This is a genomic window from Croceicoccus hydrothermalis (genome assembly GCF_022378335.1).
Taxonomy (GTDB): Bacteria; Pseudomonadota; Alphaproteobacteria; order Sphingomonadales; family Sphingomonadaceae; genus Croceicoccus; species Croceicoccus hydrothermalis.
On the sequence record NZ_JAIQCI010000021.1, the window covers coordinates 1 to 49,945 of the forward strand.

At 64.1% G+C, this 49,945-nt stretch carries 51 protein-coding genes and 1 tRNA gene; 30 read left to right on the forward strand and 22 right to left on the reverse strand.

All coding sequences use genetic code 11. The annotated features are described in order from the left end of the window. From K4G67_RS12815 to K4G67_RS12825, 3 genes are all read left to right on the forward strand, one after another. Positions 1-251: tellurite resistance TerB C-terminal domain-containing protein (locus K4G67_RS12815; protein ID WP_239806759.1), on the forward strand; the 251-nt coding region annotated here is incomplete at its 5' end. A 3-nt stretch (positions 252-254) separates the two neighbouring features. Continuing rightward, on the forward strand, positions 255-1,559 hold the full coding sequence (locus K4G67_RS12820) for an ATP-binding protein (RefSeq protein ID WP_239806760.1): 1,305 nt from the start codon (positions 255-257) through the stop codon (positions 1,557-1,559). Beyond that, positions 1,556-3,730 carry a DEAD/DEAH box helicase gene (locus tag K4G67_RS12825; RefSeq protein WP_239806761.1) on the forward strand — a complete coding sequence of 725 codons (2,175 nt, stop codon included), beginning with the start codon at positions 1,556-1,558 and terminating at the stop codon, positions 3,728-3,730. Before K4G67_RS12820 ends, K4G67_RS12825 begins: the two co-directional genes overlap by 4 nt. Before the next feature lie 28 nt (positions 3,731-3,758). On the opposite strand, the gene K4G67_RS12830 is transcribed toward K4G67_RS12825, so the two are convergent. Both K4G67_RS12830 and K4G67_RS12835 read right to left on the reverse strand, forming a co-directional pair. After that, positions 3,759-3,992, reverse strand: coding sequence for a conjugal transfer protein TraD (locus K4G67_RS12830; RefSeq protein ID WP_239806762.1), 234 nt, complete (start codon positions 3,990-3,992; stop codon positions 3,759-3,761). 22 nt (positions 3,993-4,014) lie between these two features. Beyond that, positions 4,015-4,320 carry a conjugal transfer protein TraD gene (locus K4G67_RS12835; RefSeq protein WP_239806763.1) on the reverse strand — a complete coding sequence of 102 codons (306 nt, stop codon included), beginning with the start codon at positions 4,318-4,320 and terminating at the stop codon, positions 4,015-4,017. 173 nt (positions 4,321-4,493) lie between these two features. On the opposite strand from K4G67_RS12835, the gene traA reads away from it, so the two are divergent. The 4 genes from traA (at position 4,494) to K4G67_RS12855 (ending at position 8,932) form a co-directional block, all read left to right on the forward strand. After that, positions 4,494-7,379 carry a Ti-type conjugative transfer relaxase TraA gene (gene traA / locus K4G67_RS12840; protein WP_239806764.1) on the forward strand — a complete coding sequence of 962 codons (2,886 nt, stop codon included), beginning with the start codon at positions 4,494-4,496 and terminating at the stop codon, positions 7,377-7,379. A 10-nt stretch (positions 7,380-7,389) separates the two neighbouring features. Next, entirely contained in the window at positions 7,390-8,148 is a 759-nt protein-coding gene (locus K4G67_RS12845; RefSeq protein ID WP_239806765.1) for a DUF6118 family protein, read from the forward strand. A 103-nt stretch (positions 8,149-8,251) separates the two neighbouring features. After that, positions 8,252-8,704, forward strand: coding sequence for a hypothetical protein (locus K4G67_RS12850; protein ID WP_239806766.1), 453 nt, complete (start codon positions 8,252-8,254; stop codon positions 8,702-8,704). A gap of 24 nt (positions 8,705-8,728) precedes the next feature. Next, positions 8,729-8,932: a hypothetical protein gene (locus tag K4G67_RS12855; protein ID WP_239806767.1), complete on the forward strand. Its 204-nt coding sequence runs from the start codon at positions 8,729-8,731 to the stop codon at positions 8,930-8,932. A gap of 242 nt (positions 8,933-9,174) precedes the next feature. On the opposite strand, the gene K4G67_RS12860 is transcribed toward K4G67_RS12855, so the two are convergent. Then, positions 9,175-9,251 (reverse strand) — tRNA-Arg (locus K4G67_RS12860). A 170-nt stretch (positions 9,252-9,421) separates the two neighbouring features. On the opposite strand from K4G67_RS12860, the gene K4G67_RS12865 reads away from it, so the two are divergent. The 12 genes from K4G67_RS12865 to nadC all read left to right on the forward strand — a co-directional run bounded on the left by K4G67_RS12865 (position 9,422) and on the right by nadC (position 20,589). After that, a complete protein-coding gene (locus K4G67_RS12865; protein ID WP_239806768.1) occupies positions 9,422-9,928 on the forward strand; it encodes an MmcB family DNA repair protein in 507 nt (168 codons plus the stop codon). A 57-nt stretch (positions 9,929-9,985) separates the two neighbouring features. Then, entirely contained in the window at positions 9,986-10,738 is a 753-nt protein-coding gene (locus tag K4G67_RS12870; protein WP_239806769.1) for a sterol desaturase family protein, read from the forward strand. Continuing rightward, complete coding sequence (locus K4G67_RS12875; RefSeq protein WP_239806770.1) at positions 10,735-11,190, forward strand: DUF2141 domain-containing protein; 456 nt, start codon at positions 10,735-10,737, stop codon at positions 11,188-11,190. The genes K4G67_RS12870 and K4G67_RS12875 overlap by 4 nt, the downstream gene beginning before the upstream one ends. Before the next feature lie 65 nt (positions 11,191-11,255). Next, positions 11,256-12,134 carry an HpcH/HpaI aldolase/citrate lyase family protein gene (locus K4G67_RS12880; protein ID WP_239806771.1) on the forward strand — a complete coding sequence of 293 codons (879 nt, stop codon included), beginning with the start codon at positions 11,256-11,258 and terminating at the stop codon, positions 12,132-12,134. A gap of 95 nt (positions 12,135-12,229) precedes the next feature. Next, entirely contained in the window at positions 12,230-13,117 is an 888-nt protein-coding gene (locus K4G67_RS12885) for a PAS domain-containing protein (protein WP_239806772.1), read from the forward strand. 7 nt (positions 13,118-13,124) lie between these two features. Then, the gene (locus K4G67_RS12890; protein ID WP_239806773.1) at positions 13,125-14,225 is read left to right on the forward strand and encodes a phosphatase domain-containing protein; all 1,101 of its coding nucleotides are present in this window, start codon (positions 13,125-13,127) and stop codon (positions 14,223-14,225) included. 184 nt (positions 14,226-14,409) lie between these two features. Further along, complete coding sequence (locus tag K4G67_RS12895) at positions 14,410-15,783, forward strand: M48 family metalloprotease (RefSeq protein ID WP_239806774.1); 1,374 nt, start codon at positions 14,410-14,412, stop codon at positions 15,781-15,783. 11 nt (positions 15,784-15,794) lie between these two features. Beyond that, the gene (locus tag K4G67_RS12900; protein ID WP_239806775.1) at positions 15,795-16,589 is read left to right on the forward strand and encodes a DsbA family protein; all 795 of its coding nucleotides are present in this window, start codon (positions 15,795-15,797) and stop codon (positions 16,587-16,589) included. A 72-nt stretch (positions 16,590-16,661) separates the two neighbouring features. Further along, a complete protein-coding gene (locus K4G67_RS12905) occupies positions 16,662-17,618 on the forward strand; it encodes a M48 family metalloprotease (RefSeq protein WP_239806776.1) in 957 nt (318 codons plus the stop codon). A gap of 77 nt (positions 17,619-17,695) precedes the next feature. Further along, positions 17,696-18,877, forward strand: a complete 1,182-nt coding sequence (locus K4G67_RS12910; protein WP_239806803.1) for a sensor histidine kinase — start codon at positions 17,696-17,698, stop codon at positions 18,875-18,877. 54 nt (positions 18,878-18,931) lie between these two features. After that, the gene (locus K4G67_RS12915; RefSeq protein ID WP_239806777.1) at positions 18,932-19,738 is read left to right on the forward strand and encodes a LytR/AlgR family response regulator transcription factor; all 807 of its coding nucleotides are present in this window, start codon (positions 18,932-18,934) and stop codon (positions 19,736-19,738) included. Beyond that, entirely contained in the window at positions 19,738-20,589 is an 852-nt protein-coding gene (gene nadC, locus K4G67_RS12920; protein ID WP_239806778.1) for a carboxylating nicotinate-nucleotide diphosphorylase, read from the forward strand. Before K4G67_RS12915 ends, nadC begins: the two co-directional genes overlap by 1 nt. 7 nt (positions 20,590-20,596) lie before the next feature. Here nadC and K4G67_RS12925 read toward each other — a convergent pair whose 3' ends face one another. After that, a complete protein-coding gene (locus K4G67_RS12925) occupies positions 20,597-21,025 on the reverse strand; it encodes a nucleoside deaminase (RefSeq protein ID WP_239806779.1) in 429 nt (142 codons plus the stop codon). A 215-nt stretch (positions 21,026-21,240) separates the two neighbouring features. Between K4G67_RS12925 and rpmB the strand changes: the two genes are divergently transcribed. Further along, complete coding sequence (gene rpmB, locus K4G67_RS12930) at positions 21,241-21,528, forward strand: 50S ribosomal protein L28 (RefSeq protein ID WP_202085765.1); 288 nt, start codon at positions 21,241-21,243, stop codon at positions 21,526-21,528. A gap of 14 nt (positions 21,529-21,542) precedes the next feature. Here rpmB and K4G67_RS12935 read toward each other — a convergent pair whose 3' ends face one another. The 4 genes from K4G67_RS12935 to xseA are packed head-to-tail and all read right to left on the reverse strand — an operon-like array spanning position 21,543 to position 25,382. Beyond that, positions 21,543-22,625 (reverse strand): esterase-like activity of phytase family protein, encoded by a 1,083-nt coding sequence (locus K4G67_RS12935; RefSeq protein WP_239806780.1) that lies wholly within the window; start codon positions 22,623-22,625, stop codon positions 21,543-21,545. A gap of 4 nt (positions 22,626-22,629) precedes the next feature. Further along, a complete protein-coding gene (locus K4G67_RS12940) occupies positions 22,630-23,580 on the reverse strand; it encodes a M23 family metallopeptidase (RefSeq protein ID WP_239806781.1) in 951 nt (316 codons plus the stop codon). Beyond that, complete coding sequence (locus K4G67_RS12945; RefSeq protein ID WP_239806782.1) at positions 23,577-23,777, reverse strand: DUF2093 domain-containing protein; 201 nt, start codon at positions 23,775-23,777, stop codon at positions 23,577-23,579. Before K4G67_RS12945 ends, K4G67_RS12940 begins: the two co-directional genes overlap by 4 nt. A gap of 27 nt (positions 23,778-23,804) precedes the next feature. Next, positions 23,805-25,382 carry an exodeoxyribonuclease VII large subunit gene (gene xseA, locus K4G67_RS12950; RefSeq protein ID WP_420830039.1) on the reverse strand — a complete coding sequence of 526 codons (1,578 nt, stop codon included), beginning with the start codon at positions 25,380-25,382 and terminating at the stop codon, positions 23,805-23,807. On the opposite strand from xseA, the gene purD reads away from it, so the two are divergent. Continuing rightward, positions 25,382-26,671 carry a phosphoribosylamine--glycine ligase gene (gene purD / locus K4G67_RS12955; protein WP_239806783.1) on the forward strand — a complete coding sequence of 430 codons (1,290 nt, stop codon included), beginning with the start codon at positions 25,382-25,384 and terminating at the stop codon, positions 26,669-26,671. The genes xseA and purD overlap by 1 nt on opposite strands. Positions 26,672-26,706: 35 nt before the next feature. Here purD and K4G67_RS12960 read toward each other — a convergent pair whose 3' ends face one another. Then, positions 26,707-27,702, reverse strand: coding sequence for an adenosine kinase (locus tag K4G67_RS12960; protein WP_239806784.1), 996 nt, complete (start codon positions 27,700-27,702; stop codon positions 26,707-26,709). A 94-nt stretch (positions 27,703-27,796) separates the two neighbouring features. Here K4G67_RS12960 and K4G67_RS12965 point away from each other — a divergent pair, with 94 nt between their 5' ends. After that, on the forward strand, positions 27,797-28,498 hold the full coding sequence (locus K4G67_RS12965) for an EI24 domain-containing protein (RefSeq protein WP_239806785.1): 702 nt from the start codon (positions 27,797-27,799) through the stop codon (positions 28,496-28,498). A gap of 16 nt (positions 28,499-28,514) precedes the next feature. After that, entirely contained in the window at positions 28,515-28,937 is a 423-nt protein-coding gene (locus K4G67_RS12970) for a hypothetical protein (RefSeq protein ID WP_239806786.1), read from the forward strand. A 7-nt stretch (positions 28,938-28,944) separates the two neighbouring features. Here the strand turns inward: K4G67_RS12970 and K4G67_RS12975 are convergent, their stop codons facing one another. From K4G67_RS12975 to K4G67_RS13015, 9 genes are all read right to left on the reverse strand, one after another. After that, the gene (locus tag K4G67_RS12975; RefSeq protein WP_239806787.1) at positions 28,945-29,313 is read right to left on the reverse strand and encodes a HesB/IscA family protein; all 369 of its coding nucleotides are present in this window, start codon (positions 29,311-29,313) and stop codon (positions 28,945-28,947) included. Further along, positions 29,313-29,825: an SUF system Fe-S cluster assembly protein gene (locus K4G67_RS12980; RefSeq protein ID WP_239806788.1), complete on the reverse strand. Its 513-nt coding sequence runs from the start codon at positions 29,823-29,825 to the stop codon at positions 29,313-29,315. Before K4G67_RS12980 ends, K4G67_RS12975 begins: the two co-directional genes overlap by 1 nt. Continuing rightward, positions 29,825-31,039 (reverse strand): cysteine desulfurase, encoded by a 1,215-nt coding sequence (locus tag K4G67_RS12985; protein WP_239806789.1) that lies wholly within the window; start codon positions 31,037-31,039, stop codon positions 29,825-29,827. Before K4G67_RS12985 ends, K4G67_RS12980 begins: the two co-directional genes overlap by 1 nt. Further along, positions 31,036-31,803 carry a SufD family Fe-S cluster assembly protein gene (locus K4G67_RS12990; protein WP_239806790.1) on the reverse strand — a complete coding sequence of 256 codons (768 nt, stop codon included), beginning with the start codon at positions 31,801-31,803 and terminating at the stop codon, positions 31,036-31,038. Before K4G67_RS12990 ends, K4G67_RS12985 begins: the two co-directional genes overlap by 4 nt. Continuing rightward, entirely contained in the window at positions 31,803-32,546 is a 744-nt protein-coding gene (gene sufC, locus K4G67_RS12995) for a Fe-S cluster assembly ATPase SufC (protein WP_239806791.1), read from the reverse strand. The genes K4G67_RS12990 and sufC overlap by 1 nt, the downstream gene beginning before the upstream one ends. A 14-nt stretch (positions 32,547-32,560) precedes the next feature. Beyond that, entirely contained in the window at positions 32,561-33,109 is a 549-nt protein-coding gene (locus tag K4G67_RS13000; protein WP_239806792.1) for an endonuclease domain-containing protein, read from the reverse strand. After that, entirely contained in the window at positions 33,106-34,566 is a 1,461-nt protein-coding gene (sufB, locus tag K4G67_RS13005; RefSeq protein WP_420830040.1) for a Fe-S cluster assembly protein SufB, read from the reverse strand. The genes K4G67_RS13000 and sufB overlap by 4 nt, the downstream gene beginning before the upstream one ends. 53 nt (positions 34,567-34,619) lie before the next feature. Beyond that, a complete protein-coding gene (locus K4G67_RS13010) occupies positions 34,620-35,033 on the reverse strand; it encodes an SUF system Fe-S cluster assembly regulator (protein WP_239806793.1) in 414 nt (137 codons plus the stop codon). A 147-nt stretch (positions 35,034-35,180) separates the two neighbouring features. Next, positions 35,181-36,989: a DUF885 domain-containing protein gene (locus tag K4G67_RS13015; RefSeq protein WP_239806794.1), complete on the reverse strand. Its 1,809-nt coding sequence runs from the start codon at positions 36,987-36,989 to the stop codon at positions 35,181-35,183. 128 nt (positions 36,990-37,117) lie between these two features. Here K4G67_RS13015 and K4G67_RS13020 point away from each other — a divergent pair, with 128 nt between their 5' ends. The 3 genes from K4G67_RS13020 to K4G67_RS13030 all read left to right on the forward strand — a co-directional run bounded on the left by K4G67_RS13020 (position 37,118) and on the right by K4G67_RS13030 (position 41,845). Further along, the gene (locus K4G67_RS13020; RefSeq protein ID WP_239806795.1) at positions 37,118-38,170 is read left to right on the forward strand and encodes a quinone-dependent dihydroorotate dehydrogenase; all 1,053 of its coding nucleotides are present in this window, start codon (positions 37,118-37,120) and stop codon (positions 38,168-38,170) included. A 10-nt stretch (positions 38,171-38,180) separates the two neighbouring features. Next, positions 38,181-39,908: a gamma-glutamyltransferase gene (ggt, locus tag K4G67_RS13025; protein WP_239806796.1), complete on the forward strand. Its 1,728-nt coding sequence runs from the start codon at positions 38,181-38,183 to the stop codon at positions 39,906-39,908. Between the two features lie 131 nt (positions 39,909-40,039). Then, positions 40,040-41,845, forward strand: a complete 1,806-nt coding sequence (locus K4G67_RS13030; RefSeq protein WP_239806806.1) for an AMP-dependent synthetase/ligase — start codon at positions 40,040-40,042, stop codon at positions 41,843-41,845. On the opposite strand, the gene K4G67_RS13035 is transcribed toward K4G67_RS13030, so the two are convergent. The 3 genes from K4G67_RS13035 to K4G67_RS13050 form a co-directional block, all read right to left on the reverse strand. Then, entirely contained in the window at positions 41,778-42,407 is a 630-nt protein-coding gene (locus K4G67_RS13035) for a hypothetical protein (protein ID WP_338026431.1), read from the reverse strand. The two genes, K4G67_RS13030 and K4G67_RS13035, sit on opposite strands and share 68 nt — an antisense overlap. Positions 42,408-42,502: 95 nt before the next feature. Then, positions 42,503-43,501 (reverse strand): sulfur carrier protein ThiS, encoded by a 999-nt coding sequence (gene thiS / locus K4G67_RS13040; protein WP_275588882.1) that lies wholly within the window; start codon positions 43,499-43,501, stop codon positions 42,503-42,505. 65 nt (positions 43,502-43,566) lie between these two features. Next, positions 43,567-43,947, reverse strand: coding sequence for a MerC domain-containing protein (locus K4G67_RS13050; RefSeq protein WP_239806797.1), 381 nt, complete (start codon positions 43,945-43,947; stop codon positions 43,567-43,569). 78 nt (positions 43,948-44,025) lie between these two features. On the opposite strand from K4G67_RS13050, the gene K4G67_RS13055 reads away from it, so the two are divergent. After that, positions 44,026-45,117 carry a COX15/CtaA family protein gene (locus K4G67_RS13055; RefSeq protein ID WP_239806798.1) on the forward strand — a complete coding sequence of 364 codons (1,092 nt, stop codon included), beginning with the start codon at positions 44,026-44,028 and terminating at the stop codon, positions 45,115-45,117. 359 nt (positions 45,118-45,476) lie between these two features. Next, positions 45,477-47,252, forward strand: coding sequence for a GGDEF domain-containing protein (locus tag K4G67_RS13060; RefSeq protein ID WP_239806799.1), 1,776 nt, complete (start codon positions 45,477-45,479; stop codon positions 47,250-47,252). 21 nt (positions 47,253-47,273) lie between these two features. Here the strand turns inward: K4G67_RS13060 and K4G67_RS13065 are convergent, their stop codons facing one another. Beyond that, complete coding sequence (locus K4G67_RS13065) at positions 47,274-47,561, reverse strand: UvrB/UvrC motif-containing protein (protein ID WP_239806800.1); 288 nt, start codon at positions 47,559-47,561, stop codon at positions 47,274-47,276. 87 nt (positions 47,562-47,648) lie between these two features. Between K4G67_RS13065 and abc-f the strand changes: the two genes are divergently transcribed. Beyond that, positions 47,649-49,526 carry a ribosomal protection-like ABC-F family protein gene (abc-f, locus tag K4G67_RS13070; RefSeq protein ID WP_239806801.1) on the forward strand — a complete coding sequence of 626 codons (1,878 nt, stop codon included), beginning with the start codon at positions 47,649-47,651 and terminating at the stop codon, positions 49,524-49,526. Between the two features lies 1 nt (position 49,527). Beyond that, positions 49,528-49,788 carry a hypothetical protein gene (locus K4G67_RS13075; RefSeq protein ID WP_239806802.1) on the forward strand — a complete coding sequence of 87 codons (261 nt, stop codon included), beginning with the start codon at positions 49,528-49,530 and terminating at the stop codon, positions 49,786-49,788. Positions 49,789-49,945: the final 157 nt, after the last annotated feature.

Genomic DNA, 49,945 nt, shown 5'->3' on the forward strand with positions numbered 1-49,945 from the left:
GTCAACTACACCACCAGAATGAGGGGTCCCATTTAGACGCCGATCACCCCGCTAACGGGGTCCCTTTTGCACGCCGGTCCACAGACGAGATCGCCAGTAAGCAAGGACTCATGCCCTCTGGCGCGCTTGAGGTAGTCAATGAGTGGGCTTTCGATAAGTTCGATGAAGCATTGCTCGATGAATATGACGGATATGACGTATCGCCGGACATAGCCGATACGTTGAGAGCCGAGATGGCGAAGGGGGATTAATTCATGTCGAGACTGAAGCCGCGCGAACGCGACGCTATTGTTCAAGCGCTACGCGCGGGGGTTGTTCCCAAATTGGGACTTCGGCACATCCAGGTCGGACGAGCGCGTGAGATCGAAGAACTCGTCAAGGACATGGACCGGATCGCCGATGGCGGTTCAGCCATTCGTTTCATCATCGGCGAGTATGGCTCCGGCAAGACCTTCTTCATGAACCTGATCCGGCTTGTGGCGCTCGAAAAGGGACTGGTCGTCATGTTTGCCGACCTTGCCCCGGATCGACGCATCCACGCGACCGGCGGGCAAGCACGGGGCCTCTACGCAGAGATGGCGCGAAACCTTGCCACCCGGACCAAGCCAGATGGTGGTGCCTTGCCAAGTGTTGTCGAGCGGTTTGTCAGCCAGGCCCAGCACGATGCCGAGGCGCAAGAACAATCGACAGATGACATCATTCGCCAGCGCCTTGCCCATTTTGAAGAACTGACTGGAGGCTTCGACTTCGCGCAGGTGATCCGCCGGTATTGGGAGGGACATGAAACCGGCGATGAAGAACTGAAATCGGCAGCAATTCGATGGCTGCGCGGCGAATTTGCGACCAAAACCGATGCTCGCAAGGCTCTGGGTGTCCGCACCATCGTCAATGATGCCAGCGTCTACGATCACCTCAAACTGATGTCGGCATTTGTTTGTGAAGCGGGTTACAAGGGCCTGCTCGTTGGCCTTGACGAGATGGTCAACCTTTACAAGCTGACATCATCGCAAGCCCGCAATGCGAACTATGAGCAAATCCTGCGCATCCTGAACGACGTTCTGCAAGGAAGCGCGGAGAACCTTGGGTTCCTCATGGGAGGAACGCCGGAATTCCTCATGAATACGCGGCGCGGCCTCTACAGCTATGAGGCGCTCCAGTCTCGCCTCGCAGAGAACACCTTTGCGCGTGATGGACTGGTCGATCTTTCCGGGCCGGTCATTCGACTAGCCAGCCTTACGCCTGAAGATCTGTTCGTGCTCCTAGCCAACATTCGCGCCGTTATGCAGGGCGATGAAGCAATCCTGCCCGACAACGCCTTGGAAGCGTTCATGGCACACTGCTCGGACAGGATCGGGGAGGCCTATTTCAGAACCCCCCGGAACACGGTCACGGCATTCGTGAATCTTCTGGCGGTGCTCGAACAAAACCCCGGCGTCGACTGGTCGGACCTCATCGAAGAACTCGACGTGGCGGAGGATTCTGGTGACGACATGAGCGACGTGGATGAGAGCGTTGGCGCTGTTCCCGAGAGCGACGAGCTAGCCAGCTTCCGATTGTGAGCGCGGCATTCGACAAGCTGGCTCGACCAATCCAGAAATGGATACGTCAGCAAGGCTGGAAGGAATTGCGCGATATTCAGGCGCGCGCAACGCACGTGCTTATGGACGGCAATCGTGACCTGATTGTCGCTGCCAGCACCGCTGGAGGCAAGACTGAAGCGGCATTTCTCCCGCTACTGTCCCAAGTGCTCGATGAACCCAGTGAGGAAACCGGATTTGATGTTCTGTATGTCGCACCGCTAAAGGCGCTCATCACCGATCAGGCGCGGCGACTTGAAGACATCTGTCGCGATACAGACTTGCCTATCACGCCGTGGCATGGCGACGTTTCGTCATCGGTGAAGGCTAAGGCTACCAAGCGACCGAGGGGCGTGCTGCTAATCACCCCGGAGTCACTTGAAGCGCTATTCATTCGACGCGGATTGGAGATTCCGAGGCTGTTTGGCGCAACGCGCGCAGTCATTCTCGATGAATTGCATTCGGCCCTCGACAGTGAGCGCGGCATCCAGATGCGTTCGCTTCTCACGCGCCTCGAAATTGCTCTAAAGAGACCTATTCGCCGGGTTGGTTTGTCGGCCACACTCGGAGATATGGAGCTGGCGAAGGCTTATCTTCGTCCTGACAGCCCAAGTGAAGTCGAACAGGTCATTGCCGAGGGCGGATCAGCCGAATTGCAGCTCCAGCTCCGTGGCTACGTTGCTGGCGACAAGGACGATGAAGGCCCTTCAGCGACGGATGCCATTGCGCAGCACCTATTCGAACACCTGAGAGGCAGCGACAATCTTGTCTTTGGCGGTGCGCGTCAGGCAGTTGAAATCTACTCAGATCGGTTGCGCGCACTTTGCGAAAAGGAACACCTGCCGCAGGAGTTTTACCCTCACCACGCCAGCCTATCGCGCGAGCATCGAGACTTCGTCGAACGTCGCCTGAAAGATGGTACTGCGCCAACGACTGCCATCTGCACTTCCACTCTGGAATTGGGAATCGACATTGGCGATGTGACCTGTGTCGGCCAGATTGCCGCACCATTCAGCGTCGCGTCGCTCAGGCAAAGGCTTGGCCGATCAGGGCGGCGACCAGGCAAGCCAGCAATCCTTCGGCAATACGCAATCGAGGCGAACCTCACGCCTACCAGCAATTTTTCGGATCGTCTTCGCCTTGGGATGGTGCGGGCCATTGCGATGATCGAATTGCTTTTGGAAGGCTGGTGCGAACCGCCGCAACGCGAGGCCCTGCACCTTTCAACCCTTGTTCACCAAATCCTCTCGGTGATCGCGGAGCGAGGCGGAATTCGTGCGCAACAACTCTACGGGATTCTCTGCCAGATCGGGCCATTCCGTCAGGTCGATACACAGCTGTTCCTGGATGTTTTGCGAGCACTCGGGCAACCTGAGGTCGCGCTGATTGAGCAAGCCAGCGATGGACTTTTGCTGCTCGGAGCCAATGGCGAAAAGCTGGTTGAGCACTATAGCTTCTATGCCGTGTTCCAGACGCCCGAGGAATACCGGCTGATTTCCGGCGGTAAGGAGCTTGGAACACTCCCCATCTACAACATGATTGCGCCCGGAATGCTTCTCATTTTTTCGGGCAGGCGCTGGCTGGTGCAGGAAGTTCTCGACCGGGATCGTGTCATTATGGTTGCACCGGCGAATGCCGGAGTGCCGCCCATCTTTGGGGGCGACCCTGGCAATATCCATGACCGGGTGATCCAGCGTATGTTCGATGTTCTGAAGGGACAAAAGCGCCCGATCTACCTTGATGCGACTGCGCTGGTGCTACTCGACGAGGCACGCAGCAATTACGGCCAACTGCAATTTGACCCCGGAAGGATTGCGCAGCTCAGCGACAACGCTGCTGTCATAGCGACGAAGTCGGGTTCCGTTCGGACAACGACCCTAGCACTCGCCCTTCGCGCGAGCGGCTTTACCGTGCAAACACACGACGGGTTTCTCGAAGTGTTCGGAAAGGACGAAAGCCCGGATTTGATTGACGCACTTTCGGCCTTGGCAGATGGCAAAGGGGTGGACCTATTTGCGCATTCGCCGAACTTGTTGTTCGAGAAATTCCATCCGCATCTGACAGACGAATTGTTGCAGAAAGATGCTTTGTCCGCTCACCTAGATGCTAGCGGATTGGCAGAGTTGACCCACTTAATCTTAGGACGGGATTAGCGCACCAATTGCCGTTCGGACTGCGCCTCTATCCATCATTCGATTGCTCAGCCTCGAAAGCCCGCTTGCCCTTGCGTCGGAACAGCACCAGAGCCTGCGCCCCATCCGGCCCGCGCAGCTTGGCAGCAACGGTGAGGAACGCGCCGTAGAGCGCGGCACGATCATCGTCGGTCAGTTCGACGAGATCGGCCTTGGTGACGAGGCCGCCCAGCTCGATCAATTGCCGGGTTCGCTCGCGCCGTTTCACTTGCCATTCGCGCATGTCGGTTCGCGCCATTGCGGCCTCAAGCCGATGCCGCGCCGCCGTCGAGCGGGAGAGTGCCTTCCGGCTGTTTGCTAGCTCCGCTCGCAGCACCGCGTGACTTGCCCTGAAAGAAGGCCGCACCACGCTTGCGCCAGCCCTCCCCGGTTGCATCGTTTGTATTCGCCGCAGCATCGAGCAGCACACCCGCCAGGACATCGGCATCGAGCGTGTCGGCTCCGGTTGCTGTCACCAGCGCGCCAAGGTCGCGCACGCGGCGCTCCTTCAACTGCTTTGCCTTGTCGGCAAGCGCCTTCAGTTCCGAATCAAAATCTCGCGGTTTGCGCATGGCTTGTCTCCATCGTTGGTGTGATGGAGCCATGATAATCGGTGAGCTTTCTCAATGCAGTAAGGTCGCCGGGACAGTGTGATACGGCCTAGTCCCGATCAGGATTTTATCATGAGAGGGCGCGCTTATACGTCGTGCCGACGCGCGGTTTGGAGTGTAACTGGATTGCCGACATGGCAATCTTTCACTTTAGCGCAAAGGTCATCGGAAGGTCGAGCGGACGCAGCGCCGTAGCGGCGGCGGCCTATCGCGCAGGCGAGAGGTTGCACGATGAGCGCATCGACCGCGATCATGATTTCACCAACAAGGCAGGCGTTCTTCATTCCGAAGTGATGCTGCCGAAAGGTGCGCCTGAAGCCTTCACGGATCGCGCCACCTTGTGGAACGCGGTCGAGGCCGCCGAGAAGCGCAAGGACGCCCAGCTCTCTCGCGAGGTCGAGTTCGCCCTGCCCCGCGAACTGACCAAGAAAGACAACATCAAACTGGCGCGCGAGTTCGTGAAAGCCGAGTTAGTCGAAAAGGGCATGATTGCCGATCTCAATGTCCATTGGGATATCAGCGAAGACGGCAAAGCCAAGCCTCACGCACATGTCATGCTCACGATGCGCGAAGTGACGAAAGACGGCTTTGGCGCAAAAGTCCGCGACTGGAACAAGACCGCACTCATTGAGCAATGGCGCGAGCGCTGGGCCGATCATGTGAACCGCGCACTGGCGGAACGCGACATCGATGCGCGGATCGATCACCGCAGTTTGGAGGCCCAGGGGATTGCGCTTGAGCCGCAGGACAAGATCGGCTCCGCAGCTTCGCGCATCGGCGGTCGCGGGCTGGAAGCTGAGCGGATCGGGGAACACCGCGCCATCGCCCAGCGCAATGGTGAGCGGATCATTGCCAATCCTGCGCTGGCGCTGGATGCCATCACGCGCCAGCTGGCCACATTCACCCGGCGCGACCTTGCAGCCTTCGTTCACCGGCATAGCGACGGCAAAGAGCAGTTCGATGCCGCCTACAATGCAGTGCGCGCGTCGCCCGATTTGATCGCCCTGGGCAAGGATGGACGCGGGCAGGATCGGTTCACTTCGCGGGCGATGATCGAGACCGAACAGCGCTTGCATCACGCCGCCGACACGATGGCGCAGCGCACCGGTCACGCCGTCAATGATGTCCAACGAAACGCTGCGTTCGCAAGTGCTGCAAAACGCGGACTGGTCGTGTCTGGCGAGCAGAAGACCGCCTTCGAGCATGTGACCAACAGCAAGGGCCTTACTATTGTCGTTGGCTATGCCGGGACCGGCAAGAGCGCGATGCTGGGTGTGGCGCGCGAGGCATGGGAAAGCGCGGGCTACACTGTGCGGGGCGCAGCCCTGTCCGGCATCGCCGCCGAGGGGCTGGAGAGCGGCTCCGGTATCGCATCGCGGACCATCGCCAGCCTTGAGCATCAGTGGGGCAAGGGACGCGAGCAACTCACTTCGCGCGACGTGCTCGTGATCGACGAAGCGGGCATGGTCGGGACGCGTCAGATGGAGCGCGTGCTGTCCCATGCCGTCAGGGCCGGTGCGAAGGTAGTCCTGGTCGGTGACCAGCAGCAGCTTCAGGCTATCGAGGCAGGCGCGGCGTTCCGGGCGATCCACGAGCGCCACGGCGGCGTTGAGATCAGCGAAGTCCGCCGCCAGCTATCCGCATGGCAGCAGGATGCAACCAGACAGCTCGCAACGGGCCGCACCGGCGAAGCAATCCGCACTTACGAAGAGCGCAGCATGGTCCTTGCCGCCGACACCCGCGAAGATGCGCGTGCCACCCTGATCGAGCGCTGGAATCAGGAACGGCAGGCCAGCCCCGGCGACAGCCGGATCATTCTCACCCACACCAATGACGAAGTGCGCGAGCTGAACCAGATGGCGCGCGGGAAGATGCGTGCAGCAGGCGCGCTGGGTGCCGATGCCACGATCATGGCAGCGCGTGGCGAACGCCAGTTTGCATCGGGCGACCGGATTATCTTCCTGCGCAACGAGCGCGGGCTTGGAGTGAAGAATGGCACGCTGGGGACGGTCGAAATGGCCAATCCCCAGAGCATGTCCGTGCGCACCGATGATGGCCGCGAGGTTGCCTTCGACACCAAGGACTATGCCCATATCGATCATGGCTACGCGGCCACGATCCATAAGGCGCAGGGCATGACGGTGGATCGTGCACATGTCCTCGCCACGCCGGGGATGGACAGCCATTCTGCCTATGTCGCCATGTCGCGCCACCGCGAAGGGCTGGCTCTGCATTACGGGCGCGATGATTTTGCCGACCAGTCGAAATTGGTTCGCACGCTGAGCCGTGAGCGCGGGAAGGACATGGCTGGCGACTACAAGCCCGAGCAGGCATTCGCCGAACTACGCGGCATCAGCTTCCGCGATCGGATCATGGAGATGGTTCGGCAGGTGCCTGAGAAGGCCAAGTCGATATTTGGAAACTTCCGTCCGCAGTCGCGTCAGCTTGAGCCAATCCTGGTGCAGATGAACACGCAGAACGAGCAGCGCCGTGCGGTCGAACGCTATGCCCGTGCGCTTGGCGATATCGGCACAATGCACGCCCAGGGCTTGCCCGTCTTGCCGCACCAGAAGGCAGCGCTGCAGAAGGCAGGAAAGGCTCTCGAAGCGATCCGGCCCCTTGCTGCCGCCGATCTTGCCAAAACGCTGGAGCGGCGTCCTGAGCTGATTGCAGAGACCGCTAGCGGACGCAGCCAAGAAGTCATGCGCGCCATGCAGCACGAAGCCGCCGCGCGCACCGATCCGGCGCTGCGATCCGAGCGCTTTGTCAGCGACTGGCAGGGGCTGAGCGCGACGCGCAAACAGCTTGAGCAGCAGGGCGACCGTACAGGCGCTGCCCGTGTGTCGGCCAAGCAGAACGAACTGGCGAAGCAGCTTGAACGCGATCCGCAGGTCGAAGGCCTGCTGCGCGGCAAGGCCCGCGAACTCGGCATCGATCCCAAGCCCGAACGCAGCATCGCCAACGAACTCACCGCAACCCTCGCCCGCGAACGCACCCGCGCATTCGACATGGGCATCTAGGAGACACGACATGGAAGACGACCACATCGACGAAGTGCAACTGGACCTCGATGTCGAGGAACCGCCCGCGCCGGACCCGGAACCGGAGGCCGTGACGGAAACCGATCCCGCGACTGAAGCCTTCTCTCGCCTCGAAGGCGAGATGGCGATGGTGCGCCATACGGTCCAGAACATGGCCAGGGAGCGAGCCGAAATCGTGATCCCCGACTACACCGCCTCGCTTGGCCAGATGGCTGGTCAGCTGGCACAGGTCTCAAAGACGTTGACCGCAATCGGAAACAAGCCCGCCATCGAGCTGACGCCGGAAGAGGTCGCGGTTCAGATCAAACGCGCGTCGTTCGATATGCTGCGCGATGCCAGCGAATTGTTCCGGCACGGCCGCAAGGAATTCGACAGCGCCACTGCGCAGCTCGGTGCGATGGTGGGGCGTGTCCGCACCGAGGCCGAGCAGAAGCGCCAGACCTGGCGCTTTGCAGGCATGGGGCTGGCTGCCGGTATCCTGCTATGGTCGATCCTCCCCGGCACTATCGCTCGCGCTATGCCCGAATCTTGGCAGTGGCCCGAACGGATGGCTCGCAAGGCTGTAGGCGAGCCGACCATTGTTGAGGCGGGAATAAGGCTGATCCGGTCACAGAATCCCGCAGCGTGGGAGGAATTGGCGGAGGCGCAGCACATCCTGAGCGAAAACCGCGAGGCGCTGGATCGGTGCAAGGAGCGGGTACGCAACTCAAAAAGGTTAATTCGTTGCACGGTAGCGTTAAAACCCTGATGTGCCGCGGCCACACCCGCAGGAATGGCGCCTTGAGTTGCGCCACTTGCGGAAAGCTTCATGGCTAAGTAGCGGAAGCGAAAGGTCATCTGGGAGGCAAAGATTGACGAAAATATACACGGTCCTCTGTGCACTTGTCATAGCCGGTTGCGCACCAGATGCCTCCGCAAGTGATCGTATCGGCCTTGTTTGCACTGGGGAGGTCCAGCTTGCCAACGGGGCGGAAGGCTCATTTGCTGAAGAGCACTACATCGTTGACCCCGACAAGGGGCAGCTAGTCCATCGCGATCCCTTTTCGGGCGAAGCAATAACGACTTACAATCTGACGGTCGAACCTCGTCAATATCGAGGAGAGCGCGAAGAGGATGGTCGAACTAACGGCGGGTTGAACGTCCATCATTACGAGACGGTGCACATTTCGCGGGAAACCGGCTCGATTACCTCTTCTTCTTTGTCGACCACCACATTTCCCAATGGACCTTCGACAACAGAGATAAGGTTCGAGGGCCATTGCACCTCTGAAGACCCCGACGAGCTAGATAGTCTGAAATTCTGAGTGGGATGGATGTGGAGGAATCTCTTGATTAAGGCGCAAATAGTGACGCGTCATGGCGGCTCTAAGAAACGCATCGATTTAATGACGCTGGACGAACGACCACTCGTTGGCTCGGAAATTGCGGGGCGATACAAGGTAGTCGCGATCAGCGAGCCAGTTCCAATCGGCACCAACTTATCAGCAGGTGAACCAGAGTTGGGAATCGAAATCTGCGTCGAAGAAATCTAGGGATAGGCGAGCTTAACTTGCGTCCCGTCTGCTGAAGCTGCGCTAGAGAGTGGGCCAGTCAAGATTCGGGCGCAAAACGGAGAAGATTAGCGCGCCGGAAACCGCCTTCACGCACCAAGAAGCGTCCCGGAAAGCCCCAGAATGTGCTGGAAAAGCCCGCACATTGTGTGGGGCCAATCGTAGGAACGTTCTCTACATCTCTGCCGAATTCTGTTTTAAAACAACGCGCTAAGGCAGTTGACTGGCGCACCCGACAGGATTCGAACCTGTGGCCTCTGCCTTCGGAGGGCAGCGCTCTATCCAGCTGAGCTACGGGTGCGTGCCGAATGCGGTTAGCAGGGTGATGAATGGCTGACCAGCCCTTTTCAAAGGAGCGCGGGCACATTCGGGATTCCGCTCGAAAAATTCGCCATGAGCGTATGTTTTCACTTGGGGGCAAACGTCCAGAACGCTTGCTTTGGTTCGTATTTTGTTCCTTAAGCCAACCCCATGTCTGATTCGCTTTTACATACACCGCCCGCATCGTCGCCATCGACGCAGGCTCAGGCCGTCGCGCGTGGGATCGGGCGCCTTTTCGCGCGCAACGATATCTGGACCCTGCCGGAAGTGCCGCTGCGCAACGGGCGGCGCGCGGATCTCATGGGGATGGATGCGAGCGGGCGGCTGATCATCGTGGAGATCAAGGTGGCGCGCGCCGATCTGCTCGGCGATTCGAAATGGCCCGATTATCTCGACTATTGCGATCGGTTCTACTGGGGGCTTTGCCCTTCGCTCGACCGGGCGTGCATGGACATGCCGGAGTTCATGCCCGATACCTGCGGCCTGATCGTGGCCGATGGCTACGATGCGGAAATCCTTCGACCGGCGCCGTTGCGCACGCTCGCGCATGCCCGGCGCAAGAAGGAGGTGGAGCGGCTTGCCCGTATCGCCATCCGGCGCCGTCAGGTGGAGTGTGACCCGCAATGCGCACCCTGGGGGCAAAACGAACTGAGCTGATGGGGGCAATGCGCTTGGCCGTTTCCATGGCGGCGCTTTGCCGCTAAGGCGCGGGCCATGTTTGCGACCTTACCGGGATGGGCTCTGGCCATGGGGGCATCGGCCTTGGCGATGACGGCCATCGTCGCGGTGCGCTATATGTTGACGAGCGGCAGTTTCGCGCTGATCACGCGGATGACGCGGCCCGGTCATTATGCCGGGCTGAACACGCAGATCGGCAGGGAAATCGGCTGGTCGCTGCTTTCCGCTGCGATCTACGGCATTCCGGCAGGCATCGTGGGGTGGGGCTGGCAGGAGCGCGGCTGGACCCGGATCTATGGCGATGTCGATGCCATGCCGCTGTGGTGGTTGCCGGTCTCGCTCATCATCTATCTGTTCGCGCACGACAGCTGGTTCTACTGGACCCATCGGTGGATGCATCGGCCCGGCCCGTTCCGCATCATGCATGCCGTCCACCATGCCAGCCGCCCGCCGACTGCTTGGGCGGCGATGGCGTTTCATCCGTGGGAGGCGCTCACCGGGGCGGTGGTGATCCCGGCGCTGGTGTTTCTCGTGCCGATCCATGTCGGCGTTCTGGGGCTCGTGCTGGCGATCATGACGATCATGGGCGTCACCAACCACATGGGTTGGGACATGTTTCCGGATGCCCTCGTTCATTCGCGGTTGGGACGCTGGCTGATAACGGCGAGCCATCACCAGGTGCATCATCACCGCTATGCCTGCAATTACGGGCTGTATTTCCGGTTCTGGGACCGGATCTGCGGAACCGACCGCGGGCTTGCACCGCAAGGATGGGATCGTAAGCGATGAATGTTTTCGGGGCCGCGTTCCGGCGCGAAGGGGTCAGGATCGCTGCATTGCCGGTCATCGCGTTCACCTTGCCGGGCGCGGTGGGGGCCGGCGATCTGCAGGTGACGGTGACCGATCTGCGCAATCACGACGGCAGACTATACGCCTGTCTCGCGCCCGTGGCCGAGGCGTTTCCCGATTGTGCGCATGACGGGCGCAAGCAGGTAATCGGCGCGGCGAGCCAGCCCCGGCTGGTGTTCGAGGATGTGCCCCCCGGCCAATATGCAGTCGCGGTCTTTCACGATGAAAACGGCAATGGGCGGGTGGACAAGACATTGATGATGCCGCGCGAAGGCTTCGGCTTTTCCCGCGATGCGAAGGTGCGCATGGGCCCGCCGCGGTTTCGCGACGCGTCGTTCCGCATCGGCGCGGAGGGCGGGCGCCAATCGATCCGCATGCGCTACATGCTGTAGCGCGAGATGCCGGCGGGCGGTCTTTTCCTTGCCAGCGCGGCGGGCCTTGTGACAGGACATCGGCCATGACCGACCACGCCCCGCTGCTGCGCTCCGCTCTTTACATGCCAGGCTCCAACGCGCGCGCCATTGCAAAGGCTCGCACATTGCCCGCCGATGCGATCGTCTTCGACCTCGAAGATTCGGTCGCGCCCGAGGCGAAGTCCGACGCGCGTGCGCAGATCATCGCCGCATTCAAAGAGGGCGGTTTCGGCCCGCGTTACCGGGTCGCACGGATCAATGCGCATGACGGCGAATGGGGCGCGGCGGATCTTGCCGCGCTGGCGCAGGCGCCGCTCGACGCCGTGCTCGCGCCGAAGATCGACGATGCCGCGGCCGTGCGTGCCCTGGCCGACGCGATGGCCGATGCGGGATTTGCCGATGATGTCGCGCTGTGGATCATGGTGGAAACGCCGCGTGCCGTGCTCAACCTGGCGCAGATCGCCGCATGCGCGAGCGATACGCCGCTGGCCGGGATGGTGCTGGGCCTCAACGATCTGGCGAAGGACAGCGGCATGGCGCAATTGCGGGGCCGCGCGGCATTTCAACCTGTGCTGACCATGGCGGTGCTGGCGGGGCGGGCGCATGGGCTGATCGTGCTCGACGGGGTGTGCAATGCACTCGACGACGAAGAACGGCTTCGCGCCGAATGCCGACAGGCGCGCGATGGCGGTTTTGACGGCAAGACATTGATCCACCCCCGGCAGATTGCGACTGCGAACGCGATCTTTGCCCCCGCACCGGAAGAAATCGCGGAGGCCGAGGCCGTCGTCGCGGCGTTCGACGATCCCGCCCATGCCGGACGCGGCGCGATCCGCGTCGACGGCAAGATGGTCGAGCGGCTGCACCTCGCCCAGGCCGAAGCCCTGCTCGCCCGTGCGCGGCGGATTGCCACGCGCCCATAGGGTGCCCCCGGACAGAGGGCAGGCGCAGGTGCGGAATTAACCACCGGTTTACCCGAACGCGATAGCGTCCGTCGCTTCAAGTGGCGGCGACGGGAATGGCAATGTTGAACTGGAACGGTGAAAATCGCACCCGGAAATGGCAGGACGAATTTCCCGCCGACGACGCTTCCCTCGATGCGATCGCGGATCCTGACATGCCCGATGCGGCGCAAATCGGCGATGACGCGCCCCCCGCCATCGGACAGGACGAACGCCGCATGCAGGTTCGCGCCTATAATTGCTGGGCGCAATTGCTGGGGCAGGGCCGCTATCCGTTGGTGAGCGCGATAAAACCGGCCGAGAATGACGATTTCGGACCGTTCAGCGTCATGCTCGATTTCGCGGCCGGGCTCGAAAATCCGCTGGTCTCGCATCTGGGCAGCGCGCTGGCCGACGAATGCGGGGTGTCGGCGCCCGGCATTATTACGCAGCTATCCGATGTGCCGCCCCATTCGCTGCTGTCGCGGGTGACCGATCATTATATTCAGATCCTCGCGCATCAAACCCCCATCGGATTCGAGGCGGAATTCGTCAATCGGGAGCGGCGAATGGTCCTTTATCGCGGTATTCTGCTCCCGTTTTCGCGCGACGGACGGGGCATCGACCATGTTTTCGGCGTGCTGAACTGGAAGGAAATGGTGGAAGATGACATTATGGGCGAACTTCGCCACGAATTGGGCCGGGGAGGCGGAACGGTCGGCACAGGCCACGGGCATGGACCGCGCAGGGTTGAAACCGCAGCGTCGATGCTAGGCCAGTTTCCGGCGGTCGGTCTCGACGCGCTCGATACGATCGGGCCGGAATATACGCTGTTGCTCGCGCGGCGGGACGGTGCGGGGCGGGTCGCGGTGCTGGGCGAACTTCCTCAGGACGAGCGGCTTGTCACGCGGGCGGCGCGCAATCTGCTGTCGTTGTCCGGCACGAAAGCGGGGGCGCCTCGTTAATGACTCCATGACGCTGTTTGAAAGAGAGCCCCGCCTCGTTCCCTATTTCGGTTATCGCAATACCCACGGGCTGAGGATCGAGGCGCGCGCCTTGCGCAATCGCGAACCGCGCTGGGACCATTCGGCGAAATGGCGCAAGATCCGTGCCCTGCTCGACCATTTCGCATCGCGGGAGGAACCGCGCCTGCCGGTAACGCTGGTGGTGCGATCCCCCGACGGCATCACCGCGCGGCACGAGGGTGTGACGAACGACGAGGGCTTCGTGGTCTTCGACATCGCGCTCGACCATTGGCCGATGCCGCCGACGACGCGGTGGGAAACGGTGGAATTGCACTGGGCCACGCGCGATGGACCGCAACAGGCCGAAGGCTTCGTGCTCGCGCCCGGAACCGATACCGACCGGGCCATCATATCCGACATCGACGACACCATCATCGAAACCGGCGTGACTGGCGGCCTGCGCTCGGTCCTGCGAAACTGGAACAGGCTTTTGGCGCAAATGCCGGATGAAAGGACCGCGGTGCCGGGCGTCGACATGTTCTATGGCGCGCTTGCCGGCGGGGGCGAGGAGGGCGCGCATACGGGCGAGGCGGGCGAGGAATTGCGCGCGACGCGGCATCCGTTCTTTTACGTATCGTCCAGCCCGTGGAACCTGTTTTCCTATCTCGTGACCTTCATGAAGACGCGCGGCCTGCCGGTGGGACCGATCCATTTGCGCGACTGGGGTTTCAACCGCGAAACTTTGGGCTCGTCGAGTCACGGGACGCACAAGGTCGACGCCATCGACCGCATTCTCGCGTTCTATCCCGAAAAGCGGATCCTGATGATCGGCGACGATACGCAAGGCGATCTCGTCGCGTTCAGCCATGTCGCGGCCCATAATCCGGGCCGCGTCGCCGCGATCTTCATCCGCATGGCCGGCGACACCCATTCGCCCGAGGAGCAGGAGGCAAAGCAGCGCATCGCCGATGCGGGCGTGCCGCTATGGACCGGTTCCGCCTATGACGGGGGGCAGGCGTTTCTGAAGGAAATCGGCCTCGCCCACGATGGGGAGGCGGAGCGGATTGTTGCCGCTGCCGAGCGGGAAAAGGAAAGCGCGGACATCTGACGCACCTCAATTTCGGCATGTAAGCCCGGAGTTTCGGGGCAGATGCGCGTTATCCACGGGCGCGATGGCCGCGGTGCGCGCGGCGCGTGTCTTGCCGTCGTCACGCGCGGCCCCTATCCTTCGCCTTCATTGCCCGTTCACACCGGCGGGCACACCACCGGCCTTCATGCGAGCCCGACCGATCATGCCCGTTTCCGCCCTGCGGTCCCTTCTTGCGCGAACGATCTGCATCCTTGCGCTGGTGCTGATGTCGGTGCGTCCGGCGGCGGCGCAGTCGATCCTGCGCGATGCGGAGACAGAGGCGCTGCTCAACGACATGGCCGCGCCGCTTATCCGCGCGGCGGGGCTGGAGCCGGGCAACGTCGACCTCGTGCTTATCAACGACGGGTCGGTCAACGCCTTCGTCGCGGGCGGGCAGGCGGTCCATATCCATTCGGGCCTCATTGCGGAGGCGGATAACGCGCTCGAGGTGCAGGGCGTGATCGCGCACGAACTCGGCCATATCACCGGCGGGCACGTCATCGGTTTCGGTGACGGGGCGAAGGCGGCGGGCAATATCTCGATCCTTTCGCTGATCCTCGGCGTGGCGGCGGCCGCCGCCGGCGGGGGGGAGGCCGCGATGGGCGTCATCGCCGCGGGGCAACAGGCCGCGATGGGCAAGTTTCTCGCCTTTACCCGCGGGCAGGAATCGGCCGCCGATCTTGCCGGTGCGAAATACCTCGCCGGTGCGGGGCTGTCCGGGCGCGGAAGCCTCGATTTCTTCCGCAAGCTTCAGAATCTTGAGCATCGCAGCGGATATTACGCCGATTCGAACGATACGTTCTATCGTACGCACCCCTTGTCCCGCGATCGTATCGAGACGTTGCGCACGGTCTACGAACGCGACGATGCGTGGGATGAACCCGCCGATCCCGACATTGAACGCCGGTTTCAGCGTATGAAGGCAAAGCTTTACGGCTATCTCGCCCCGCCGGAACAGGTGCTCATCGCCTATCCCGAATATGTGGACACGGTGCCCGCCCGCTATGCCCGCGCGTATAGCCGGCATCGGCAGGCCCTGTTCGACAAGTCCGTGGCCGAGGCCGATGCTCTGTTGTCACAGGCGCCGGACGATCCTTATTTCCTCGAGCTGAAGGGGCAGATCCTGCTCGAGGCGGGGCAGGCGGAGGAGGCGCTCGATCCGCTGCGCCGGGCGGTTTCGCTTACCGGGAATCAGCCTTTGATCGCCACGCTTTTCGGTCATGCCCTGCTCGCCACCGAGGACGCCGCCCACCATGCGGAGGCGGAGCGTGTGCTGCGCGCGGCGGTCGCGGTCGACAGGTTGAATCCGCAGGCATGGTATCAGCTTGGCCGGATCTATGCCGAACGTGGCGATTTGCCGCGTGCGCGTCTCGCCAGTGCGGAAACCAAGATGATGACCGGCGATCCCATGTCCGCGCTACAGAATGCGCAGGCCGCGGAGGCCGCATTGCCGACCGGCACGCCGGACTGGCTCCGCGCACAGGATATTGCGCTGCAGGCGCGAGATGCGATTGAACGAAAGCGCAAACGCGACTAGCCTCGTATTCCATGAAGGCCGCAGATCGATCCCGCTCCCACCACATTGCCCGGCGTCTCGTCGCGGCGTTCGCGGTCATCCTCGTCATCGCATTCGGTGCCGCCGTTATTTACAAGACCGGCCCCGCAGAGGCGCAATCCGATAGCGCGGCCGACATCGCCGCCGACGAATTCGACGAGGGCGAGCGCGCCGCGATCGAGGCGCTGGTCCGCAATTACATCCTCGAACATCCTGAAATCCTGCCCGAGGCGATCGAGCGACTTCGCATGAAACAGGCGGGCGAGGACATTTCGCGCATCGGTGCGGCGCTGACCGAGCCTTTTCCAGGCGCGGTGCTCGGCAACGCGCAAGGGAGCCGCACGCTCGTCACCTTTACCGATTATGCCTGCGGATATTGCCGGCAATCGGTCGCGGATGTGAAGGCGCTCATCGCGAAGGATGACGACCTGCGCGTGGTGGTGCGCGAGCTGCCTATCCTTTCGCAGGCGAGCGAGGATGCCGCGCGCATGGCGCTCGCCGCCGCGAAGCAGGGGCGCTATGCCGCGTTTCACGATGCGATGTATGCAAGCGGCAGGCCAGATGAGCAGAGCATTGCCGCCGCCGCCGCGCGCGCGGGGCTGAACATGGAAAAGGCCCGCGCCGATGCAGATGGTGCCGACATCGCGCGCGAGGTGGAAACCAATCGTCAGATCGCCGCGCAATTGCAGGTCGATGGAACACCGGCGTGGGTTGCGGGCGAAACGCTTTTGCGCGGGGCGGTGGGGGCGGATGCGCTGCGCGAGGCGCTTAACCAGATTGAAAGATAAAGCACTCAAAATGGCGGGGTGATGCGATTTTACTCGGCTCTTTCCTTAATCGTCGCGGCCGGTGTTGCCATTGTGGCAACGGCGCTTCCGTCCGTCGCACACGATTTGGGACACCGGGAAGATAACGCCTATCGCAGCCTGCTCGACCTCGATGCAAAGCTGCTTACCGTGGGGTGGCGGCTAGCGCGCGGTAACGCCCCGTTCTGTCACCAACGCCGGCCGTCCGTGGGAATGCAGATGGTCGATGCGCAAAGCTTCGGTGATGCAATGGCTGCACGCGCGTCACTCGGTCTTTCGGGTGATTTCGGCATTGGCGGGCTGGCGTCCGGCGGGCCGGGCGACCGGGCGGGCGTCGCCAGAATTCGCGAAATCGTCGCGATCGGGACACTGCCCGTCTCCGATATTGCAGAGAGCCAGCCTGGCGACTTTCGCCGGATGCGCGACCTGCACGATCACGTCGACAATCTGTTGTCGCGGCGTGGTATCGTCCGCATCGCCGGCTTCGATCCCCAGGGCACGCTGCGCCGGGTAACGATCCCGGCGGAGCCGGTTTGCGCCGGCCGGTTCGAGATTCTCACCAACAGCGGCGCTGCGCGAAGCGATGGCCAGCGTGTACTGATCGGGGATGCGCTGGCGAACAAACATGGCGACAAGGATTATTTCCCCGCGATCGTGGCGCATGAATTCGCGCATGTGATCCTGCGCCATCCGCAACAACTCAAAGGCAGACGAACCATCGGCCGCGTGCGCCATAGCGAGCGTGAGGCCGATCGGCTGATGATATGGCTGCTTGCCAATGCCGGTTACGACGTGCAGATCGGCCCGGAACTGATGCGGGAATATCTGCGGTTGCGGGATGTCGGTATATTCGATCCCACGCATGACGCATGGGACGAACGCATCGACGTCATGAAGGAGGAAATCGCCATCATCGACCGCATCCGCGCAGAAAACAGCGATGCCCGCCTGTGGTTCGACTGGTCCTCACGCTTCCCAATGAGCCGGGACGAGGCGAAACCGCGACGATGAGCGTACCGCAGGCTCCCGCGCCTGTGTCGCGCGGGGGCTCGGCGCGCTATGGCGGAGTGATGAACCGGCATAGCCCCATGACCATGTTGCCCTTTGCCCAGGCGCCGTTCTTTCAGGACAAGAATCAGGCGTTCTGGCGGCTACAGGCGGCGGGCTGGGGCGGGGCGATGCTGCTGCGCGGGGTGACGAGCCTTGCGAACGAACGCCCGCTCTCCTTTCTCGTCATCGTGGTCATCGGCTCGATCACCGGTTTTTCGCTGAGCCTTATTCTCTCGGTCATCTATCGCGTGCTGATGGGGCGGCGTGCCATCGTCACCTGGGGCGCGACGGGGATCGTGCTTGCCATCGCGGTCAGCCTGTATGCCTTCATCGACAGCTGGGTGATATCGCTTTACCGGCCCGCCGGGGAAACGCCGTTCGCGCAATTGTTCCTCGGTGTGTTCTATCTCGACATGACGTTGCTGGGCGCGTGGTCGGCGCTTTATTACGCGATCAATTTCTACCTTCAGGTGGAGGAACAGAACGACCGATTGCTCCGCCTCGAAAATCAGGCGACGAGCGCACAGCTTGCGATGCTGCGCTATCAGCTCAACCCCCATTTCCTGTTCAATACGCTCAATTCGATCTCGACGCTGGTGCTTTTGAAACAGACGGAACCGGCCAATGCGATGCTGTCGCGCCTGTCGAGCTTTTTGCGCTATACGCTCGTCAACCCGCCGACCGGGCGTGTGACCGTCGCGCAGGAGATCGAGACATTGAAGCTCTATCTCGACATCGAACGCATGCGGTTCGAGGAACGGCTGCGCACCCGGTTCGACATCGCCGGCGATGTGCGCGATGCGTTAATGCCGTCGCTGCTGCTTCAACCGCTGGTCGAGAATGCGATCAAATATGCCGTATCCCCACAGGAAACCGGCGCGGAAATCACCGTATCGGCAGAACGCATGGGCGCGATGCTGCGTATCACCGTCGCCGATACGGGGCCCGGCCTGCCGCGGGACGTGGACCCGGAGGATGTGATCGGCGTCGCCCATGGCAACGAGGCGCAATCGACCGGCGTCGGCCTCGCCAATATCCGGCAGCGTCTCGTCCAAGCCTATGGCGAGGATCAGCGTTTCGAAATCCGGTCCCGCCCGCAGGATGGTTTCGCCGTGGTCATCGACGTTCCCTATGACGCGGCGGAGCCGACAGCCCGTCCCGCACCCCCCGCCGCGCGCCCGGCAGCCACCCCGGCGCCGCCGGAACGCAATGATGTGTGAAACCACATCGCCATGCGCCCGTTTGTTGGGTAGATGTCTTTTTCAGGAATTCCGATGACAATTCGCACGATCCTCGTCGACGACGAAAAACTGGCCATTCAGGGCCTCCAACTCCGCCTGCAGCAGCATCCCGATATCGAGGTGATCGAAACCTGCGCCAACGGGCGCGAGGCGATCCGCGCGATCAAGACGGAGAAGCCCGACCTCGTGTTCCTCGACATTCAGATGCCCGGTTTCGACGGGTTTTCGGTGGTGAAGGGGGTGATGGAGATCGAACCGCCGCTGTTCATCTTCGTGACCGCGTTTTCCGAACATGCCGTCCGCGCGTTCGAGGCGAATGCCGTCGATTACCTGATGAAACCGGTGGACGAGGACCGGCTCGCCGATGCGATCGAGCGGGCCCGCACCCGCCTTTCGGAAAAGCGCGGGCTCGAAGAGGTGGAGAAGCTGAAGAATGTCCTCGCCGAGGTGGCGCCCGATGCGGTCGAGCCGAACGAGGAGGACGAGGCCGGCACCGCATCGGGCGGCGGCCGCTTCGAGAAGATGTTGAACGTGAAGGATCGCGGCCAGATTTTCCGCGTCGATGTCGGCACCATCGAACATATCGAGGCCGCGGGCGATTACATGTGCATCTACACCGGTGACAATTCGCTGATCCTGCGCGAAACGATGAAGGATCTGGAGCGCAGGCTCGACCCCCGCGATTTTCAGCGTGTGCACCGTTCCACCATCGTCAATCTGAACCAGGTCCGACAGGTGAAGCCGCACACCAATGGCGAATGTTTCCTCGTGCTGGGTTCCGGCGCGGAGGTGAAGGTATCGCGCAGCTATCGCGATGTGGTCGCAAGGTTCGTACACTGATGAAAATTCCGCATTTCGACCTCGACGCCTTCGTGCGCGACACGCTCGCCGAGGATCTGGGCGAGGGGGTGCCGGGCGGCGGGCACGATGTGACGAGCGAGAGCGTCATTCCGGCAGATGCGCGATTCGCCGGCGTCATGGACAGCCGCGATCCGGTGACCGTGGCGGGCCTGCCGATTGCCGCCGCGTTCTTTCGCGCATTGGACCCATCGTGCGAGATCGCGATGCTTGTCGCGGACGGCGATGCGGTTGCGGCGGGCACCGATCTGATGCGGGTGTCGGGCAATGCGCGCGCGTTGCTGACGGCGGAGCGCAGCGCATTGAACACGGTGCAGCATCTTTCGGGGATTGCCACGATGACCGCGCGCTATGTCGCCGCGATGGGTGGGCATGCAACGCTGCTCGACACGCGAAAGACCATCCCCGGCCTCCGCCATCTCGAAAAATACGCGACCCGGATGGGCGGCGCGCAGAACCACCGCATGGGGCTGTGGGATGCGGCGATGATCAAGGATAATCACGTCGCGGTCGCAGGCGGCGTCGGCCCCGCGGTCGCGCGCGCAAAGGCGGCGGGCGTGGCCAGCATCATTTGCGAAGTGGACCGCATCGATCAGATCGAACCGGCGATCGGCGCCGGCGCAACGCATATCCTGCTCGACAATATGGGGCCGGAAGTGTTGCGCGAGGCGGTCGGCATCATCGGCGCGCGCGTGCCTGCCGAGGCTTCGGGCGGCGTCAGCCTCGACACCATTGCGGCAATCGCCGCCAGCGGGGTCGATTACGTGTCGGTGGGGAGATTGACGCAAAGCGCGCCGGCCGCCGATATTGGCCTGGATTTCAAACCGGCATAGGCCGCTATCACCGCCGTTCGGCAAAGAACGCACGCAGCAGGGCGGCTGCCTCCGCCTCTCCGATCCCGCCGTAGATTTCGGGGCGGTGGAGCCATTCGGCGCGGTCGAACAGGCGAGGGCCATGCTCCACCGCGCCGCCCTTCTCATCGCCTGCACCAAAATAGAGCCGGGCGATCCGCGCATGGGTGATGGCGCCGGCACACATCGCGCACGGCTCCAGCGTGACGTAGAGATCGCAATCGGTGAGCCGCGCCGTGCCCAACGCCCGCGCCGCGCGGCGAATCGCCAGCATTTCCGCATGGGCGCTGGGATCGTGACGGCGGCGGGGTTCGTTATGCGCGGCGGCAACGATCGCCCCGCGGCGGACCACGACGGCACCGACCGGAACCTCGCCTGCGTCGGCGGCCATTCGCGCCTGTTCCAAAGCCCCGGCCATCGGCGCGGGCAGGGGCCAGCGCGCACGGGCAGGCATTCGCGGGGGAGGGGGCGGCACGGTCATCGGCCCGAGACTTGCCCGAATCGCGGCGGCAGGGCAATAAACGCAGACATCGGTGCGACGCGGCGCGGTTTGCTTGACGATTCGTCAGGCTCTCGCTATGCGCGGCGCTTTCCCGACGAATTATACCGTCCTTTATCAAGCGAGTTAAAACCATGTCGCGCATCTGCGAACTGACCGGCAAGGGCCGACTGATCGGCAACAACGTGAGCCACGCCAACAACAAGACCAAGCGCGTGTTCCTTCCCAATCTTCAGCGTGTCACGCTGATGAGCGAGAAGCTGGACAAGAGCTTCAAGTTTCGCGTGTCGACGAACGGTCTGCGTTCGGTCGAGCACAATGGCGGGCTGGACAACTGGCTGCTGAAGACCTCGGATACCAAGCTCAGCCCCCGCGCCCTCAAGGTGAAGCGCGAGCTGACCAAGGCGAACGCCGCGGCCTGAACCGCCGCGGGCGCCTAGGGCGCCGGCCAGTCGAGGCGAAGCAGATATTGATGCTGGATGATGCTGGCGAGATTATCGTCGGACACCAGCCAAATATGCACGCCCCCGTTGCGCGCCGGCTCTATGGCGAGACCTTCGTAATTATCCGCCAATGGCCCGCTGTCGATGCGGGCCATTTCGCCTGCCTGCCATAACCCGCCCCAGCGAATCCGTGCCGGATCGGCGATGGCGATATTGGTCGAAAACCCGGTCAGGACGTTGAACTTCCGCCCGAGGATCAGCACGCGCCCGTCGGGCAGTTGCGCCCCGTCGACCGGGCGGAACCCGTTCGGCATGGCGAGGTGAAAGATGCGCCCCGCCGCCCCGCTTTGCCGTTCGGCAAGAGGCTGTTCGCCAAACGGCTGTTCGCCAAACGGCTGTTCGCCAAACGGCTGTTCGCCAAACGGCTGTTCGACTGTGGGACGAACGCCGTTGCCGACCGGATCACCATCGAAAAGCACGCCTGTGTGACTGTGCGAGCGACCGGGGCTGATGGCCTCGCTGATCACGATGAAGCGACCGTCGCGCAGGCGTATGATCGTTTCGGGCCCGGTATTGCGCGGCCATGATGCCATCGTGGCCGGCTGAACGGCCTCTCCCGTCGTCGCTCCCGCAGCGAATCGCGCGATGGCGTTCAGATGTTCGAATGTTATCCAGTACGTGCCCGTATCCGGATCGACCGCCACCCCTTCGAGATCGTTGAGAGCGTGCGCGCCGAAGGCGGGAACGCGGGCCGTGTCGATGGTGACGGCGCCCGTATCGCCCGGCCGCGGAAAGGTGACCCGCCAGCCGCGATCGGATACGGCGAGAAAATGCCCGTCCGGCAGGATGGCAAGCCCCGAGAGCCCATGAAAATCCGGCCGCGACCCGTCGAGCCGCCATGCCCCGCCGAGGGTGAAGGGACCGATCCTCATGCCCGCAGCCGCAACCGGGACGGCGGTAATGGAAAGCGCACCCGCGGCAACAGACCGGGTTTCATGCGCGCCGAGTGTTACAAGAGCGCACAGCGCCAATATCGCCGCACCGCCGATCCGGCCCAGCCGCGCGGCGGCGCTCACCCCGTCAGCCGCCCGTCATCGGCCCGGTGAAGAGAATCGGGTCGAGCCGCGCATCCTTCCACTTCATGCTCCAGTGCAGATGCGGTCCGGTGGCGCGTCCGCTGGAGCCGATGGTGCCGAGCTGCTGGCCCTGGCGGACGATGTCGCCCTCCTTCACGTCCAATCGCTGGGCATGGAGAAACGCGCTGTTGAGGCCATGGCCGTGGTCGAGGATGAGCAGCTGCCCTTCGAGGCTGAAACCCTCAGGCGCGGCGAGAACCACGGTCCCGTCGGCCGGTGCGACGAAAGGCACGCCCGCGCCCGGTGCGATGTCGATGCCGGAGTGATAGCTGCCCGGCTCGCCGCGATAGATGCGCTGAGACCCGAAAACGCCGGATATCCGCCCCTTCGCCGGCCAGATGAAATCCTGCCGCCATCCGGTGCTGCCGGTGTCGCGCGCGCGGGCGGTGCCGATGCGTTCGAGTTCGGGGCGACGAATGCGCATGAACGCCGCGCTCGGTCCGCCGCTGCTGCGCGCGATATTCACCCGCTCGATCCGCCAGTCGCGGGGCGAAATGGCGATGGCCTCGCTCGCGGTCGATCCATCGCTGCGCTTTGCAACGAGCGTGGCGACAGGTCCTGCATCGCGATCGAACGCGGCGAGAAAGCTGCCGTCCTCGCCCATGGGGACACCGACGCCGTTAAGCTCCAGCGTGTCGGTACCGACCGGCGCGGTGCCACGGATCCAGCCACCCTGCGTCATCTCGCCGTCATAGGCGAAGCGGGCGGGGGGCAGCGCCTGCTGCTCCGGATAGGTGACGTCGATCGGACGGGGTAACGGCACGGGGGTCGCGGACACCTCCGGCGCGCGGGCGGCGGCGTCGCCCGGTTCCGATTCGGGGACCACGGCACAGGCGGCGATCATGCCGGCCATCGCGGCGGCACCCGCGACGCGCGAGAGTGTGCGTGCCGTCATGACGGGTACAGCGCCTCTGTCGCGATTTGCGCGCTGGCGTAGGGTTCCTGCTTTTCCACGTCCCAATAGCGCAGCATGTCGAGCGGGATCGGCACTCCGCTCACTTCGCAGAGCACGTGATCGCCGGCGGTAAGCTGGCGAAAGGAATTGGGGCCGTATTCCAGGCGGGCGGGCTTTGCGTCGGAGCTTGAAAACATGTGCGATGATCTAGCGGTCCGGGCCTGTCAAAACAATGACTGCTGTTCCGGTTCGTCGCGCTTTTCCGGCGTCTTGCGGGGCGGGCGGCGGCGCGGCGCGCGGGTTTCGCGCGCCGGTTCCGCCCCGTTCAACGGCGCCACGTCGAGCGTGCCGTCCCCGAACCGCAGGGTGAGCGCGGGCCTTTGCGCCGCATCCGCGCGCCGGCTGATCGCCTGCCCGTCGGCCAGCACCATGGCATAACCACGCGAAAGCGGCGCGAGCGGATCTAGCTGCGCGAGTACGCTGCGCAGCGCGGCCATCCGTTCGCGGTCCTGCGTAAGCCTTTGCGCGACCATTCGGTGAATGCCCGGCACGCGGTCCAATGCGCGCCGTTCCTGACGAACCGTGGCGGACAGGGCGCGCGTCATCTGTCCACGCAAATCGTTCAGCACCGTCCCCTGCCGCGCGATCCGTTCGTTCAGCATCGTGGGGCGCAGCCGCCCGCGCAATTCGGCCAGCGTGCTGCCCGCCCGGTCGGCCCGCATGGAAAGACCGCGCCGCAGCCTCTCGCCCAGATCGTCGAGCCTTTGCCCGCGTTCGGCCATCATCGCGCCAGGATCGGGCAGCCGCTCGCCCCACGCTGCCAGCCTTTCGCGGGCGAGCGCGACGGGCCGTGCCACGCCGCGCCGCTTGCGCAATCCATATTCGTCGAGTGTCATGCGCAATTCGTCCCGCACCGGCACGGCCAGTTCGGCGGCGGCGGTCGGTGTCGGTGCGCGCAGATCGGCGGCGAAATCGGCGAGCGTCGTATCGGTTTCATGCCCCACCGCACTGATCACCGGGATCGAGCAATCGGCGATCGCGCGCACGACGATCTCCTCGTTGAAACCCCACAGATCCTCGATCGAACCGCCCCCGCGCGCGACGATGACCACGTCGGGACGCGGCACCGGTCCGCCGGGCGGGAGTGCGGAAAAACCGCGCACCGCGGCGGCGACCTGCTCCGCGCTGCCCTTGCCCTGCACGATGACGGGCCACACGATGACGCGGCTCGGGAAACGGTCGGACAGGCGGTGCAATATATCCCGGATGACCGCCCCGGTCGGCGATGTCACGACGCCGATCACATCGGGCAGGAACGGCAAAGTGCGTTTGCGCGATGCGGCGAAAAGCCCCTCGGCTTCCAGCTTCGCCTTCACCCGTTCGAGCAGGGCGAGCAGCGCGCCCTCGCCCGCGATTTCCATCGAATCGACGACGATCTGATATTTGGAGCGGCCGGGATAGGTCGTCAGCTTGCCGGTGGCGACGACCTCGATGCCGTCCTCCGGCATGAAGCCCAGCCGCCCGGTATTGCCGCGCCACATCACCGCGTCGATGACCGCCTTGTCATCCTTCAACGCGCAGTAAAGATGCCCCGACGCCGCGCGCTTCACCCCCGACAGTTCCCCGCGTAGCCGGACATGGCCGAACCGGTCCTCCACCGTGCGTTTCAACAGGCTGGATATTTCGCTTACCGTGACCGGCGCATCATTGTCGCCGGGGGAAACGCGCGCTAACAGCGCGTCACTTTCATCGCCCCCGGACCGGCTGGGCGTTTCACGCGAATTTATGGGGCGACGGGCCAATGAACATCCTTCTGATCGGTGCGGGCGGGCGCGAACATGCGCTGGCGTGGCGGCTTTCGCAATCCCGGCTGCTGTCCGGCGGCGGCGTGCTGTATGCCGCGCCGGGCAATCCGGGCATGGCGGATCATGCGCGCTGTATCACGCTCGACGTGGGGGATCACGATGGCGTCGTCGCTTTTTGCGAGGATAACCGCATCGGCCTCGTCGTCGTCGGGCCGGAGGCGCCGCTTGTCGACGGCCTGGGCGACAGTCTGCGTGCGGAGGGCGTGGCGGTGTTCGGCCCCAATGCGGCGGCGGCGCAGCTGGAAGGGTCGAAGGGTTTTACCAAGGATCTGTGCACGCGCGCGGGTATCCCGACCGCCGATTACGCGTTCTGCGACAACAGGGACGCGGCCCACGCGGCGCTGTCGCGCTTTGCCATTCCGGTCGTGATCAAGGCGGACGGCCTGGCCGCCGGCAAGGGTGTCATCATCGCCGAAACCGCCGAAGAGGCCAAGGCCGCCATTGACGATATCTTTGGCGGCCGGTTCGGCGCGGCGGGTGCCTCGGTCGTGATCGAGGAGTTCATGCGCGGCGAGGAGGCGAGTTTTTTCGCGCTGACCGACGGGAGCACCATCGTGCCTTTCGGCTCCGCACAGGACCACAAGCGCGTGGGCGAGGGCGACACCGGGCCCAACACCGGCGGCATGGGTGCATACAGCCCGGCACCGGTGCTTTCCGCGATGATGGAGGGCGAGGTGCTGGAACGGATCATCGCGCCGACCGTGCGCACCATGGCCGAGGATGGCACCCCATACTGCGGCGTATTATATGCCGGGCTGATGCTCACCGCCGAGGGGCCGAAGCTGATCGAGTATAATTGCCGGTTCGGCGATCCCGAATGTCAGGTGTTGATGATGCGGCTGGAGGACGATCTGGGCGAGGTGCTGCTGGCCGCGGCGGAATACCGCTTGGGCAGCATCGCACCGCCGCGCTTTTCGCCCAAAACCGCGCTGACCGTGGTGATGGCGGCCAATGGCTATCCCGGCACGCCCGAAAAGGGCGGGGCGATTGCGGGGCTGGACGCGGCCGAGGCCGACGGCGCGCGCGTGTTCCATGCCGGTACCGCGATGCGCGATGGTATGCTCGTCGCCAATGGCGGCCGCGTGCTGAACGTGACGGCGAATGGCGCCAGCGTTGGCGATGCGCAGAACCGCGCCTATCGCGCCGTCGATGCAATTTCGTTCGAGAGCGGCTTCTGCCGCCGCGACATAGGTTGGCGCGAGGTGGCGCGCGAACGCGACGCGTAACGCCCCGCCCGCGCCGCGCCGCCTACCCCAAAGGCTTAGCGCAAACGCTGGGCAACCAGCGATTTCAGGTCCGCTTCGGGCCGCGCGCCATAGTGGGCGATGATCTCGGCCGCCGCAACGGCCCCCATGGTCAGGCACTCGGCAAGCGCGCGCCCCTTTACATGGCCGGCGAGGAATCCGGCGGCGAAGCTGTCGCCGGCACCTGTCGTATCGACGATTTTCTGCACCGGCTCGGCCTTCACCTCGGCGCGCTCGTCGCCGGCAACCGCCACCGCGCCCTGTTCGCCGCGCGTCACGACCAGCACCGGCAATTTCGGTGCGAGCGCGTCGATCGCCGCCTCGCATGTCTCCACCCCGGTCAGCGCCATCGCCTCGCCTTCATTGGCGAACAGGATGTCGATCGCGCCGCCGTCGATCAACGCACGAAAATCGTCGCCATGCCGGTCGAGCAGAAACGCATCGGACAGGGTAAAGGCGATCTTGCGGCCCGCATCGCGCGCAGCCTGCATCGCATCGCGCATGGCGGCGCGCGGCGTGTCCGGATCCCACAGATACCCTTCGAGATAGAGCACCGCCGCATCCGCGATCAGCGTGCCGTCCACGACCTTCGCGGTCAATTCCTGCGACGCGCCGAGGAACGTGTTCATCGTGCGTTGCCCGTCGGAAGTGACGTGGACGAGACAGCGCGCGGTCGGCACGTCGCCTGTATGCACGGCGGTGTCGAAATGAATGCCGGCTGCGCGAATGTCATGCGCGAACACATGGCCGAGCTGATCGTCGGCGACCTGTCCGATAAAGGCGCATTTCGCGCCGAGCGCGGCGAGCCCGGCGCAGGTGTTCGCCGCCGAACCACCGGAAATCTCGCGTCCCGGGCCCATCGCATCGTAAAGCGTTTCGGCCCGTGCCGTATCGACGAGCGCCATCGCCCCCTTGTCGAGGCCATGTTCGGCGAGAAAGGCGTCGTCACACGGGGCGATCACGTCGACGATGGCGTTGCCGATGGCGAGAACGTCGAATTTGGGTGCGGTCATCAGGTTACTCGTCTTGCTGCATATTGCGGATGATCGCGGTGGTTAGGGAAGCGCGCCGTTGACAGCAAGCGTGTCGCGGCCCCTATCGTGGCGCATGTCCATCGCCCGATCCGCGCCCGTATCGATTCCCACCGCGTTCGCGCTGGCCTTCGGGCAATTGACGCAAAGGCGCGTTCTGCTCCTGCTGCTCAAATGTATTGCATTGGCGCTGGTGTTGAGCGTGGCGGTGGCGGCGGGGTTTTCCGCGGCCTTGCTCTGGGGCGTGGCGGCGGTTGTCGGTGATGCCTGGGTGGAGGGCGGTGCGGGCACGGCGCTGCGCGTGGTGGCGACCGTGCTCGGCGTGTGGCTTGCGTGGCGGGTCGTGGCGATGGCGGTGGTGCAATTTTATGCCGACGATGTGGTCGCGGCGGTGGAGGCGCGCCATTATCCCGCGCTCCGCCCGCGCGAAGTTCCCTTGCGCGAACAGGCGGTGCAGGCCGGGCGGGGCGCGATGCGTGCGTTGATCGCCAATCTCGTCGCGCTGCCTTTCGCGCTGGCCCTGCTGTTTACAGGGGTGGGGACGGCCATCGTGTTCGCTGTGGTCAATGCATGGCTGCTGGGGCGCGAATTGCGCGACATGGTCTGGCTGCGACACGCGGTCGATCTTACGGATGCGCCGCTTGGGCCGCTTAGCCGTTTCCTGCTCGGCTTCGCGGTGGTAGGGCTGCTCGCCGTGCCGTTCGTCAATCTGCTCGCACCGTTCGTGGGCGCGGCGGCGGCAACCCATATGGTGCACCGCGCCGCCGCGCGCCATTGATACTGGATATAGCCGAATGCTAAAGAATAGTGCTGCCGCCGTGGTGCTCGTCACCTTGCTCGCCGCATGCGCCGTGCCCGCGTCGCAGGCGCCTGTGGGACGCCGCGCCGGGGCGCCTTCATCCACGCCGCTGCCGCAACGTCCCGATGTGCCGACATCGACCGCATTTCGCGCGCCGCGGGTGATGAACCTGCCGGGGCTGGAAGGGGTGATCGGCGCCGATGCCGGGCGGCTGGTGCAGCAATTCGGCACGCCGCGGCTCGACGTATGGGAGGATGACGCGCGCAAGCTGCAATTCGCGGGCAGTGCGTGCACGCTCGACATCTATCTCTATCCGGCGGCACCGCGGGCGCAGGAACGCGCCACCTATGTCGATGCCCGGCGCAGCGACGGGCGCGAGGTGGATCGGGCCGCCTGCGTGCGCGCACTGCGCCGGTAAGTCCGGCTCAGACGGTAAAGCTTTCCCCGCATCCGCACGCGCCGGTTGCATTCGGATTGTCGAAGGTAAAGCCGGCCTGAAAATCGTCTTCCTTCCAGTCCATTACGCTCCCGACGAGGTAGAGGACGCTCGCCCCATCTATCCAGAACGTGCCACCCGGCGTTTCGATGCGCTCGTCCATGGCGGCTTCCTCGGTCACGTAATCGACCGAGTAGGCGAGCCCCGAACACCCGCGCCGCGGCGTCGACAGCTTGACCCCGATGGCATCGCCGGGCGCGCGCGCCATCAGGTCGGCGATGCGCTGCTCCGCCGCAGGGGTCAGCGTGACGGCGGCGGGCCGTTCGCGTGCCGGGGCGCGTGTCTTCGTATCGGTCATCACAGCATCCCCAGTTCGAGTTTCGCTTCGTCGCTCATCTTGCCCGGATCCCACGGCGGATCCCAGACGAGATTGACCTCCGCATCGCCGACACCGGGCACGGCACCCACGCGCAATTCGACCTCGCCCGGCATGGATTCGGCGACCGGGCAATGCGGCGTCGTCAATGTCATCTGCACCGTGGCGTGGCCGCCCTCTGTCACCTCCACGCCGTAGATCAGGCCCAGATCGTAGATATTCACCGGGATTTCAGGATCGTATATTTCCTTGAGCGCGGCGATGATCGCCTCGTACAATTCGCCGCCGGGTTCGCCGCTGCCTTGCGCCCGCGGCTTTTCCTTCAGGAAACCTTCGAGGTAATCCTTTTTCCGGCCCAGCTTCTGCGCATCGGTTTCGGGCGCGTCGTCGTCGGTCACGTCCTGCACCCGGGCGCGGGGCGGGGGGGCGACATCGCCCACGGTTTCATTGGGCGGGGGCGCGATGATGCGGTCGTTGTTGTCGGTGTCGTTCATCAGCCGAAAATCCTCTGCGTGCGTTCGATGCCGCGGACAAGCGCGGCGATGTCGGCCTCGTCGCTGTACAGGCCGAAACTGGCGCGGGCCGTCGCGGCCACGCCAAGGTGATCCATCAATGGCTGCGCACAATGGTGCCCGGCGCGGATCGCGACATTCTCTTCATCCAATATGGTGCCCAGATCGTGGGGGTGAATACCCGCGAGCTCGAAACTGACGATGCCGGCGCTGTCCTCCGGCCCGAACAGGCGGAGGGAATTGATGCGGCTCATCTCCGCTCGCGCCTTCGCCACCATCATGTCCTCGTGTCGGGCGATCACGTCGCGGCCGATATTCTCGACATAATCGATCGCGGCGGTAAGGGCGATGGCCTCGGTAATGGCTGGCGTGCCCGCCTCGAATCGCTGCGGCGCGTTGGCCCAGGTGGTCTTGTCGAAACTCACGCGGTCGATCATTGCGCCGCCGCCCTGCCACGGTGGCATGGCGGACAGGATTTCGCCCCGCGCCCACAAGGCGCCGATGCCCGTGGGGCCGTAAAGCTTGTGCCCCGAAAACACGTAGAAATCGCAATCCAGCGCGGCGACATCGACCGCCATGCGCGGCGCCGACTGACACCCGTCGAGCAGCAGCTTCGCCCCGACGCCATGCGCCAGATCGGCGGCGCGTTTCGCGTCGAGCTTCGAGCCGAGCACGTTCGATACATGAGCGAATGCGACAAGCTTGTGCCGTTCGTCCAACATCTTCGCCGCGGCGTCGAGGTCGATGGCCCCATCTTCGGTCAACGGACACACGTCGATTTCCACGCCGACCCGTTCGCGCAGCATCTGCCAAGGCACGATATTGGAATGGTGTTCGAGCGTGGAAAGCAGGATGCGATCCCCGGTCTTCAGATTGGCGAGGCCCCATGTCTGCGCGACGAGATTGATCGCCTCGGTCGCGCCGCGAGTGAAGACGATCTCGTCCTCGTGCCCGCCGGTGAATTCGGCGACCCGCCGCCGCGCGGTTTCATAGCCCAGCGTCATGTTCGCGCTGCGCCCGTATACGCCGCGATGGACGGTGGCATAATCGCGGCCCAGTGCGTTCGCCATCGCGTCGATCACCACCTGCGGCTTCTGCGACGTGGCGGCGGTGTCCAGATAATGCCAGGGATCGCCCGCCTCGGTAACGAGACCGGGGAAATCGCCCTTGCGGCTCATGATCGCGGTATCGCTCATAACTTGCGGTCCAGCACGGCGAGCGCCTTTTCCAGCAATTCCTCCTGCTGCGCCTCGTCCTCCAGGGCGAGAAACGCATCGGCGACGAATGCGCGAATCTGCAACTTGCGCGCCAGTTCGGGGGGAAGTCCGCGCGCCGCCATGTAGAATGCGGCGGTCTGATCGAGCGCGCCAATCGCTGCGCCATGCGCGCATTTCACATCGTCGGCATAAATCTCGAGCTGCGGCTTCGCATTGGCGGAGGCCCCTTTTTCGAGGAGAATCGCCTTGAAATCCTGTGCCGCGTCGGTTTTCTGCGCCTCTTTCACCACGTCGATCCGGCCGAGGAAATTGCCGACGGCCTTGCCCCAATGGACCGCGCGCACGACCTGATTGCTGGTCGCGTCCGGTTCGTCATGGGCGATGCGGGTGACGAATTCGCGCGTGGCATCGCCGCCGCCGATGGTGACGCCGCCGAATTCGAAATGCGCACCCTTCGCGCAGCGCACGACGACCTCCATCCGCGAATAGGGCGCGCCGGTGTTCACGGCAAAGATCGACGCCGTGCCGCCCGCGCCGATATTGACGCGCAAACGCGTGAGATCGGGCGCGCCATCGGCATCGAGAACGAAGGTTTCGCACACGCTTTCGCCCGCCGGCACGACGATGTCGCGCCAATTGTCGAACGTGTCCTTGCTCATCCCCTTCAACGTGTCGAGCGCGCCATAGCGCCACTCCTCGTCACGCCGGGTCGGCAGGTGATCCATGACGATGTCTTCTGCCATTACGCGGCCACCGCTTCGTAGCCTTCGTTTTCCAGCTGCGCCGCGAGTTCCGGCCCGCCGGTCTTCACGATGGCCCCCTTGGCCAGAACGTGGACGAAATCCGGCTTCACGTAATCGAGCAGGCGTTGGTAATGGGTGATGAGCAGTACGCCCTTGCCGCTTTCGCGCATGATCGCGTTGATCCCGTCGCCCACCACGCGCAGTGCGTCGATGTCGAGCCCGGAATCGGTTTCGTCCAGCACGGCGAATTTCGGGTCGAGAATGCCCATCTGCACCATCTCGGCGCGCTTCTTCTCGCCGCCGGAAAAGCCGACGTTCACCGCCCGCTTCATCATCTCCATGTCCATTTTCAGGAGGCCGGCCTTTTCCTTCGCCAGCTTCAGGAATTCGCCGCCCGACAACGGATTCTGCCCACGCGCCTTGCGCTGCGCATTGGCCGCCTCGCGCAGGAATTGCACGTTGGAGACGCCGGGAATCTCGACCGGATATTGAAAGCCGAGGAACAGCCCCGCCGCCGCGCGTTCATGCGGTTCGAGATCGAGCAGGTCCTGCCCGTCGAAGGTCACCGACCCGCCCGTCACCTCATATCCCGGACGTCCGCCCAAGACATAGGAGAGCGTCGACTTGCCCGCGCCATTGGGGCCCATGATCGCGTGGATCTCGCCCGCGCCGATGTCGAGGCTCAGCCCCTTGAGGATTTCGGTTCCGCCGACTTCGGCGCGAAGGTTTTCGATTTTCAGCATGGTGTTCGTCTTTCTCAACGTCGGTCGGTCGCGCCGGTGCGGTAAGGGTCGCGGTCATTGGGGCGCGCACGGTGGTCGGAGCGGGCGCGCGCGATGGTGGAACGCGGCTTCGTACGCCGTGCGCGCCAGCGTTCCTTCATCGCGGCGAGGATTTCGGCCAGCACCGCGTCGATATCCTCGGCAATGGCATCTTCGGAAAAGCGCATGAGGTGAATGCCCACCTCTTCCAGCGATTTGTCGCGACGGCGCGCGATTGCGGAGGTGCCATCGGCCTCGCTCTCCACCTGAATCGCGAGGCCGAGCGGCTGACACGCGAAATCGACGATGGCCGACCCGATCACGACCTGCCGGCGAAAGCGATATTTGCCAAGATCCGCCTTTACGAAGCGTTCCCACAACGCGGTTTGCGCCTCGGTCGGGTGGCGGCGCAATTCGCGCGCCCGGTCGTGCAACGTGTCGAGCCGCGTTTCCGAAATGGCCCAGCCGCGCCCCTTGCGGTTGAGCGTGGGCGCCGCGTCGTCGTCGCCGCGGTCGCGGATCTGAAGTGTCTTGCGCTCCGTCACCCCACGCTCCCCTCAAGGCTGATGGCGAGCAGCTTCTGTGCCTCGACCGCGAATTCCATTGGCAATTGCTTCATCACCTCCTTGGCGAACCCGTTGACGATCAGGGCCACGGCTTCCTCGGTTTCCAATCCGCGCTGCTGTGCATAGAACAGCTGATCGTCGGAAATCTTGCTGGTGGTGGCCTCGTGCTCGACCTGCGCGCCGGGGTTCTTCACCTCGATATAGGGGACGGTGTGCGCCCCGCATTCATTGCCGAGAAGCAGCGAATCGCACTGCGTGAAATTGCGCACGTTGTCGGCATTCGGCCCCACGCGGACGAGGCCGCGATAGGTGTTGTTCGACTTGCCCGCGCTGATCCCCTTGGAAATGATGGTCGAGCGGCTGTTCTTGCCATTGTGGATCATCTTGGTGCCGGTGTCGGCCTGTTGATGATTGTTGGTCACCGCGACGGAGTAGAATTCGCCGACGCTGTTTTCGCCGTTCAGCACGCAGGACGGATATTTCCACGTTACCGCGCTCCCGGTTTCGACCTGCGTCCACGACACCTTCGAATTGCGCCCCTGGCACAAGGCGCGCTTCGTCACGAAATTATAGATGCCGCCCTTGCCGTCGGCATCGCCGGGATACCAGTTCTGCACTGTGGAATATTTGATCTCCGCATCGTCCATCGCGATGAGTTCGACGACGGCGGCGTGGAGCTGGTTCTCGTCGCGCATGGGCGCCGTGCACCCTTCGAGGTAGCTCACATAGCTGCCTTCGTCGGCGACGATCAGCGTGCGTTCGAACTGTCCCGTATTCTCGGCATTGATGCGGAAATAGGTCGACAGCTCCATCGGACACCGCACGCCCTTGGGGATGTAGACGAAGGTGCCGTCGGAAAAGACCGCGCAATTGAGAGCCGCGAAATAATTGTCGCGCATCGGCACGACCTTGCCGAGGTGCTTCTTTACCAGATCGGGAAATTCGCGCACGGCTTCGGAGATGGAGCGGAAGATCACGCCCGCCTCCTCCAGCTCCTTGCGGAAGGTGGTGGCGACCGAAACCGAATCGAACACCGCGTCGACCGCGACCTTGCGCGCGCCCTCTACTCCGGCGAGCACTTCCTGTTCCGCGATCGGAATGCCCAGCTTTTCATAGACGCGCAGGATTTCGGGATCGACCTCGTCCAGCGATCCGATCTTTTCCTTCGCCTTGGGCTCGGCATAGTAATACGCATCCTGGTAATCGATGGGATCGACCTCCAGCTTTGCCCAGTCCGGCGGCGTCATGGTCAGCCAGTGGCGATACGCCTTCAGCCGCCATTCCAGCATCCATTCCGGCTCCTTCTTCTTGGCCGAGATGAAGCGGACGGTATCCTCCGATAGGCCCTTGGGCGCGAATTCCTGCTCGATGTCCGAGTGGAAGCCATGCTCGTAGGTTTCGAGCGACTTGGCCGCGGCCTTTGCGGCCTGGTCCATGTCCGCGCGGTTCTTTTCCTGCGGTGCCTTGGTCTGCTCTTTCATGGTGTCGGTCATGCCGCCACTTCCTCCTGCGCGAGTTGCGCCAATGTGATCTGTTCCAGTGCGCCGCGAATGGCGCGATTGACCTGCGGCCAGTGGGGGCGAGCGCCGCATGTGCCCTCGATCGCGCAATCGCCCGTATCGGTGGCGCATGTGGTCATCGCGATCGGCCCCTCGATCGCCTCCACGATGTCGGCAAGCGTAATCGCCGCCGCCGGGCGGGCGAGCCGGAACCCGCCGCCCGATCCCCGCACGGAATTGAGCAGGCCCGCCTGTCCCAGACGGCTGACGAGCTTTTGCACCGTGGGGGCGGGCAGGCCGGTTTCCGCCGCGATTTCCGCCGCATTGGTGCGCGTGCCCCCGCAATGCAGCGCGGCGGCGCGCATCGCCACGACGGCGTAATCTGCCATGCTGGAAAGCCGCATATCCTGCCTTCGGTCGTTCGCGTGCCATATCGCTCCGCCTAATCGGAGCGATTCGTTCCGATTAGGCATTTGGGAGCGGCAGGGTCACAAATCAACCATAGACCGACAGATGCGAGCGGTTCTTAACTGGCGGAATCGCGCGGGTTGTCAGGCGCCCTGCTGCGCCGCGATCCACGCATCGACGTTTTCCTCCATAACCGAGAGGGGAACCGGCCCGCTCGCCAGAATGGCATCGTGAAACCCGCGCCAGTCGAACCGGTCGCCGAGCGCGGCCTGCGCCCGGTCGCGCACCTCCATGATCTTGAGCTTGCCGATCATGTAGGCCGTCGCCTGTCCCGGATAGACGATGTAGCGTTCGATCGCCTTTTCGATATCGCCTTCGGGATTGGGCGTGTTTTCGCTCAGATAGGCGATGGCTTCCTCCCGGCTCCATCGTTTGGAATGGATGCCGGTGTCCACCACGAGCCGCGCCGCGCGCCACAATTCCATGCCGAGCCGCCCGAAATCGGAATAGGGATCCTGGTAAAATCCCATGTCCTTGCCCAGCTCCTCGGAATAAAGGCCCCACCCCTCGGTATAGGCGGTGAAGCGGCCGAACCGGCGAAATGCGGGCAGATCGTCGAGCCCTGTCTGAATCGACAATTGCAGGTGATGACCGGGCAACCCTTCGTGATAGGCAAGCGCCTCCAGCTCGTTCTTGCTCATGTCCTGAAGGCGGTAGAGGTTCACGTAATAGGTGCCGGGGCGCGACCCGTCGGGCGCGGGGCTGGAATAGAACGCCTTGCCCGCCGATTGTTCGCGAAACGCCTCCACCGGCTTCACCACCAGCGGATCGGTGGGCAGCATGCCGAAATATTGCGGCAGGGCGGCCTCCATCCGGTCGAGCTTCTGCGACACGTCGGCGAGGTAAGCCTCGCGCGTGTCATAATAGAACCGCGGGTCGGTGCGGGTGAATTCGAAGAATTCCCGCAGATCGCCTTCGAAGCCCACCTCGTCCATGATGGCGCGCATCTCGTCATGGATGCGGTCGACCTCGCGCAGACCGATATTGTGGATCTGCTCCGCCGTGAGGTCGGTGGTGGTATAATCCTTCAGCCGGGCGGCGTAATATTCGTCGCCTTGCGGAAAGCGCCAGACGCCGTCATCGGTGCCGGCCATGGCCATCTGCCGCTCCATCTCGGTGCGCAGGCGGCGATAGGACGGCGCCGCGCTGTCACGCCATGCGGCGATGGCGGCCGCGTTCAATTCCGCCTCCCGCGTGGACGAAAGGTCGAGCGCGGCGACTTTCTCGCGGAAATCCTCGATAATCGCCTGATCGCTGTAATCGCTTCCGGTTTCGAGGAGGTTGTCGATGTCGGAAATGACATAGGGATAGACCCAGCGCGGCGGCATGATCCCGTCCTGCGCACGCGCTGCGGACCGCGCGATCAGCGTGTCCATGACCGGGCCGATGCCCTCGATGCGGGAGATATAGGCGAGGGCGTGATCCTCGTTCTCCACGACATGCTGATTGATGAGAAACGCGGGAAAGCTGCTCTGCGCCCCGTTCATCTGGTCGAAGATATAGCCATAGTCGCGATAGGGGAAAAGCGCGGCGGAATTGCGCGCCTGAATCGCGAACAATTCGTAGGACAGCGCGTCCTCCGCGCTCAGATCGGCGGGGTCGTAATTCGCTTCGATCCGCTGCGCCGTTTGTTGGAGGAGGCGTTCATCGGCAATTTCTGCCGCCTCGGTGCCGGGGCTCCATTCGCCATAGCTTTCGTCGCGAATGCCGCGATAGGTGCGCGATTCGGGCGACAGGGCGAGCTGCGCTTCGTCGAAGGCTTCGAACTCGGCGTTGAGCGCGGCGCCCCGCTCGTTCTGCGCCACGGGATAGGTGGGCACCTCCGGGGTTTCGACCGTGGCGCAACCGGCCAGCGAGACACCGGCCAGCAACATCGTGATAAGGGCTTTCATCTGTCGTTCTCCGGAGGATAGAAAATGGCGTCGCGCCCTTGTGTCGCAAATGTAACGATAAGGCCAGCCGCCGCCATCCGGCATAGCCATATCGACAGCCGCGCATCGGTTGCATAGAGGCTGGTGCCATGATCTATCCCGTCGTCCGTCCGCTGATCTTCCGTCTCGATGCAGAGCGCGCCCATGGCGCCGCGTTGCGGGCGTTGAAGACGCTGCCGTCCTCGCTCCTCGCCAGCCCGCCGCTGCCGCAGGCCAGCCTTGCGAGCGAGGTCGCCGGACTGCGTTTTCCCAATCCGGTCGGCATGGCCGCGGGTTTCGACAAGAACGGGGAGGTGCCGGACGCGCTGCTGCGCTGCGGCTTCGGCTTCGCCGAGCTGGGGTCGGTGACGCCGCGACCGCAGGCCGGCAATCCCAAACCACGCATGTTCCGGCTGGCGAAGGACAAGGCCGTCATCAACCGGCTGGGCTTCAACAACGAAGGGGCCGAGGCGGTCGCGGTGCGCATGCGGCGCCGGGCCCGGATCGATGGTGCGCGCGACGGCATCGTGGGCATCAATATCGGCGCGAACAAGGACAGCGCGAACCGTATCGACGATTATGCGCGGATGACGCGCACGATGGCGCCCTATGCCTCCTATCTCGCCGTCAATATCAGCAGCCCGAACACGCCGGGCTTGCGCGCGCTTCAGGACGAGGGCGCGCTCACCGAACTGCTCGACGCGGTGAACGAGGCGCGGGGCGCGATCCGCGTGCCGCTTTTCCTGAAAGTGGCGCCCGATCTGGAGCCTGCGGACATCGACGCGATCGCGCGCATTGCGGCGGACAAGGGGCTGGGCGCGCTGATGGTGTCGAACACCACGGTGGCGCGCCCGCCGCTGGCCTCGCGCCATGCGGACGAGACCGGCGGGCTTTCGGGCGCACCGCTGCGCGAGATGGCGTTAATGCGGCTGCGCGATTTCCGCAAGGCGACCGGCGGCACGATCCCGCTCATCGGCATTGGCGGGATTTTCACGGCAGAGGACGCGTGGGAGCGGATCCGCGCAGGCGCCAGCCTGGTGCAGCTTTACAGCGCGATGGTATACGAAGGGCCGGGCATCGCGGCGAAGATCACGCGCCGCCTGCCCGAATTGATGCGCCGCGATGGTTTTTCCACGATTGCGGAGGCGGTGGGAAGCGAATAGCACGCCTGTCATGCTTCGCTTTGGAACCGCTTCGCTTCTTGCCCCGCTGATGCTCACCATGACCGGCGGTTGCGCAACCCTTCCCATTACCGAGGGGGGAGGGCGCGATGCGACCGTTCAGCCCGCCCCGCAAAAGGGAATGGTCAGCGCCGCCGATCCCCGCGCGGCCGAGGCCGGGGCGGAAATCCTGCGGCAGGGGGGCAATGCCACCGATGCGGCGATCGCGGTGCTGCTCGCGCTCAACGTGGTCGAGCCGCAGAGCAGCGGCATCGGCGGGGGCGGTTTTCTCCTCCTGCGCGACGACGGGGTGCTGACCAGCTTCGACGGGCGCGAAACCGCGCCGGCGGCGGCCACCGGTGACTGGTTCATGCGCGACGGTCGGCCGATATCCTTTGCCGAGGCGCGGCCCGGCGGGCTTTCCACCGGGGTTCCCGGCAATGTCGCGATGATGGCGCTGGCCCATGCCGAACATGGGCGGTTGCCGTGGCGCGCGTTGTTCGGGCCGGCCATTCGCCTCGCCCGCGACGGGTTCACCGTGACGCAGCGTCTGCACGATACGCTGGCGAGTGCACCCGACATTGCCGGGTTGAGCCCGGAGGGGCGCGCCTTGTTCTTTGGTGCGGACGGCGCGCCGGTCCCTGTGGGCACGACCTTGCGCAATCCGGCTTTTGCCCGTTTCCTGACCCGTGTCGCGGATGAAGGGGCGAACGCGTTCTATACCGGCGAAAATGCGCGGGCCATCGTCGAAGCGGTCCGCACCGCGCCCCGCAACCCCGCGGCGATGACGCTGGCCGATATGGCCGGGTATCGCGCGGTGGAACGGCCCGCCGTATGCGGCGATTATCGTGCATACGAGATTTGCGGCATGGGCCCGCCATCGTCGGGGGCGACGACGGTCTATGCCATCGTGAAGCAGCTTGAAGATTTCGACATGGCGGCGCTGGGCGCGGACGATCCGCAAAGCTGGCATCTGATCGCCGATTCCATGCGGCTCGCCTATGCCGACAGGGGCGCATATGTCGCCGATGGCGATGTCGTTTCGGTTCCGTTGCGCGGTTTGATGGACACGGACTATCTTGCCGACCGGGGTGCGATGCTGTCCGCGAGCACAGCGCTCGACACGGCCGAACCCGGCAATCCCCCCGGCTCGGTCGCAATTGGCCCCGCCGGCATGCACGGGGCGGAGCATGGAACATCGCATTTCGTCGTCGTCGACGGCGAAGGGGGCGTCGCCAGCCTGACCTCCACAGTGGAAAGCGCGTTCGGATCGGGGCTCTTCGTCAACGGTTATTTCCTCAATAACGAGCTTACCGATTTCAGCTTCGTGCCGGTGGAAAACGGCCGGCCCGTCGCGAACGCGGTCGGCCCGGGCAAGCGTCCGCGCAGTTCGATGTCGCCTAGCATCGTGATGGGCCCCTCCGGCGATTTCCGGCTGGCCATCGGGGCCGCGGGCGGATCGACCATCATCGCGCAGACGGCAAAGACGATCATCGCCGTCATCGACTGGAACATGGATGTCGCCGATGCCATTGCACTCCCGGTGATTTACGCGCCGGGCGATACGGTGCTTGTGGAGCAGGGCACGGCGCTTGCCGACATGGCCGCCGCGCTGACCGCGATTGGGCATGACGTGCGCGTATGGCAGGGCCGCTTCAAAGCCAACGGGATCGAGCGTGCCGGTGATATCCTTCGCGGCGGCGCCGATCCGCGCAGCGAAGGGGCGGTAGCCGCACAATAGGTCACGCCAATTTGCGGGGTCGGCACGACGCACGCAAACTTGTGCGGACGGGCGCGGCCACCTAAATCCCCGATCAAGAGAGGAGATAGAGGCCAATGCCAGGGACCCGTTCGAACGAGGGGCCGCACGCGATGACCCTGTCCGAGATCGACAAGGCGACGAGTCTTGTGGCGATGTTCCTGTCGCGCGCCGACCGGATGGGGGATGCGCCCTTTCTCGTCGCGAAGGAGGATGGCGTCTGGCGTCCGATGTCCTGGGCGGAGGTGGCGCGCCGGGTCTGCCTCATGGCGGAAGCGCTGCGGCGGATCGGACTTGAAAAAGGGGACCGGGTGCTGCTCGTGGGGGAAAACCGGCCCGCATGGTGCATTGCCGATCTCGCCATCATGGCCGCCGGTCTGGTGACCGTTCCCGCCTATACGACCAACACGACGGCGGATCATCTCCACGTGCTCGAAAATTCGGGCGCGCGGGCGGCGATCGTCTCCAATTCCAAGCTGGCCGCGACCTTGCTCCCCGCCATGCTCAACAGCGATTGCGCCGAACATCTCGTGTCGATCGATCCGCTACGGCAGGAGCAGGCGGGGCAGGTGCGCTTCCACCGCTGTCCCGACCTTTACGAAGGGGACGCCGCCGCCGCCCGCGCCGCGGTCGATGCGCGCATGGCCAATGTCACGCGCGAGGATCTTGCCTGCATCATCTATACCAGCGGCACCGGCGGCGCGCCGCGCGGCGTGCGGCAGCATCACGGCGCCATACTGCACAATTGCGCGGGGGCGGCCCGCATCATCGCGGAGGATTTCGGATGGGAGCGCGAACGTTTCCTGTCGTTCCTGCCGCTTTCGCACGCGTACGAACACACCGGCGGGCAATATCTGCCGATCTGCCTCGGCGCGGAAATCTACTATGCCGAAGGGCTGGACAAGCTTTCGGCGAATATTGAGGCGACGGCGCCGACGATCATGGTCGTCGTGCCGCGCCTGTTCGAGGTGTTGCGCACGAAGATCCTGCGGCAGATGAGGGGGCAGGGGAAGGTGGCCAATGTCCTGCTGTCGCGCGCCGTCGCACTGGCGGAGCGGCAGTCGCAGGAGCGCACCCGCCCCCTCTTCGACGGGATCGAGGACAGGGTGCTCGACCGCAGCCTTCGGCCCAAGATCCGGGCGAAATTCGGCGGGCGGATCAAGGCGATGGTGTCGGGCGGGGCGCCGCTCAATCCCGATATCGGCTATTTCTTCACAGGCCTCGGCCTCCCGCTCCTTCAGGGTTACGGACAGACGGAGGCCGGCCCGGTCATCAGCTGCAACCGGCCGGCGGCGGGGCTGAAGATGGATACGGTCGGCCCGCCGCTGCACGGAGTGGAGGTGCGCATCGCGGACGATGGCGAAATCCTCGTGCGCGGGGAACTGGTGATGCACGGCTATTGGCGCAACGCGTCGGAAACCGCGAAGGCGTTGCACGACGGCTGGCTCCTTACCGGCGACATCGGGCACCTCGATGCGAAGGGGCGGATCGTCATCACCGATCGCAAGAAGGACATGATCATCAACGACAAGGGCGACAATATCGCGCCGCAGCGTGTGGAGGGAATGCTCACCCTCGAACCGGAAATTGCGCAGGCGATGGTCGTGGGCGATCGCAAACCCTATGTCGTCGCGCTTGTGGTGCCCGATGCCGAATGGGCCGCGGAATGGGGCAGGGCGCAGAATCGAAAGGGTGAATGGCCGGAATGGACCGAGGATGCGGCGTTCAGGGCCGCGATCCGCGATGCGCTGGACCGGGTGAACGCGCATCTTTCGGTGATCGAACGGGTCCGCGGATTTGCCTTTGCCGACGAAGCCTTTTCGATCGAGAATGGCGAAATGACCCCGTCGCTCAAGATCCGGCGGCACAAGATCCGCGAACGTTATGGCAACCGGACCGACGGGCTCTACCGCGGGTAAGCGGGGCGCGCGCCCTCAGTGCGCGGGGGGGCTGCGGTACGAGCGCCCTGTCCCGGACGAAGGTCGGCACGAACTGCGGGCGCCGCGATGACCAGCCGGATGCGGTCGCGTCATCCTCGCTTATGGATTTGAGCAGGCGCGCACGGCGTTCGGGGGGAAGTTTCGGCATCGCCGCAACCGCGCAGAACGACGCGGGCAGCCACAGCCGGACATTGGGGCCGAGCATCCTTTCATACAGGAAGCGATAGGCATCGAATCGCGAGATGCACCCCTCGCACAGATTGAACACCGTCATCCGGACGAGGCGCCCGAAAAACAGATCGACATTCTGATCGACATGCGTCGGGATCATACCGCGCAATTCGCCGATGTCCTTGTATGCCATGATCTGCTGCCGGATGGAGACGGCCTCCCGGCTCGTGCGGGCATAGCGTTCGTAGGGATCGTGCCGTTCGAACGCGATGTCGAGGCTGCGTCGGATATAGCGTTGCTCTGCCGGATCGAAGGCGGCAAAAACGCGCATCTCGGCGATAAGCTGCTCCCCCGTGCTGTCCTGACCCATGACCATATCCCCTTTCCGCGTCCAAGCAGAACGGAGGATCGCGCGGTTTGGTTAAACTTGGTAAACAGCGCGCGGCCAAGATCAGAAACGGACGGTCAGATCAGACCCGACAGCGGGCTGGACGGGTCGGCATATTTGCGCGTCGCCATGCGCCCGGCGCGATAGGCGGCGCGTCCTGCCTCCACCCCGCGCCGCATGGCCTGGGCCATGAGAACGGGGTTCTTCGCCTCGGCAATGGCGGTGTTCATCAACACGCCGTCGCAGCCAAGCTCCATCGCGACCGCGGCATCCGACGCGGTGCCGACGCCCGCATCGACCAGCACGGGGACGTTAGCCCCTTCCACGATGAGGCGGATCGTCACGCGGTTCTGAATGCCGAGCCCCGAACCGATCGGCGCGCCCAGCGGCATGATGGCGACCGCGCCCGCTTCCTCAAGCTGTTTCGCCGCGATGGGATCGTCGGTGCAATAGACCATCGGCTTGAACCCCTCGGCCACAAGCGTTTCGGTCGCTTTCAAGGTTTCGCGCATGTCGGGATAAAGCGTCTTCGCCTCGCCCAGCACCTCCAGCTTCACCAGGTCCCAGCCGCCGGCCTCCCGCGCGAGGCGCAGCGTGCGCACGGCCTCATCCGCGTTGAAGCAACCCGCGGTGTTTGGAAGGTACGTCACTTTTTTCGGGTCGATGAAATCGGTGAGCATCGGCGCCTTGGGATCCGACACGTTGACGCGGCGCACGGCGACGGTGACGATCTCCGCGCCCGAGGCTTCCAGCGCGGCGGCATTCTGCGCGAAATCCTTGTACTTGCCGGTGCCCACGATCAGGCGCGAGGTAAACCGGCGTCCGGCCACTTCCCAGCTATCGTCATCGCCATGGTCGCCCCCGCCGACGAAATGCACGATTTCGAGCGTATCGCCATCGGACAGCGCGACATCGGCGAGCGTGGAGCGGGGCACGATCTCGCCATTGCGCTCCACCGCGATCTTTGCCGGATTGAGATCCAGTTGACGGGCGAGGTCGGCAACGCTGGCGCCGGCGGGCGTATGCATGCGGTCGCCGTTGACCTGAATTGCGATTGTGTCGGTGGTTTGGGTCATGCCCTCGACATAGCGTGCGCTGGCCGCTCTGCAAGGCGCGACATGGATCGCGCGGTGCAATCGCTTCAGATCGCGCAGCGATGCAGCCGCATGTTCCATACATGCGCCGCCGCCACGAGAGCGACTCCGGCAATGGTCAGAAACGCCTCTATCGGGCCGTGCGGTCCGGCGATCGCGCCAGCCATCAACACGATGCCCACCCCACCCAGGTAAAGGGGCCCGCGCCGGCCCGAGCGCAGCGCGGCCAGCCCGATCGTCGCCCCGCCAATGATCAGCGCGACCACAAGGCCGAATTTGTGAATATCCGGCGACAGCAGCGCATGACCGCCGATCCCCACCGCACCGACAAGGAGGATCGAGGCGACGCAATGAACCGCGCACAGGCCGGACAGGCCAATGCCGAATCGGTCGAGGTTGAGCCAATCGGGGAAACGGGGACGCTCCATGACGTCTAGGTATGATACATTATCACATTGCGCAACCCGCTCTTGCGATTTTTCCGATTTGGTCGCAGGGGCGCTCGCATGGCTGTGCAATATTCAACGCCCGAAGGCAGCTTGCCCGTCGGACCGGCGCGTCCGCTTTCCATCGCGCGATGGCTGATGGTTGTTGCCGCGCTTGTCGTGGCGATGGTCATCGTGGGCGGTATCACCCGTCTCACCGAATCGGGACTTTCCATTACCGAGTGGAAACCCGTCACCGGCGCCCTGCCGCCCATGAGCCAGGCGCAATGGGAGGCCGAGTTCGCCGCCTATCGCCGCATTCCCGAATATGTGCAGGTAAACGGCCCGGCGGGCATGACGCTGGCGCAGTACAAGTTCATCTATTTCTGGGAATGGGCGCACCGTCTGCTTGGCCGGGTGATCGGCCTTGCATTCGCGCTGCCGCTTGCGTTCTACTGGATCCGCGGGATGATCCCCGGCGGGTATAAATTGCGCCTGATCGCGCTTCTGACGCTGGGCGGGTTACAGGGGGCGTTCGGCTGGTTGATGGTGCGGTCGGGCGTCGGGCCGGATGCGATCGCGGACGCCCGCACGGATGTCAGCCATTACTGGCTTTCGATTCACCTGATGACCGCGCTCTTCACGCTGGGCGGGCTCGTTTGGACCGCGCTCGATCTCCGGCTGAATGCGCGGGGCGTGCCGCCTGCGCGTTTGCGCGGCTTTGCGGCGCTGGTGCTCGCCGTGCTGGCGATACAATTGCTCTATGGGGCGTGGATGGCCGGGCTGAATGCGGGCTATGTCGCGCGGGACTGGCCCTTGATGCAGGGCGCGCTGTTCCCCGCAGGGATCGACTGGTCCCAGGGCGTGCTTCACGCGCTGAGCGCGGATCCATTCCTCGTGCATTTCATCCATCGCTGGTGGGCATGGGCGGCGGTTGCGGCGCTTATCGTTCTGGCACGGCGGATAAGGGTGCGATCACGCGGGGCATCGGTGGCGATCCACGCCGCTTTCGGCACGCAGATCATCCTCGGCATCGCAACGGTGATGAGCGCGCTGGCGCTGTGGATCGCGGTGGCGCACCAGGCGGTCGGTGCGCTTCTGGTGATGGCCACGGTATGGGGTGCGCATGTCCTTGGTGCCCGCGACCGCATGCCGGGCAGCGTGCTCAAATAATTCTAGGGTGAGCCGCTTTTTCCGGATCGGGGCACAGCGCGATTCGTGCGTTCCGGCCAAGTAATACATCGGCCGTTTAAAGTGTTCGAGGCCATTTGCGGCAAGGCTTGCTTGAAATTGCGCCCTCCGGCGACTAGCGTCCTGTTCGGGGATGTCAGGGTGGCCGGCCTTCGCCTGTTCCGAAAGTTTCATGCCGCCTTGACCGAATATTGATCGGGGGCGCGAGCATGAAATCGCCGTGCGGGCGGGCGTTTCATCGACGGAAAGCCATTCTGGACGGTTTTGACGCGCGCGCGACTGCGCCGTGCGATGCCGTGCCGTACGATGCTGCACCGGATGCTTTCGCGATTCGCCGACGCTTGCGCACGCTGCTCTCGCTTCTGACGGGGGCAACTCTCGTTCTTCTTGTGCTGTTCGTCGCGTTTCGTCCGCAGACTGTATACGCCCGTACGTTGCAGCTTTCCGATTTCTGTTATGCCGTCACCGCCCTGTCCACCGACGATCCGCCGGAGCCCGATGCCTACGATTGCGCCGGACCGCCGCGCGATTACAACACGCAAAGCCTGTGGCTGCGGCTGAAGCGGGCAGGGGACGGGGAGGACAATGCCGACGCGGTGCTCATCGTCGGAAATACGCGGTTCGAACGCATGGAAGTCCGCTTTGTCGGAGATACGGGACAACTGGTCCGGTATTCCGTCAGGGTCGGCGATTTTTCCGAGCATTGGCGTCCCGGGTCGAAGATCGCCTTTTCGGACCATGCCCTGAAGGCCCCGCTGAAATCCATCGTCCTTCGTATCGATCGCCTTGCCGACGTGCAGTTCCTGCGCATGAACATCGTGCACGACGACGAGGCTGCCCTTCGGTTCGCGGCTTTGTCCGCCACGATCGGGGCCGGGCTGACGCTGCTGTTGATCGGCGCGCTCTATAATGCGGGCCTTGCGATCGCGATGCGGTCGGTAAGCGCGGCGTGGCAGGGGGCGTGGGCGGCGTGCGTGTTGGTCTGGGGGTTGATCTGGTCGCAGATGATCCTGGCCTTCGTTCCCGGATTTGCCGGTCGGAGCTCGGCGCAGATCGCGACGTTTCTCGCCTGTCTTGCCATATTCCTAGCCACGGCCAGCGTGGTGAGCGCGATCCGCGAGGCGGGCGTGCCAAAAGCCTTGCGCCGGATCACGGCGGGGGCAGGTACGCTCGTCGGTCTGTCCGGTGTACCGCTCTCGCTTTTGAGGACGGGTCCGTTGCACCTTCTGGCGGATATCGTCGGCATTCTCGTTCTTGCCGTGCTGCTGCTGTGCGCGGTGTGCATCGTGGCGGCGTGGCGGCGCGGACATGCCCCCGCCATTTCGCTCGGCCGGGCGTGGGCTGTGCCGATGCTCGCGCTCGGTAGCGTGCAGGTTTTCGATACCGACACCATGTTCTGGGGCGGCGGGGCGCAGATCATCGTGCTCTACGCCGCGGCGTGGCAGACGCTCTGGCTCGCCATATCGACGACCGCGAAGTATGCGCATCTGCGCAACGAACGCGATCGCGCGCGAAGTGCCGAGGCGATCGCCTATCGCATGGCACGGCAGGATGCGCTGACCGGGCTGGGCAACCGCCTTTACTTCATAGAATCGGCGGAAACGATGTTCGGCGCGGGTGCCGACGTGTCGGCGGTGGCGCTTTTGCTGATCGATGTGGATCGGTTCAAGGCGATCAATGACGGGTTCGGCCACGATGTGGGTGACGAGGTGTTGCGCTGCATCGCCGCTACGCTCCGCGAAACGGTGCCCGCAGGCTTTCCGGTGGCGCGGATGGGCGGGGAGGAGTTCGTGATCTTGACCACCGGGATCGCGGGCGACGCACTCGCCGCCTTTGCGGAGCGGGTGCGGGCCGCGGTGGCCGCGTGCCGGCATGAGCATGTCGGCGACGGATCGCGGTGCATCACCGTCAGTATCGGCGTCGCCGCAACGCACGGGGTGACCGGTTACGATACGCTCTACCGCATGGCGGATCAGGCGCTGTATGCTGCAAAGGAGGCGGGGCGGAACCGGGTGCAGATCGCCACGATGCCGGAAACCCCGGTCAGGGCGTCCCCGCCCGCGCCGGAGCCTAATATCGCACAGGCCGCCCCCCGCGTCAGAGCGCCGATCGCATGACCGGCGATCCATCCCGCGATGTCAGGGCTTTTCGCGGCGGCGCTTGCTCCGTCCGCGTGTCATGGGATCGGGCTTTTTCGGGCGGGTCCATCCCGCCGGTGGCTCGACCGATTGCCGCCCGGTGCCAAGCCCCATGCGTCCGGGCTGTTGCCGGGTCAGCCCGCTCGTATCCGCGGCCGCCGCGCCATCGGCATCGGCGCCGAGCCTTACGAGATTGATACGGTCGCGCAGCCGCCGCGCCTCTTCAAAATCCATCGCAGCGGCGGCGTCCTCCATGGCCCGGCGTAAATTCTCGATCGTATCGTCCATGATCGTGCAACGCGCACGACGCCGGTTTATATCCCCGTGCGCCCGGCGTCCTTTGCAGCGGGGCGGGTTTGCGGCTAGGCGGCAGCCATGTTGAACATCAAGGATATCACCGTTCGCCTCGGCGGCCGTTCCATTCTCGACGGCGCGAGTGCCAGCCTTCCGCCGCGCGGGCGGGTGGGGCTGGTCGGGCGCAACGGGGCGGGCAAATCGACGCTGGTGCGCGTCATCGCCGACATGCTGGAACCCGACGGAGGCAGCATCGAAATGCCGAAGGGCAGCCGCATCGGCTATATCGCGCAGGAAGCGCCCGCCGGGCAAGCGACGCCGTTCGATACGGTGCTGGCCGCCGATACCGAACGCGCGGCCTTGATGGAGGAAAGCGAAAGCTGCACCGAACCGGTCCGCCTTGCCGAAGTGCACGAACGCCTGCTCGCCATCGATGCCTATTCCGCGCCGGCGCGCGCATCGCGTATTCTCGTCGGCCTGGGTTTCGACGAAGCGGCGCAGCATCGCCCGCTCGACAGCTTTTCCGGCGGGTGGCGGATGCGCGTGGCGCTGGCCTCGTTGCTGTTTTCCGCGCCGGACCTGTTGTTGCTCGACGAACCGTCGAACCATCTTGATCTAGAAGCGGTGCTGTGGCTGGAGGATTTTCTCAAATCCTATCCGGCGACGATCTTGCTGGTCAGCCACGAACGCGATTTTCTCAACAATGTGGTTGATTACATCCTGCACCTGAGCGGGGGGCGGCTTGCGATCTATCCCGGCGGGTACGACGCGTTCGAGCGGCAGCGCGCGGAACGGCAGGCGCAGCTCGCCTCCGCCAAGGCAAAGCAGGAAAGCGAGCGCAAGAAGCTGCAGGATTATGTCGCACGCAATTCGGCGCGTGCCTCCACCGCAAAGCAGGCGCAATCGCGCGCCAAGGCGCTCGCCCGGATGCAGCCGATTGCCGAGCTGATCGACGATCCCTCGTTGAGCTTCGATTTCCCAAGCCCCGACGAATTGCGCCCCCCGCTCGTGACTCTGGACGAGGCGAGCGTGGGCTATGACGGCAATCCGGTGCTGCGCCGGCTCGATCTGCGGCTGGACGAGAACGAGCGGATGGCGCTGCTCGGCCGGAACGGCAATGGCAAGACGACGCTGGCGCGCCTGCTCGCCGGGCAGCTTGACCCGATCGAGGGGGCGATGAACGCCTCGCCCAAAATGCGGGTCGGCTATTTTACACAATATCAGGTGGAGGAGCTCGACCGCGCCGATACGCCCTTGCAGCATATGAGCCGGTTGATGAAGGATGCGAAACCCGGCCACGTGCGCGCCCAGCTCGGCCGGTTCGGTTTTTCGGGGCCAAAGGCGGAAACCGAGGTCGGACGGCTTTCCGGCGGGGAGCGAGCGCGATTGGCGCTGGCGTTGATCACGCGCGATGCGCCGCACATGCTGATCCTCGACGAACCGACCAACCATCTCGACGTTGATGCGCGCGAAGCCCTTATCCAGGCGCTCAATGCCTATTCCGGCGCGGTCGTCATCGTCAGCCACGATCGCCACATGCTCGAGATGACGGCCGATCGGCTTGTCCTTGTCGATTCGGGAACGGCCAGGGATTTCGACGGCTCGATCGACGATTATATCGCGTTCGTTCTGGCGAAGGACCCCGGCGAAGGCGGGAAGGGCGATGGGACAAACGGCAATAGCCGCAAGGAGCAACGCCGCGTCAATGCCGAGGCGCGCGAGAGGAGCCAGACGCTGAGGAAGACGGCGCGCAAGGCGGAAAAGGACATGGAGATTCATGCCGCCGCGATTCGCCTTCACGATCAGGCGATGTTCGACCCGGGTTCGGCACAGGGCGCGCTGGCAAAAATGACAATGACGGAGCTCATGAAACGCCGGGCGGATTTGCAGGGCAAGCTGGACGAAGCCGAGGCGATTTGGCTCGAGGCGAGTGAGGCCTTGGAATCGGGGGGCGCGTAGGATGGATCTCGACGACCAGCTGCAGCGTTATTTCGGCACGCGCGACCCGGAGCAGATCAGCGCGGGCGCGCTTTCGGCTGGGCTGGACCGAATGGCGGTCGACCTCGGCATGGAGCAGGACGCGGGGCGCCGGTTCGCGCTCTGGTCCCTGATGCTGATGTTGGGGCGGGCGCCCGATATCGATTCGACGTTCAAGAGTGCCGACGATCGCGAGGCAGCCCGCAATATGGCCGCCATGCTTGATGATAAGGCCGAAGGTTAACCAAGCGAACGACGCAAAACCGCCATTCTTCAGCCCAATCGTAAAAAAATCGCCATGAACGCCATAAATTTGCAATCCTGCTGTTGACCGAATCGTTGGGCCCCCATATATGCCCTCTCACCGGACGGCGAGACGCTCTTCACTGGGTTCTCGGAGG

Excerpts from the sequence above, each read along its gene's own strand:
- K4G67_RS12820 (WP_239806760.1), top strand. The coding sequence starts at position 255 with ATGTCGAGACTGAAGCCGCGCGAACGCGACGCTATTGTTCAAGCGCTA.
- K4G67_RS12830 (WP_239806762.1), bottom strand. The coding sequence starts at position 3,992 with ATGCGCGAATGGCAAGTGAAACGGCGCGAGCGAACCCGGCAATTGATC.
- K4G67_RS12835 (WP_239806763.1), bottom strand. The coding sequence starts at position 4,320 with ATGCGCAAACCGCGAGATTTTGATTCGGAACTGAAGGCGCTTGCCGAC.
- traA (WP_239806764.1), top strand. The coding sequence starts at position 4,494 with ATGGCAATCTTTCACTTTAGCGCAAAGGTCATCGGAAGGTCGAGCGGA.
- K4G67_RS12845 (WP_239806765.1), top strand. The coding sequence starts at position 7,390 with ATGGAAGACGACCACATCGACGAAGTGCAACTGGACCTCGATGTCGAG.
- K4G67_RS12865 (WP_239806768.1), top strand. The coding sequence starts at position 9,422 with ATGTCTGATTCGCTTTTACATACACCGCCCGCATCGTCGCCATCGACG.
- K4G67_RS12870 (WP_239806769.1), top strand. The coding sequence starts at position 9,986 with ATGTTTGCGACCTTACCGGGATGGGCTCTGGCCATGGGGGCATCGGCC.
- K4G67_RS12875 (WP_239806770.1), top strand. The coding sequence starts at position 10,735 with ATGAATGTTTTCGGGGCCGCGTTCCGGCGCGAAGGGGTCAGGATCGCT.
- K4G67_RS12880 (WP_239806771.1), top strand. The coding sequence starts at position 11,256 with ATGACCGACCACGCCCCGCTGCTGCGCTCCGCTCTTTACATGCCAGGC.
- K4G67_RS12885 (WP_239806772.1), top strand. The coding sequence starts at position 12,230 with ATGGCAATGTTGAACTGGAACGGTGAAAATCGCACCCGGAAATGGCAG.
- K4G67_RS12890 (WP_239806773.1), top strand. The coding sequence starts at position 13,125 with ATGACGCTGTTTGAAAGAGAGCCCCGCCTCGTTCCCTATTTCGGTTAT.
- K4G67_RS12895 (WP_239806774.1), top strand. The coding sequence starts at position 14,410 with ATGCCCGTTTCCGCCCTGCGGTCCCTTCTTGCGCGAACGATCTGCATC.
- K4G67_RS12900 (WP_239806775.1), top strand. The coding sequence starts at position 15,795 with ATGAAGGCCGCAGATCGATCCCGCTCCCACCACATTGCCCGGCGTCTC.
- K4G67_RS12910 (WP_239806803.1), top strand. The coding sequence starts at position 17,696 with ATGACCATGTTGCCCTTTGCCCAGGCGCCGTTCTTTCAGGACAAGAAT.
- K4G67_RS12915 (WP_239806777.1), top strand. The coding sequence starts at position 18,932 with ATGACAATTCGCACGATCCTCGTCGACGACGAAAAACTGGCCATTCAG.
- nadC (WP_239806778.1), top strand. The coding sequence starts at position 19,738 with ATGAAAATTCCGCATTTCGACCTCGACGCCTTCGTGCGCGACACGCTC.
- K4G67_RS12925 (WP_239806779.1), bottom strand. The coding sequence starts at position 21,025 with ATGGCCGGGGCTTTGGAACAGGCGCGAATGGCCGCCGACGCAGGCGAG.
- rpmB (WP_202085765.1), top strand. The coding sequence starts at position 21,241 with ATGTCGCGCATCTGCGAACTGACCGGCAAGGGCCGACTGATCGGCAAC.
- K4G67_RS12940 (WP_239806781.1), bottom strand. The coding sequence starts at position 23,580 with ATGACGGCACGCACACTCTCGCGCGTCGCGGGTGCCGCCGCGATGGCC.
- K4G67_RS12945 (WP_239806782.1), bottom strand. The coding sequence starts at position 23,777 with ATGTTTTCAAGCTCCGACGCAAAGCCCGCCCGCCTGGAATACGGCCCC.
- purD (WP_239806783.1), top strand. The coding sequence starts at position 25,382 with ATGAACATCCTTCTGATCGGTGCGGGCGGGCGCGAACATGCGCTGGCG.
- K4G67_RS12960 (WP_239806784.1), bottom strand. The coding sequence starts at position 27,702 with ATGACCGCACCCAAATTCGACGTTCTCGCCATCGGCAACGCCATCGTC.
- K4G67_RS12965 (WP_239806785.1), top strand. The coding sequence starts at position 27,797 with ATGTCCATCGCCCGATCCGCGCCCGTATCGATTCCCACCGCGTTCGCG.
- K4G67_RS12970 (WP_239806786.1), top strand. The coding sequence starts at position 28,515 with ATGCTAAAGAATAGTGCTGCCGCCGTGGTGCTCGTCACCTTGCTCGCC.
- K4G67_RS12975 (WP_239806787.1), bottom strand. The coding sequence starts at position 29,313 with ATGACCGATACGAAGACACGCGCCCCGGCACGCGAACGGCCCGCCGCC.
- K4G67_RS12980 (WP_239806788.1), bottom strand. The coding sequence starts at position 29,825 with ATGAACGACACCGACAACAACGACCGCATCATCGCGCCCCCGCCCAAT.
- K4G67_RS12985 (WP_239806789.1), bottom strand. The coding sequence starts at position 31,039 with ATGAGCGATACCGCGATCATGAGCCGCAAGGGCGATTTCCCCGGTCTC.
- K4G67_RS12990 (WP_239806790.1), bottom strand. The coding sequence starts at position 31,803 with ATGGCAGAAGACATCGTCATGGATCACCTGCCGACCCGGCGTGACGAG.
- sufC (WP_239806791.1), bottom strand. The coding sequence starts at position 32,546 with ATGCTGAAAATCGAAAACCTTCGCGCCGAAGTCGGCGGAACCGAAATC.
- sufB (WP_420830040.1), bottom strand. The coding sequence starts at position 34,566 with ATGGACCAGGCCGCAAAGGCCGCGGCCAAGTCGCTCGAAACCTACGAG.
- K4G67_RS13010 (WP_239806793.1), bottom strand. The coding sequence starts at position 35,033 with ATGCGGCTTTCCAGCATGGCAGATTACGCCGTCGTGGCGATGCGCGCC.
- K4G67_RS13015 (WP_239806794.1), bottom strand. The coding sequence starts at position 36,989 with ATGAAAGCCCTTATCACGATGTTGCTGGCCGGTGTCTCGCTGGCCGGT.
- K4G67_RS13020 (WP_239806795.1), top strand. The coding sequence starts at position 37,118 with ATGATCTATCCCGTCGTCCGTCCGCTGATCTTCCGTCTCGATGCAGAG.
- ggt (WP_239806796.1), top strand. The coding sequence starts at position 38,181 with ATGCTTCGCTTTGGAACCGCTTCGCTTCTTGCCCCGCTGATGCTCACC.
- K4G67_RS13030 (WP_239806806.1), top strand. The coding sequence starts at position 40,040 with ATGACCCTGTCCGAGATCGACAAGGCGACGAGTCTTGTGGCGATGTTC.
- K4G67_RS13035 (WP_338026431.1), bottom strand. The coding sequence starts at position 42,407 with ATGGGTCAGGACAGCACGGGGGAGCAGCTTATCGCCGAGATGCGCGTT.
- thiS (WP_275588882.1), bottom strand. The coding sequence starts at position 43,501 with ATGACCCAAACCACCGACACAATCGCAATTCAGGTCAACGGCGACCGC.
- K4G67_RS13050 (WP_239806797.1), bottom strand. The coding sequence starts at position 43,947 with ATGGAGCGTCCCCGTTTCCCCGATTGGCTCAACCTCGACCGATTCGGC.
- K4G67_RS13055 (WP_239806798.1), top strand. The coding sequence starts at position 44,026 with ATGGCTGTGCAATATTCAACGCCCGAAGGCAGCTTGCCCGTCGGACCG.
- K4G67_RS13065 (WP_239806800.1), bottom strand. The coding sequence starts at position 47,561 with ATGGACGATACGATCGAGAATTTACGCCGGGCCATGGAGGACGCCGCC.
- abc-f (WP_239806801.1), top strand. The coding sequence starts at position 47,649 with ATGTTGAACATCAAGGATATCACCGTTCGCCTCGGCGGCCGTTCCATT.
- K4G67_RS13075 (WP_239806802.1), top strand. The coding sequence starts at position 49,528 with ATGGATCTCGACGACCAGCTGCAGCGTTATTTCGGCACGCGCGACCCG.